This is a genomic window from Paraburkholderia sp. CNPSo 3274 (genome assembly GCF_024206475.1).
In the GTDB taxonomy this organism is placed as follows: Bacteria; Pseudomonadota; Gammaproteobacteria; order Burkholderiales; family Burkholderiaceae; genus Paraburkholderia.
On the sequence record NZ_JAMBPR010000047.1, the window covers coordinates 1 to 55,857 of the forward strand.

The window sequence follows — 55,857 nt, forward strand, 5'->3', positions numbered from 1 at the left end:
CGGGCGCAAACCCCGATCCCGCTCTTCCTTGCGCACCCAGCTACGCAGCGTCTCGCCCGAGCAGCCCAGCTTCGCTGCGATCGAGGCGATCACTTTCCATTGCGATTCGTGGTCGCCCTGATGTTCCAGTACCATTCGCACAGCCCGCTCACGAACTTCCGGCGAGTACCTTGGGGACTTCTTCTTGGTGTTTTCCATAGCTCCATTTTCTCAAGAAGTGGAGCCTCCGGAAATCCCGGGGCGGTTCAGACCGCGCCAGTTGCGCCTGCGTCCCCAACCTTCTGTCGCATTCGTGCCGGCCGCCCAGGAAGCCGCGGCCCGTGCCGCGCTAAAGGGCGACGCACGCACCGAGCTACGCCCGCTCAATCTGTGCGACTTCCAGCGCCGGCCGGTGCTTGGGCTCTATTCGCCGCTATATCGCGCGTTGGCCGGGCACGCAAAGCGCCTCGCCAAAGCGGGCGTCGACGTCTACGAAGCCGATATCCAGCCGCCGGACCGCTACATGATGGAGCGCTTCATCACGGCGCCTGTGCTGTTTCGCGGCGATGCAGGTAACCTGGACGAAAGCGGCGTACTGCTCGACGGCGAGATGAAACCCGCCAACGGCTATCGCCCGCGCCTGAGACTGGTGTCGCTCGACATCGAAACGAGCGCACAGGGCGAGCTTTATTCGATTGCGCTCGAAGGCTGCGGACAACGCCAGGTCTACATGCTTGGCCCCGCAAACGGTGACGCGAGCGAGATCGACTTCGACTTCGAATACTGCGAAAGCCGCGCGCAGATGCTCCATCGCCTCAACGCATGGATGGCGAAGCACGATCCCGACGCGATCATCGGCTGGAATCTCGTGCAGTTCGATTTGCGCGTGTTGCACGCGCACGCCCAGCAAACCGGCGTGCCCCTGCGTCTTGGGCGCGGCGGCGAGGTCATGGAATGGCGCGAGCACGGCATGCGGGAGAATCATTTCTTCGCGGGCGCCGCGGGCCGCCTCATCATCGACGGCATCGAGGCGCTACGCTCGGCCACCTGGAGCTTTCCGTCGTTCAGCCTCGAATACGTCGCGCAGGCGCTGCTCGGCGAGGGTAAGTCGATCGACAATCCGTATCAGCGCATGGACGAGATCCAGCGCCGCTTCGACGAAGACAAACCCGCGCTGGCCAGCTACAACCTCAAGGATTGCGAACTGGTTACGCGCGTCTTCGAGAAAACCGAACTGATGGCCTTTCTGCTCGAACGCGCATCCGTAACGGGGCTGCCCGTGGATCGCAGCGGCGGCTCGGTAGCCGCGTTCACCCATCTGTATCTGCCGAAAATGCATCGGCTCGGCTACGTCGCGCCGAATCTCGGCGACGTGGTGGGCGAAAACAGCCCCGGCGGCTTCGTCATGGACTCGCGCCCCGGCATCTACGATTCGGTGCTCGTGCTCGATTACAAGAGCCTCTACCCCTCGATCATCCGCACCTTCCTGATCGATCCGGTCGGGCTCATCGAAGGTCTGAGCGACCCCGGCGACGAAGCGTCCGTGCCCGGCTTTCTCGGCGCGCGCTTTTCCCGCGAGAAGCACTGCCTGCCGGAAATCGTGCGCCAGGTGTGGGAGGGCCGCGAAAATGCGAAGCGGCAGCACAACGCCCCGCTTTCGCAGGCGCTCAAGATCATCATGAACGCGTTTTACGGCGTGCTCGGATCAACAGGCTGCCGCTTCTTCGACCCGCGCCTCGCCTCTTCGATCACGATGCGCGGGCACGAGATCATGCGCAGAACACGTCAGCTCATCGAGGCGCAAGGCTACGACGTGATCTACGGCGACACCGACTCGACCTTCGTCTGGCTCAAGCACGCGCACAGCGAAGCCGACGCCACGCGCACCGGCAAGCAACTCGTCGAGCACGTCAATGCCTGGTGGAACACTGAACTGCAAGAACGCTTCGGTCTCCAAAGCGCTCTGGAATTGCAGTTCGAACGCCATTACTCGCGCTTTCTCATGCCCACGGTACGCGGCGCGGAAGAAGGCAGTAAAAAGCGCTACGCCGGCCTCACGCTTGCGAAGAACGGCGGCGAAGAAGTCGTGTTCAAGGGCCTCGAAACCGTGCGCACCGACTGGACGCCGCTCGCACAGGAATTCCAGCGCGAACTGTACCGGCGCATTTTCCAGCGCGAGCCCTACGTGGAGTACATCCGCGACTATGTGCGGCGCACGCTCAATGGCGAACTGGACGACCAGCTCGTCTACCGCAAGCGCTTGCGACGGCCGCTCGCCGAGTACCAGCGCAACGTGCCGCCGCACGTGCGGGCGGCGCGTGTCGCGGACGAGTTCAATCGCGCGAAAGGCCGTCCGCTCCAGTATCAGAATGGCGGCTGGATCAGCTACGTGATGACGACGGCCGGACCCGAGCCGCTCGAAACGCTGAGTTCGCCGCTCGATTACGCGTTCTATGTGAGCCGCCAGCTACAGCCGGTTGCGGACGCGATTCTGCCTTTCCTGCGCGACGATTTCGATACGTTGATGTCGGGGCAGCAGAGTCTGTTTTAACCATGCGCCCTCTCGCACGCCCTAGCGCGCGCGCTCGATAAACCGCCACAGCGCATCGTCGGTCGAATACGGCGCGTTGAAGCGAAACCACGCGCTCGGTTCGTCGTCCGGCCTGAAATAGGAGCCAGGCGCGAGCCAGATGCCATCGCGCAGCGCCGCCGTGGCGATCGCGCCGGCCCGCTCGGGTTCGATAGCAAGGCGCGCCCACACGAACAGCCCCGCGCGCGGCCGGTGGAATATCTCGAGCCCCAGCGCGTCGAGCCGCTCCTCCACGCAGGCATGCGCGGCCTTCAGCCGTTCGTTCACGAGTTCGACGTGGCGCGCGTGGCGCCCTTCGAGCAAGACCTTGTCCACCATGCGCTCGATGGTCGCCGACGAGGTGAGCCCCACCGCCATCTTCGCGCGCGCCAGTTCGCGCAGCACATCGCGCTCGGCGACCACATAGCCGCAACGCAGCGAAGGCGTGACCGTCTTCGAAAAGCCGCTGACGTACAGCACGCGCTGCAAGCCTTCCATCGCCGCGAGCAGCGGCGCGCCAGGCGGCGCAAGCTCGCGGCTCACATCGTCCTCGACGACCCACATGCGCTGGCGCTCGGCGATCTGCAGCAAGCGGAAGGCGTTGGACATCGCATACGTCGCGCCGGTGGGATTCTGCAGCGTCGTGTTCACGAAGATCGCCTTCGGCTGGTGCGCCGTCACCTGGCGCTCGAGCGCCTCGATGTCGAGCCCGGCCGGCGTGCGCGGCACGCCGTGCACCGTGAGCCCCGCGAGCTTGAGGATCTGCAGCAGATTGCAGTAGCCGGGGTCTTCCACGAGCACCGTGTCGCCGGGCCGCAACAGCGTACGCACGATGAGATCGAGCCCCTGCGTCGCGCCCTGCGTGAGCAGGACGTTCGACACCTCGACAGGCAGCCCCTGCCGGTCCAGTTGCGCCGCGATGCGCTCGCGCAGCGGCGCGTAACCGTACGGGTGCCCGTAGTCGCCAAGACGCACCGCCGGTACCCGGCTCATGGCGCGCAACGCGTGCTGCAGGCCGCTTTCGTTGATCCACTCGCCCGGCACCCAGCCACAGCCCGCCTTGATCGGCACCGAATGATCGGCGAACACGTCGGAGAGCAGCCAGGTCGCCGTTAGTGTGGGCGGCTGCCAGCCCGTCGCGCTCGCCCGCGCCGACTCGTTGCGGAGCGCCACGCGGTAGCCCGAGCCACGCCGCGCAACGACGAAGCCCATCGAAACGAGACGGTTGTACGCCTCGGTCACTGTATAGGTGGATAGCTCGTGGGTTTGCGCGAGCTGCCGCACCGAGGGCAGCAGCGCGCCGGCGCGCAGCGATTGCGCTTCGATCGCGCGCGTAAAGCCCTGCACGAGCTGCTCGACGAGCGTCGTCGTGACGCCGCGGCCGCGCTCCAGTTCGAGTTCGATCATCGGGAAAGCAAGCGTATAGTGCGAGGGAAAACCCGTACGATTCGGGGCACCGACCAATACAGTTGGCGAGAATTGTCCAGCACGGTTTGCAGAGCAGTATAGAGACTGTCTATGCCGTCGTTCAAGCCTCGGCGCTACAGTTGAGCCAACCCACCTGAGGAGAAGCACGCATGACTTCGCGCCCCGTCATCGACGATCTCTCGTCGTTCTGGATGCCCTTCACCGCCAACCGCCAGTTCAAGGCCGCACCGCGCCTGCTCGAATCGGCCAAGGGCATGTACTACCGCACGACCGATGGCCGCGAAGTGCTGGACGGCAGCGCGGGCCTCTGGTGCGTGAACGCAGGCCATGCGCGCGAGGAAATCGTCGCGGCCATCGCGCAGCAAGCCGCGACGCTCGACTTCGCCCCCACGTTCCAGATGGGCCACCCGCTCGCGTTCGAAGCGGCCCAGAAGATCGCGGAAATCATGCCGGCCGGGCTCGACCGTGTGTTCTTCACGAACTCCGGCTCGGAGTCGGTCGACACCGCGCTGAAGATCGCGCTCGCCTACCATCGCGCGCGCGGCGAAGGCCAGCGCACCAAGCTGATCGGTCGCGAGCGCGGCTATCACGGCGTGGGCTTCGGCGGCATCTCGGTGGGCGGCATCGCGCCGAATCGCAAGGCGTTTTCGGGCCAGCTGCTGCCCGCCGTCGATCATCTGCCGCACACGCATGATCTCGAGCACAACGCGTTCTCGAAGGGCCAGCCGGCCTGGGGCGCCCATCTCGCTGAAGACCTCGAGCGCATCGTCGCGCTGCACGACGCCTCGACCATCGCCGCCGTGATCGTCGAACCCGTGGCGGGCTCGACCGGCGTGCTGATTCCGCCGCAAGGCTATCTGCAGCGTCTGCGCGAGATTTGCACGAAGCACGGCATCCTGCTGATTTTCGACGAGGTCATCACGGGCTTCGGGCGCCTCGGCAAGGCCACGGCCAGCGAGTATTTCGGCGTGACGCCCGACATCATCACCATGGCCAAGGCAATCAACAACGCCGCCGTGCCGATGGGCGGCGTGGCCGCAAGCCGCACGGTTCACGACACGATCGTGAACAGCGGCGCGCAGGGCGCAATCGAACTGTTCCACGGCTACACCTATTCGGCGCACCCGCTCGCTGCCGCCGCCGCAATCGCGACGCAGGACCTGTATCGGCGCGATGGCCTGTTCGAGCGCGCCGACGCGCTCGCGCCGAAGTTCGAGGCCGCCGCGCATGCGCTGCGCGGCGAGAAGCATGTGAAGGACGTGCGCAATCTCGGCCTCGTCGCCGGCGTTGAACTCGACTCGCGCGACGGCGCGCCGGGCGCGCGCGCTTACGAGGTTTTCGTGAAGTGCTTCGAGGCGGGCGTGCTGATCCGCTTCACGGGCGACATCCTCGCGTTCTCGCCGCCGCTCATCGTGACCGAAGAGGAAATCGCACGCCTGTTCGGCACGGTACGCGACGTGCTCGCCACCGTGCAGTAAGGCGCGAGGCGCGAGCGAACCTTTACTCGCGCCTGCTTTCATTTGGTAATACGCCGCAAGGGCGGCCCGGGTTCGGGCCGCCCTTTTCTTTTTTCGGCCGTTGGACTCACTCAATACTCAAGCAGCAGGATTGCGCAGCCGTACGCGCGAGGACCAGGTTCAAGCACGGAGCGCGCCATCGGCGTATCGTTGCCCTATCCGCCATTGCAAACGCGATTGCGGCGAGCGCGCATCGACCGACGTGCGCTGGCCAGGAGGGAATCTCATGAAGATGCCAGTCCGCATCGGCACGCATATCGAGGGCATCCACTGGATCGCCGAGTATGTGGAATCGACTCATCAAATCCGTGTGTTCCGTGACGGCCGCGTGGTCGACACGATCCCCGCGCCCGCGGCCATGTTCGGCGAAGAGCGCGACGCGGGTTCGGCCAGCGACGCGGCGAGCCGCGCCGAGGAGGCCGCGCTGCTCGCCTGCCTGCGCCGCTACGTAGCCGACGTGCAGCCCGAAGAATAGGACTCTTGATCATTATCCCTGCCTCTTGCAAGGAGAGCTCGCCGATGAACGAGCGCAACGATCACTTCCCGCCCCAGCTTATCGAAACCGATGCGCTCATCATCGGTACGGGGCCGGTGGGTCTCTTCCAGGTGTTCGAACTCGGCCTGATGGAAATCCACGCACACGTGGTCGATTCGCTGCCGGTGGTGGGCGGCCAGTGTGCCGAGCTTTACCCCGACAAGCCGATCTACGACATTCCGGCGGTGCTGATGTGCACCGGGCAACAGCTAGTCGATGCGCTGATGCAGCAAATCGAGCCTTTTGGCGCGACGTTCCATCTCGGCCAGGAAGTGCAAATCGTCGAGCCGCGCGCCGACGGCCGCTTTTTCGTGCAGACGAGCAAGGGTACGCAGTTTCTGACGAAGACGGTGTTCATCGCGGCGGGCGTGGGCTCGTTTCAGCCGCGCACGCTCAAGCTGAGCGGCATCGAGCGTTACCGCGACACGCAGTTGTTCTATCGCGTGCGTGATCTCGAGCGCTTTCGCGACAAGGGCGTCGTGGTGTGCGGCGGCGGGGATTCGGCGCTCGATTGGGCGCTGCAGCTCGTGGACGTCGCGCAGAGTGTGATTCTGCTGCATCGGCGTGAGGGCTATCGCGCGGCGCCGGCAACGGTCGCGAAGATGCACGCGCTATGCGAGGAGTGGCGCATGCAGTCCATCGTCGGCCAACTGACCGGCTTCGACGACGAAGGCGGCAAGCTCACGCGCATCAAGGTAACCGGCGGCGACGGCGTCACGCGCTCGCTGGATCTCGATTACCTGCTGGTGTTCTACGGCTTGTCGCCACAACTCGGGCCGATCGCGCAATGGGGTCTTGAAATCGAACGCAAGCAGTTGCCGGTGGATACGGCGCGCTTCGAAACGAGCGTGCCGGGCATCTTTGCCGTCGGCGATATCAATACTTACCCGGGCAAGAAGAAGCTGATTCTCTCCGGCTTTCACGAAGCCGCGCTCGCTGCGTTCGCCGCGGCGCATCATGTGTTTCCTGAAAAGAAAATTCATCTGCAGTACACGACGACCAGCACGCGCCTGCACAAAGTGCTCGGCGTGGAGTCGCCGATGTTCGACTGAACGCGGGGCGAGTGCCCCGCGTGTTGTCACCGCACGATCAGGCCTGCTCGGCGTCCTGCTCGCGGAAGATGCGGTCGGCGAGATGGAACGCCGAGTTCGCCGCCGGCACGCCGCAGTAAATCGCGGTCTGCAGCAACACTTCCTTGATCTCGTCGCGCGTCACGCCGTTGTTGCGCGCGGCACGCAGATGCAGCGCAAGTTCTTCGCTGCGGTTGAGCGCGACCATCATCGCGATCGTCAGCAGGCTGCGCGTGTGGCGCGGCAAGCCATCACGCGTCCAGATCTCGCCCCACGCGTAGCGCGAAATGAAGTTCTGGAAATCTTCGGTCACTTCGGTGCGGTTGGCGAGCGAGCGTTCGACGTGCGCGTCGCCCAGTACCGCGCGGCGCACCTTCATGCCCGCTTCGTAGCGGTCTTCGTCGTTCATCACGCCCCCAGCAGGAAATCGACCACGATCTTGTTGTACTCGTCCGCCTGCTCGACGTTCGAGATGTGCGCGGCGTTCAACTCGACATAGCGTGCGCCCGGCACCGATTCGGCCAATTCGCGTCCTTGGGCGGGTGTCGCGGCCAGATCGTGCGTGCCCGAGATCACGAGCGTACGTGCCTTGATCGACGGCGCCTCACCGCGCAGGTCGGCAGCGTTGATCGCTTCGCAGTTCGAAGCATAGCCGTCCTTGTCGGTATGCACGAACACGTCGCGCACTTGCGACATCACAAGCGCATTGTTCGCGATGAATTCGGGCGTGTACCAGCGCGGCAGCACCGCGTCGGCGAGTGCGAGCATGCCTTCGCTGCGAGCCTTCACCGCACGCGGGACCCACACCTCCGGCGAGCCGATCTTCGCGGCCGTATTGCACAGCACGAGGCGATCGATGCGGTTGGCGTAACGCGCGCCGAGGCCGACGCCGGTCAGGCCGCCCATCGAAACACCCACGAAATGCGCGCGTTCGATGCCAAGCTGGTCCATCAGGCCGATTACGTCGCCAGTCAGTTGCTCGATGGTGTACGGGCCCAGCGGCGCCGCCGAGTGGCCGTGGCCGCGCGTGTCGTAGCGCAGAACGCGGAAATGCTTCGTGAACTCGACGATCTGCGGCGTCCACATCGACACGTCGCTACCGAGCGAATTCGACAGAACCACCCATGGCGCCGAGTGGTTCTCCGCACCGTCGATGCGGTAGAACAAATGCGTGTCGTTGACGGCTGCGTAAGGCATGCGTGTTACTCCTCGTGTGTCTTCTATGATCAATGGGACGTGCGTTGCTTCGCTTTCGCTTCATACGACGCGAGCACCGCGTCGACGAACGCGTGCGCCTGTCCCACGTAATTGGCCGGATCGAGCAGCGCCTTGAGGCGCGCTTCGTCCAGGTGCCGGGTAACGGCGGGATCCGCCGCGAGGACTTCATACAGAGTCCGGCCGCTTTGCACCGCCGCTTTCGATGCGTGCTCAACGAGATGATGCGCGTCCAGACGCCCGATCTGGTCGCCGAGCGCGAGCATCACGGCTTCGCCGAGAATGAGGCCGTGCGTGATGTCGAGATTCGCCGCGAGCCGTTCGGGCCGCACTTCGAGTCCCGCCGTGATTTGTTCGATCTGCGCGAGCGCGCCGCCCGCGAGGCGCGCGAGATCGGGCAGCGCGTCCCACTCGGCTTGCCAGCCGCCGAGTGCGCGCTCATGTTCCTGAACCATGCCCGCGAACACCGTCGCGACGAGGCCCGGCGCGCGCGTGGCAGCCGTCAGGACTGCCGCGCAACCCACGGGATTGCGCTTGTGCGGCATGGTCGAGGAACCGCCCTTGCCCGCCACCGCCGGTTCGCCCAGCTCGCCGATTTCGGTTTGCATCTGCAAGGAGATGTCGCGCGCGATCTTGCCCAGCGTGCCGATGAGCATGCCGAAGAACGATGCGGCTTCGGCAATGCGGTCGCGCTGCGTGTGCCACGGCAAGGCAGGCAACGTGAGACCGAGTTCTTGCGCGAGCGCTGCGCTCACCGTCGGGGCGGCGTCGCGCAAGCTCGCGAGCGTGCCGGCCGCGCCGCCGAACTGCAGCACGAGCGCTCGCTCGCGCAGCACAACAAGGCGTTCGCGATGGCGCAGCATCGCGTCGAGCCATTGCGCGAACTTCAATCCGAGCGTGATGGGCAGCGCCTGCTGCAGCCACGTGCGCCCGACCGCCGGCGTCGCGCGATGCGTGCGCGCGAGGTCCGCCAGCGTCGCGCAGAGCGCGTCGATGCCGCGCTCGATCAGCATGAGCGCGTCGCGCAACTGCAGCACGGTGGCCGTATCGATGATGTCCTGGCTCGTGGCGCCCCAGTGAACGTATTTGGCGGCTTCGGGGTCGGCGGACTTCACGCGCGCCGTGAGCTGCTTGATGAGCGGGATCGCCAGGTTGCCGCCCAGCGCGGCGTCGCGTGCGAGCGCCGGCGCGTCGAGCTGATCCGCCGCGCAGGCCTCGACGATCGAGGCCACGGCCGACTGCGGAATCACGCCATGAGCCGCCGAGGCGCGCGCGAGCGCCGCTTCGACGTCCAGCATGCGTTGCAGCGTGGCATCGGGAGACCAGACCGCATTCATCGGTTCGGTCCCGCAGATCAGGCTCGTGAGGCGTTCAATCATGGAGTGTGGCGCGTAGAAAAAAGCGGGCGATCAAATACAGACGGAACGAAGCGGGCGCGGCAACCGTCGACTGATGCCGACAGTTGCCGCGCCACTCACGTGCGAACGATGCGCACGTCGACGAACAGTTTACGCTGCGCGACGGTTTTGCGTCGCGTCGATCAGCGGCACGCCGGCTAGCTTCTGCAGCGCGTCGAAATCGATGTCCGAATAGATCTCGCGCACGGCGAGGCCTTCGGGCGTGACGTCGAACGCGGCGAGGTCGGTATAGATGCGGCCCACGCAGCCCACGCCCGTCACCGGGTACGAGCATTCGCTCACGAGCTTGCTTTCGCCCTGCTTCGTCAGCAGTTCCATCATGACGAACACCTGCTTGGCGCCGAGCGCGAGGTCCATTGCGCCACCCACGGCCGGAATCGCGTCGGGCGCGCCGGTGTGCCAGTTCGCGAGGTCGCCACTGACGGACACCTGGAACGCGCCGAGCACGCAGTAGTCGAGGTGGCCGCCGCGCATCATCGCGAACGAGTCGGCGTGGTGGAAGTAGGCGCCACCGGTGAGCAGCGTGACGTGCTGCTTGCCCGCGTTGATGAGCTCGTCGTCTTCCTCGCCGGGCGCGGGCGCCGGGCCCATGCCGAGCAGGCCGTTCTCGCTGTGCAGGAAGATTTCCTTGCTCGGATCGAGGTGGTTGGCCACCAGCGTCGGAACGCCGATGCCGAGATTCACATACGCGCCTTCGGGAATGTCCGCGGCCACGCGCTTGGCCATTTCGTCGCGATTCAGTCGTTTCATTGCCTCTCTCCGTTCCTTCAGGCTGCCTGGCCGCTTTGGTCGGCGTGCGCTTGGTGCGCCGCTTGCGGCACTTCCACTACGCGTTGCACGAAAATGCCGGGCGTCACGATGTTTTCCGGATCGAGCTGACCGAGTTCGACAACCTCCGAAACCTGCGCGATGGCGACCTTCGCCGCGCTCGCCATGATCGGGCCGAAGTTGCGCGCCGTCTTGCGGTAGACGAGGTTGCCCCAGCGATCGCCCTTGTACGCCTTGATGAGCGCGAAGTCGGCGTGCAGCGGCGCTTCGAGCACGTAGTGACGACCGTCGATCAGGCGCGTTTCCTTGCCTTCGGCGAGCTTCGTGGCGTAGCCCGTGGGCGTGAAGAAGCCGCCAATGCCGGCGCCAGCGGCGCGGATGCGCTCGGCCAGATTACCTTGCGGCACGAGTTCGAGCTCGATTTCGCCGGCGCGATAGAGCGCGTCGAACACATACGAGTCGGTCTGGCGCGGGAACGAGCAGATGATCTTGCGCACACGCTTCGCCTTGAGCAGCGCCGCAAGGCCGATGTCGCCGTTGCCTGCGTTGTTGTTGACGATGGTGAGGTCGCGCGCGCCCTGCTCGATGAGCGCGTCGATCAGTTCGGCGGGCATACCGGCCGTGCCGAAGCCGCCGATCATCACCGTGGCGCCGTCATGCACATCGGCCACGGCGGCTTGAAGCGAGTCGAAAATCTTGTTGATCATGCCTGTTCCTGAAAGCGATGCGCATCGCGGAAGGTCCACGTCACTCGATCGCGAAAAAGTTCTATATACGAACACTGATTCGTTTAGCGAACGTCCAGCGCATTATCGGAGTGTATTCAAGCGCTTGTCAAGGCGGGTCTACCCACACAGGCAATCTACTTCATGTCCGCGCTGGTGCGCGCCGGTTCGCACACGCGGCCGGTCCTTCAAGCCAGGCGCGCCCGTGGGCACATACCCCAATATCCGGAATTCCGATTCATCGACTAGTCTTTATCCGATTTCGACATAATGCGCCGCCGCCCTCGCCTTCATGCAAGACCTCGATCTGAATCTCATCCCCTTTCTCGTGGCCATGGAGGAAACGCGCAATGTGAGCCGCGCCGCCGAGCGACTCGGCGTGAGCCAGCCGCGCGTGAGCACGGCGCTCGGCAAGCTGCGAGAGTACTTCGGCGACCCGCTCTTCGTGCGCACCTCGCGCGGCATGGAACCTACGCCGCGCGCGCTCGGTCTCATTCCCGCCGCGCGCGATGCGCTGGTGCGCATCGAGAAAGGCATGCTGCAGGCGCAAGACTTCGATCCCGCCACGAGCACGCACACGTTCTCCATCGCACTCTCCGACGTCGGCGAGATCGTGTTTCTTCCGCGCCTCTTGCAGGTGTTCGCCGAGCGCGCGCCTAATGCGAACCTGCGTTCGGTGTCGCTGCCGCCAAGCCAGGTCGAGCGCGGTCTCGAATCGGGCGACATCGATCTCGCGGTCGGTTATTTCCCCGACCTCGGCGGCAACAACTTCTTCCAGCAGCGCCTCTTCACGCACCGCTTCATCTGCATGATGCGCAGCGGGCATCCGCTCGCGGGCAAAGCCATGACGATCGAGCAGTTTCTCGCCATGGGCCATGCCGTCGTGCGCGCCGAGGGACGCAGCCAGGAAGTGCTGGAACAGTATCTGGAGAAAAGGCGCATGCGCCGCCGCGCCGTGCTCGAAACGCCTCACTTCATGAGCCTGCCGTTCATACTCACGCGCTCCGACCTCATCGCGACCGTGCCGCATGCAATTGGCTTCGCCTATGTGTCCGAGCATGCATCGATCACGCTCGTCGAGCCGCCGCTGCAGTTGCCGCGTTTCGATCTCAAGCAGCACTGGCATCGCAAGTATCACAATGCGCCGCGTGGCGAATGGCTGCGAAGCATCGTGGCAGAACTGTTCAACGACGCCATGGACGAATGGCCCAAATGAGCCCTCGCGCCAAGCACGGCAAAACATGAAACAATGGACGCTCGTGGTGCACGCCAGAGCGGCGTCCTCCCACCTGTCAGGAGCCCATGCATGAGCGAAGAAAAAAAGGCCGGGAAATCGAAGCAAAGCGCGACCCAAGGTTCGAAGCAACGCAAGAGCGTGACGAGCACGACCGCCGCGCGCCCGTCGCGCGCCGAAGCCGAGGACGCCGTGCGCGTGCTGTTGCGCTGGGCCGGGGACGATCCCGCTCGCGAAGGGCTGCTCGATACGCCGGGTCGCGTCGTGCGCGCCTATGAGGAATTCTTCGCGGGCTATGAGATCGATCCGCGCGAAATCCTGTCACGCACCTTCTCGGAGGTGGACGGCTACGACGAAATGATCGTATTGAAGGACATCCGCTTCGAGAGCTACTGCGAGCATCACATGGTGCCGATCATCGGGCGCGCACACGTGGCGTATTTGCCCGAGCATCGCGTGGTGGGTATCTCGAAGCTCGCGCGTCTCGTCGACGCGTTCGCGAAGCGCCTGCAGATCCAGGAGAAGATGACCGCGCAGATCGCCGACACGCTCAATGAAATCCTGCAGCCCAAGGGCGTGGGCGTGATACTCGAAGCAGCGCATCAATGCATGTCCACGCGCGGGGTGCACAAGGCGGGTGTGGCGATGGTGACGTCGCGCATGCTCGGCACGTTCCGCACCGATCCTTCCACGCGCCGCGAGTTTCTCGCGATCGTCGGCAATCCGGGTGCAATGAGCGTCGCGAATACCTGAACGCAACCAGCCGATAAAGAACGGGACCGCGTGTCCCGTTCCCCTCCTTACTTGAGCGGACCTTCGTCGCCCCGCTCGATCTCGCGAATCTTGCCCTGGCGCACGCTGCTGCCCGGCGGCACGCTATGCGTGAGCCACACGTTCCCGCCAATCACGGAGCCGCGTCCGATCGTCACGCGGCCGAGAATCGTCGCGCCCGCGTAGATCACCACGTCGTCCTCGACGATCGGATGGCGCGCATTGCCCTTCACGAGCGTACCGTCGAGGTCGGCCGCGAAACTCTTCGCACCGAGCGTCACGGCCTGATACACGCGCACGCGCTCGCCGATGATCGCCGTCTCGCCGATCACGACGCCCGTGCCGTGATCGATGAAGAAGCTCGAACCGATCTGTGCGCCCGGGTGAATGTCGATGCCCGTTGCCGAATGCGCGATCTCGTTGATGAAGCGCGCGAGCAATGGCACGCCTAGACGGTGCAGCGCATGCGCGAGCCGATGATGCGTCATGGCCCACACGCCCGGGTAGCACAGCAGGATCTCCGTGATGTGCTGCGCGGCCGGGTCGCCCGTGAACGCTGCCTGAATGTCGCTCACGAGCAGCGCGCGAATATCGGGCAGTTGCCGGCCGAACTCGCGCGCCACTTCGAATGCGCTCGCGCGCAGTTCGTCGTCGCTCGCCTGCGAGCTTTCCGGCAGGAAGCGCAACGCGCGGCGAATCTGCTCGGCAAGCAGCCGCAAGGTGCTGTCGAGCGTATGGCCCACGTAGTAGTCGATGCTCTCGTCGGTCAGGTCGGGCGCGCCGTAATGCGTGGGAAAGAGCGCGGCGCGCAGGCCGGCCACGATGTTGACGACCGCATCGCGTGACGGCAGTTCGCGGATACCGAGCGGATGGCGCGTGCGGTGACGCTCTTCACGCGACGCACGCAGATCGGCGACGATCTGTTCGAGACCCCAGTCGGGGGAAGCAGCTTTGGACATGGTGATGCGGCAGCAGACGCAGGGTCTGTGCGGGAGTGAGTGTATCGACCCCAGAGATTACCGCGTTTTGCGGGAGTTCGCCGAAGCGCCCTCGGAGACGGTCCACGCCCGCGCAGCGCGCGCTCAAAGCGTGACCGTGCTCGCGTCGATCCAGCGCACGGCCCAGTCGCGCGCATGGGCGATGGCGGCCGCCTCATCGGAAAAGCGCAATTCGGCAGGGAAAAATCGGTTGGCAACGAGTTCGCCGTCGCTCGAGCGCGAAATCACTACATACGGTTGATACGTGCCATCACCGGCACGCGCCGGTGCGCAATTCAGCAAATAGCCACGATGCGTAAATGCAGCGTCGAAGTGCATGTGTGTCACCCGCCCTGACTGCCTCGTCCGTTTTTTTTGGCGCGTGCATTCAAGATCGTGCGGCAAAGCCACAGCATGAGCCCTCGCCCGGCCCATTAATCGAAAGCGCGCCAACTCGTTGAAAGAGGATCATACTCCTCGGAAAAAGCCCAAACCAACGAAAAAAATGCAACATCGCTGGAGGCGTTCTCCTGGCGAACCGGCTTGCTTTTCACCCCGATTCACGGGTGCGGCGCTGCAGCGGAACGGCGCTTGCGGAATTGCCTGCTGAACGCAGGCACCCAGATCTTCCAAGGAGGAAGCATCATGAATCGTCCCGACGACATGCAAAAATCGACTGCGGGAGATGTGAGCTCATCGCCGTCGCGGCCGCGCAGCGCCGAACTCCACAACGACCGCACGCACGATAGCTCGGTCGACACCGACGGCAAGAACCGCGAGGCCGCGCGCCTCGCGGGCGAAGGCTGCATCGGCCCCGACGAAGTGACGACGAGCAACGCGACGCTCGTCAACAGCGTGGCCGAAGCGGATGACGGCCTGGCGGGTTTCGACAGCCGCAAGGGCGTGCACCGGTTGCCGATCGCGCTGGAGTGCGGATACGAGGTCGTCGACCTCGGCATGAGCGAGCCCGAAGAGCCCAACGACGTCGACTGGGAGCGCAACGCCGCGCGTGAACCGGGCGTGCGCCGCAGTCCGGGGCGCCTGCACTTCGCGCTCAACCACATGCGGCCGACGCGCGTGATCGAGTTGCAGCGCAAGCCCTGAACGACGGTTCGCCGCTCGCGGTGCGGCGAACCGTTTGCGATTATCCAGAATATCGCAGCACTGGCGGATTCAGACAGTATTCAGTCGAGTGCAGTTAAAACTGGAAATGAAAAGCCTGAAAATAAATGAAAGCCGCTAAATCGACGGCATTATCCTGGCGACTTGCACGCTTTTGTCGCTTTCGAAATGCGGTCTGGCTTTATTTCAACTCCGGTGCCATGCACTTTCATGCAGTCCTGCGCACTTGCTGAGGAGACGCAGAAATCTCTCCGATGTCACCGAAATCTGACAGAAATGACCCCACAAAGCGGGAGGATTGCAGACGAGGGGGGATCAGATAGGAATTTAGTGATAAATTCTTACATCATAAGAAGCGAGGAGCGAGTGTCTGTGGGCTTGCCCCGCGATCTCGCCCAGCGCCGATGGAGAGTGTTGAACGTGCCTCTACATTTTATTGAGCAGATGTCGCCCGTGCTCGACGCGCCCGAAGAGGCAGCGTGGTTCGACGCGGTGGCGAAGCTCGCCAGCTCGTGGGGATTCAGCCAGCTCATGCTGGCTATCTTGCCGCGCCCGGGCATGAGGCTCGAGGACGCGTTCATCCGTACGAACTACTCGGCCGCCTGGCGGCAGACGTACAACGACCACGGTATGGCCTACTTCGACCCTACCGTGTCGCATTGCACGACGCGCTCGGCGCCGCTCATCTGGTCGCCGGAGCTTTTCGCGACCGAGCAGCAACAATCGATGTATGAAGAGGCACGCTCGTACGGGCTGCGCGCAGGCATCACCCTGCCGATCCATGGCCCGCGCCAGGAAATCGGCATGCTCTGCTTCGTCAACGACGCAAATCCCACGGACAATTTCTGGGACGACGTGAACCGCGCGTTGCCGAATCTCGTGCTGCTGCGCGATCTCGTGCTGGACACGAGCCAGCGGCACCTGAACGACCACGTTCAGTCGCTGATTCCCAAGCTCACGCCACGGGAAAAGGAATGCCTCAAGTGGACTGCCCTAGGCAAGTCCACTTGGGAAATTTCTCACATCCTGAATTGCTCTGAAGCCGTCGTGAACTTCCACATGAAGAACATTCGCGGGAAGTTCGGCGTGAACTCACGGCGAGCGGCAGCCGTGATTGCGACCCAGATGGGTCTCATTGACCCGGGCTAAGCACCATCGGTGCATCGCCGCGCAACACGCGCTCGGCACGGCCAAGGTCACCGTCCGAAATCGTCTTGTTGAAATACAACCCGAGCAGGATCGACACCGGCGGCGGAATCTCCGCGCCCGACTCGAACCGGCTGCCGCGCGACTGCGTCACGCCGAAACGCGCCCAGAAGCGGCGCTGGCTCTCTTTCTTCTTCTTCCGATACGCAATGATCAGGACGCGGTCGACGACCGAAGACAGATCCCCGGGGGACGAAATGGTATTCGCACCCGAGTGCCATTGATTGCCCATAAGTTCCATGATGACTCTCGCTGTCAGATATGCCTGATGAGTGACTGCCGCGGAAGTGATTCTCCTTAAGAGGCCCTATCTGCGCACCTACCTATCTAGATAGGTGTTTTTTTATATTCATAACGCATAGCTTTCGAACCGTACTGCCGCGCTTCCACACAAATCGGGAGAGTTGTCATGCAAGCTGCGATACGGATCGGACTGAGACAGGACTTCGACAATGGGGACATCAATGAGATGTACCGGCTGCGCGCGCGCGTGTTCCGCGATCGCCTGGGCTGGGACATTCCCACCATTGCGGGGATGGAAATCGACGGCTACGACGCGCTCGGGCCCCATTACATGCTGATTCAGGACCCTGCGGGCCACGTGCGCGGCTGCTGGCGCCTGATGCCCACCGAAGGCCCCAACATGTTGCGCGACACCTTCCCGCAACTGCTGCAGGGCAAGGCTGCGCCTACAGCTCGCAACATCTGGGAACTGAGCCGCTTCGCCATCGAATCGGGCAACGATCAGGCATTCGGCTTCGCCGATGTGACCATGAGCGCGATGCGCGCGGTCGTCTCGTTCGCCGACCGCGCGGGCATCAACAGCTATGTGACGGTCACCACGACGCCAATGGAGCGCCTGCTGCGCCGGACGGGCATCGAGCTGACGCGGCTTGGCGCGCCGATGCGCATTGGCGTGGAGAATGCCGTCGCGCTGGAAATCGCGATGAGCCAGCAAACGCACCACGCGCTGTTCGGGGAGTTGGCCCATGCCGCCTGAGGGTGACGCCGCGGAGGGACAGATGCGCACTGGCTGGGTGCTCCGGCCTTTCTCGCTCAGCCTGGCTGTTGTTTTTATCAGACAAATATAACGAATAAACCTGCGCCCAGCCTGCACCCGAACGCGGCCGACCCTAATCGGCCTTGACCTCGTCGGCTCGCGCTTCGTCGCTTTTCTGCGCCGCCGAGGCGCTGCGGCTGAATCGAATGTGGGAAATCCGCCCCACGCACAGGGCCGCCGCGAGCGCCGCGCAGCCCGTCAGCCCGATTCCCAGGTGGATCGCATCCACCAGTACGTGGCGCACCGCATCGATCAGCGCCGCGCCGTCGAGCCCCGCCGCCTTCATCTGCGCGACGAGGCCCTCGCGCAACGACGGGTCGATCAGCACGCGCGGATCGGCCAGCTGGGGTTGCCAGCGCTGCTGCAGCGGCGCGCCGATTACCGCCAGCGCGTCCCCCACGCCGGCCGCGTAGCGATGGTTGACGATGGTCGCCACGACGCTGGTGCCGAGCATCCCGCCCACCATGCGCGTGGATTGCAGCAAGGCGGTCGTGATGCCGAAACGCTCCCGCCCGGCAATCTCCTGGCCGAAAATATTCAGATTGTTCAGGATGAAGCCGAGCCCGATGCCCACTGCCGACATCGCCAGTTCGAGCCAGAGGTGCGCCGTGTGCCGGGACGCGAAGGCAAGACCGGCGGAAGCCGCGACCAGCAGGCTGAAGCCGACCGTGAGAATCGTCGTGGGCTTACGTAGCCGGATCACGACGCGCGTATTGATCAGGCTGCCTAGCGCGATACAGGCCGCGATCGGCGTGGCAAGCAGGCCCGCTTCCTGGGGCGACAGCCCGAAACCGCCCTGCAGCAGCAGCGGAGCGAAAAAGATCAGCGAGAACATCACGAAGCCCGAAAGCGTCGAGAGCGTAAACAGGGTGACGAGTTGCGGGTCGCGAAAGAGGTCGAGCGGGAGGATCGGGTGCGTCGCGCGGCGCTCGCAGGTCAGCAGCGCCGCCACGCCGGCGACTACCGCCAGCGCGAGCACGGCGTTGCCAGTCGTCAAGCCGCTCTTGGGCACCGCCTCGATCAGAGTCTGGAAACCGCCCAGCACCAGTGCAACGAGCGCGGCACCCGTCCAGTCGATGCGCACCTCGCCGGTACGCCCCGGCTGGTAGCGCGGCAGATGGGCCCAGATGAAATAAAGTGCAAGCGCGCCAACCGGCAGATTGACGAGAAAGGTCGAGCGCCAGCCAAAGTGCTCGCTGAGCCAGCCGCCCAGTGAAGGCCCCGCTGCCGTGCCGATGCCGTAGGCGGCCGCCATGACGACCTGCCAGCGCACCCGCGCACGCGGGTCGGGAAAGAGGTCGGGAATCGAGGCGAACGCCGTACCCACCATCATCCCGCCTCCAACGCCCTGCAGCGCGCGCGCCGCTGCAAGAAAACGCATGTCGGTCGCGAGCCCGCACAGCGCGGAGGCCACCGTAAATACGATCACCGCGGCGATCACGAAGCGCTTGCGGCCAAAGTAGTCGCCGAGCCGGCCGAATACGGGCACCGTCACGACCGAGGCCAGCAGGTAGGCGCTCGCGATCCACGCGTAGAACTCGAATCCGTGCAGTTCGGCGACAATCGAGGGTAAAGCGGTGCTGACGACGGTTTGATCGAGTGCGACGAGCATGTTGACGAGGCCGATGCCGAGCATGGCCAGCAGCGCGTCGCGAAACGGCAGGTGAGCGGAGGAAGGTTTCACGGGAGGGGAAGACTGCGCGGAGCGAAAAAGAGGCAACGATAACGGTATGCCGGTGCGCGTGCAACATAACGACATAGCAAACGAAAACCAGGCGGCGCTGCGGTATTCCGACGCAACCCACTTGATCTTCCTTCTTGCTCCTTCCACATTTCATACAGTCCGACTGCGTCTTTACTTGCGATCCATTAAGCTTCTCGCCAGTCACGACACCCGCGCCAGCCTCGTCACCGCATCGCCCGAGGCCGCGCGATTCTCGATCCCACTCAAAGAGGAGGTCCTATGTACCAACGCATCCTTGTCGCCGTCGACGGCAGCACCACGTCGCGCCGAGCCTTCGAAGCCGCGCTCGACCTGGCGAAGGCAATGGGCGCGACGCTGCAGCCGTATTACGTGATCGAGAACACACCCATGTATTTCGACGCGCCCGGCTACGACCCGTCGATCCTGCGCAACCAGATGATCGCGCAGGGCAACGAACTCGCGGAAGAAATGAACAAGGCGATGGGCGAGCGTGGCGTGCAAGGCGCCATGCTCACGGGCGAAGCCTCCTCGCTGGACGACGTGCCGACGCTCGTGCTCAACGCCGCGAAGACCGCGGGTGCCGACCTGATCGTGATGGGCACGCACGGCCGCCGGGGCTTCCAGCGCCTCATCCTCGGCAGCGTTGCCGAACGCTGCGTGCGGCAGTCCACGTTGCCTGTCCTCCTCATCCCGTCGGCCGCCGGAAACGCCGAATAGTAGTCGCTTGAGTGCACGCAGTTTTGCGTGCAACTGGAAAGTCGCTTGCGCGCCGTCAGACGCCGCGTGAGCGGCTTCTGACAAGGCTCAAAACGATTCATCTTAAATGCGCGGCGCTTTGCCACTAATCTGAGATTCGACCCCGGTAGACAATGCCTGGACAGAGATCAAAGGAGCATTGTCGATGCTGAACCATACCGTCGTTTCTCATACCACCGTGCGCCGCAGCAATCGCACACCCGTGGCGGCACCGCGCATGTCCACGCGCTGTTCGGTTTGCGCCATGCGGCACCTGTGCATGCCCCAGGGCCTCACGCTCGACGACCTGCCAAAACTCGAAGCACTGATTTGCTCCGCGCGCAGTGTGCGGCGCGGCGAAGCCGTGTATCGCGCCGGCGACGCATTCGACAATCTCTACGTCGCGCGTTCCGGCTCGCTCAAGACGGTCATGGCGCACCGCGACGGCCGCGAGCAGGTCACCGGCCTGCGTCTGGCCGGCGATCCGCTCGGCCTCGACGGCATCAGCACCGGCTTCCACACCTGCAGCGCCGTGGCGCTCGAAGACAGCTCGGTCTGCCTCATTCCCTACTCGGCCCTCAAGCATTTGTGCCGCGAAACCGGCGCCATGCAAGACCGGCTGCTCCGCCTCATGAGCGAGCAGCTCATCCGCGAATCGTCGCAAATGATGGTGCTCGGCTCGCTCTCCGCCGACGAACGCGTCGCCGCGTTCCTGCTGGACATCTCCGAACGCAACGGCCAGCGCGGATATTCGCATGCCGAGTTCAACCTGCGCATGACGCGTGAGGACATGGGCAGCTATCTCGGCATGACGCTCGAAACGGTGAGCCGCACCCTGTCGAGATTTCAAAAGCGCGGCCTGATCGACGCACAGGGCAAGCTGATCCGCATCATCGATCTCGAAGGTCTGCGGCATCTGTAATTCGCGGCACCCCCGGGCGGGCGGCCCACCCGGGCTGCCCGCGCCGCGTCTCGCTGGCGCGGCAACTCCGTTGGCACAACTCCTGCGCAGGGTTAAAGTTTCGTACTACGCCCACCCAAGGAGAATCGCCGAAATGCATCTCCCGCAATCCCCCACGCTCGCAGCCCGTCTTGAAGCGGCGCGCACCGCCAGCGACGCGCTCTTCAACGTCGTCAAGCCCGAGTTTCTGTACGAGCGGCCCATTCGCGAGCGGCACCGTATCGTGTTCTATATCGGTCATCTGGAAGCATTTGACCGCAACCTCTTCGACAAGCGCCTGTTCGACCTGCCCTCCGCCGATGCGCGCCTCGACCAGCTGTTCGCGTTCGGCATCGATCCTGTCGATGGCGGTCTCCCGACCGACGTGCCCGCCGACTGGCCCGACCTCGCCGAAGTCCTGGCCTACGGACGCGACGTACGCAGCCGCATCGACGCGCAGCTCTCCACGCTCGACCTGCCGCCCGACGCCTCAAATCACGACACACCAGGGCAGTTGCTGAACGTCGCGATCGAACATCGGCTCATGCATGTCGAAACGCTCGCCTACATGCTCCACCAGCTGCCGTTCGAACAAAAGCAGTCGCCCGCCGCAACGGGCGTGCGCACCGACCCGCTCTATACGGTCGCGGCCGAAACGGTGCAGGTGCCCGCCGGCCGCACGGAGCTCGGCATGACCGCCGAGCGTGGCCTGTTCGGCTGGGACAACGAGTTCGGCGAGCAGCAAGTCGACGTACCGGCCTTCGAGATCGACCGCTACATGGTGACGAACGGCGCGTTTCTCGAATTTATCGAGGACGGCGGCTACCGCAAGCGCGAACTCTGGAACGACGTGGACTGGACCTGGAAGGAAGGCGCGCACGTAGCACACCCCGTGTTCTGGTCGCGCGGCGCCGAAGGCTGGACACTGCGCACGATGTTCGAAGACATCGCATTGCCGCTTGCATGGCCCGTGTATGTGAGCCACGCCGAAGCCAGCGCCTTTGCGCGCTGGCGCGGCACGGCGCTGCCAAGCGAGGCGCAGTGGCAGCGCGCGGCGCACGGCGCGCTGCCCGCCCGCACCGACAACTTCGATTTCCGCGACTGGAACCCGGTGGCTGTCGACGCCACACCGGACAGCGCCAGCACGTGGGGCGTACAAGGCCTGTACGGCAACGGCTGGGAATGGACCTCCACGCTCTTCGGTCCGCTGCCGGGTTTCAAGGCGTTTCCGTTCTACGAGGGGTATTCGGCAAACTTCTTCGACGGTCAGCACTACGCGATGAAAGGCGGCTCGCCGCGCACCGCCCAATGCATGTTGCGGCCAACGTTCCGCAACTGGTTTCAGCCGCGTTATCAGTATGTTTATGCGGGATTTCGCTGCGTTCGCAATTTGGTAAACAAGGCATAAGTTGAGGCCTTTGGAGCACTTATGCCTTATTGCAAATGTTGACAACCTTAAGCTTTATTCACTCCAACCTCCGGAGGCTGAAGTGTGTCACGCGTCCAGAGCGACGGCTGGTAGCTTGGCGGGATGAGCAAACGTTGCCCCTGCCTTCGCCTCGAAACGGCCTACGCCGAACGCCGCCCATGTGGCCCCGCTCGGCAGCAGACTCGCGCATGGAGCAGGGTTTGCGGCGACGCGCAGGAGCCGTATTTAACCCCCGTCACGAAGGTCCAGAGCCCCGCACCATTCAGCACGCCTTCAGCGATCAGATCCCGCGCGAGGTGCCCCATGATGTCGAGCCCGGCTTTGGCGGCGCAGTACGCGATATTGCTGCCAACACCCGTGGTGACGGCAATGGACGACACGTTGACAACGAGACCATCGCCCGACGCGACAAGAAGTTCCCTGAACGCACGGAGCGCAGCGAATTGCCCGCGCCAGTTCACCTTGAACATTTCATCGACCAACTCGTCGGTCAGCGCATCCAAGTCTGCGTGGCTGACTGGCTTGGTAAAGCCTGCCGTGTTCATCAGGATATCGGCCTTTCCATACCGGCCGCGAACGCTTTGCGCTAGCGCGACCAATGTCGCGCTGTCGGCAATCGACGCCAGGGGCGCCATGTGCCCTTCGCCCGGGAGTCGCCTCGCGATCTCCTCGGCGGCCTTGAGATCGGTGTTTCTACAGCGACGCGCGCCAGACGAAGCCAGCCAGCTCGCCGTAGCTTTTCCGATTCCACCGCTGCTGCCGATCACCACGGCGACCTTACCTTCAAGCATGTTGTTGGGCATGTCGTCTAACTCGGTCATTTGATGGGCGGCGTCGGATCAGTGGAGACGCCCTACCCAAGAACGAAAGCGCATTCCAGCGTGCAATACGGCTCCTGCGTTTGCGGATGCGGTCCCGTGCCTGCCTCATGGCGTTCAAACTCGCGGACCAGATCGCGCGTCACGCCAAATACAACGTCTGAATCCAGATACTCTGCGTCGTCGGCGAAGATCTGCGAAATGAGCGTCGCGTAGCTTGTTCAACACCTTCACCAGCGTCGAAAGCCCAAGCACGTCGGCCAGCAGCACCACCTCGTTATGACTGGCCGTGCAGGTCAGCCCGACCCGCCGGATGAAGTCCAGTCCCCGCTCGAACCCATCGTCGGTCAGGGCGCGCCCGAAGTCAGTCACGATCCTGCTGCACTGCACCGGTCTGGCCACGTCTCATCTCCTATACAATCGATTGCAAAATAGCAACGGAAGCGCCACTATCAAAGCCGCTCGCAGAGATCCACTTGAAACGCTGTCACTCGCATCTCGCACTTTTTGCCTCAACGATGATGACAAACGCTGCGTGCGCTCGAATCTTGACAAAAAAACGAACCCTATTTTAATATGCAATCGATTGCAAAACTCAAGGGGATGCGATTGCACACCAGTCTGGCTACACTAAAGATTCTCGGCTTTGAAGGTGCGTTCAACCTGCCGTTTTGGGTTGCCGAAGACCAGCGCCTGTTCGAGAAATATGGCCTGACCACGAGCTTCGAGTACGTGAAAGGCTCGATCGACATGATCAACAGGATGAACGCGGGCGACGCGCATATTGCGTTCGCCAGTGTGGACAACGTTTTTGCGTACACGGATGGTCATGGGGAAACCGCGGATGGCAGCGCTCCCGATCTGGTCGCGTTCATGGGCGGAGATCACGGCTTCCTGTCGCTCGTCGCACGCCCAGGCCTGACGTCGGTGCGCGAGTTGAGTGGCAAGACGCTGGCCGTCGACGCCCTGACGACCGGCTTCGCTTTTGTCTTGCGCGAGATTCTATCGCTCAACGATATTGCCGCCGATGGCGTCAAGTTCGATGCTGCTGGCGGCACTGGCAATCGATATCGTGCACTGGTGGCCGGCAAGTACGCCGCAACCCTGGTGCGAACGCCGTTCGAAAGGCTCGCCGAGCGGCAAGGATTCAGAACGCTGGCCACGAGCGCGGCGCTCTTTCCGGACTATCTCGGCACGGTCGGTGTGGTGCGCGAGTCATGGGCCAGCGCGAACCGGGCGCGGTTGATCGGCTTTATTCTTGCGTACAGGGAAGCATTGAACTGGATTTTCGACCCTGCCAATGCGGCGGCTTGCCGTGCATTGCTGCGCGCCCAGTTTCCGGAGCTTTCCGACGCCGATGCGCGCGCCGTGCTCGACGACCTCGTTCACCCCACGCACGGCTTGATCCGGGATATGGAAATTGAAGACGCCGGGCTCGCCCTGGTCATGCGCATTCGGGATGCACACGCGACAGCGCCAGTCACTCGACCGCGCAGGCCCTGCGTCGACAGGCAGTACCTCAACGAAGCGCGCGCATCCATGGCATGGGCGCCCCCGCTGGATGTTCAATGAAGCTGGCCGGTGGCACTACAGGGGCTGGCAGCGGCGCCGGTCCCTGATGCGATTCCTCACAACCCGGGGTTCACGCTGTTTTCAGCGCCAGCCGTCCAGCGCCTGGATCTAATTCGAAATGGACAGCTATTTTTTTCTCGACGCAGAAGCCTTCGCCGGCTTCCGTGCGGCGCCCTTGCGGGGCGCAACTGTCGAGCCGCGCACGATGAGCTTCGGAGGCAATACCACGTTGCGGGGTGGATGATCGATCGCTTCGATGGCTTGCTCGAGCAGGTCCGCAGCCTGGCGCCCCATCTCCCTGTGACTGATGCGGATCGTCGTCAGCGGCGGCTCGACCAGGTCGACAAGCGGCATGTCGTTATGCCCGACGACTGAAATATCTCGAGGACAATTCAATCCGGATTCGCGGATGGCATCGTACGCACCGAGGGCCAGCAAGTCATTCGCGGCGACGATTGCGGTGATATCCGGACGCGCCCTCAATAGCCGCCGTGCCACTGCTGCGCCCTGTTCGCGCGTATAGGTATCGGCGAACTCGCAGGGGGCCGCGGCGGCATCGAGACCATTGGCGGATATGGCGTGGATAAAGCCGCGATGCCGCAAATAACCAGTGGAATGTTCGCGCGGTCCGCCAAGATGGGCGATGTGGCTGTGCCCCAGTTCGACCAGGTGGTCAACTGCGAGCTGTGCGCCGAGCAGCTCGTCCGACACCACCCCGGATAGCCTCGTGTCCTTCTCTGCACGATTGACCAGCACGCTCGGGACACCCCGCTCGATACAGAACGACACCAGCGGATCGTCGCGGCTCGCCGTCGCCAGAATGAGCCCGTCCACGCGCCGGGCGATCAATCCCTGGGCCAGATCGAGCTGCTTGTTGCTGTCGCTTCCGACATAGGCAACGATAACGGAATAGCCATGCTCGGAAAGACGCTCGGTCGCCCCGGTCAGAATCGGCGTGAAAACATTGGTTGCGATATCCGGAACCAGAATGCCGACAAGCTTGGAGCGACCGGTTCGAAGGCTGGCCGCAACCGGGTCGAGCCGGTATCCCAGTTCCTCGGCTGCCTTCATAACGCGTGCGACCGACTCGGGCACCACCATCGAGCGCGTCTCTGGATTGAAGGCGCGCGAGACTGTCGAAACGTGCACACCAGCCAGCTCCGCGACCTGCTTCATCGTCACAGTTCGCCGGTTATTGCCTGCTTGAGACGTCTTTGTTTTCACGACAGCTCTACCTTTTCGCTTTTCACATAGAAGGTCTCGATCAATCACGACCTCACCGTGGCCAATGACTTCAGGACGGCACGCGCCTCCCCGAACGGATCGCTCGTGTCACGGCCAAGGCTACATTATAAATAGGTCGATACAAATTTTCCGCAATCGATTGTGATAATTGGCGTGCGAAAACGCATCGGCATACCGCCCCGTTCGATCAGTACGCCGTTTGCAGTCACGATCGCGTCAGGGCCTCATATAGCGAGCACCCAGGCTACATGCCTTGATCGTCGCACTCCAGGCGAATTCGCACCATGATGCCCATGCCCTTTTGCCTGGCCCTCGGCAAAAAGAGCTTGACGCGCAAATATCGTCACCTTATTTTGCAATCGATTGCATTAACTCTCCCTAACGGTCTATTGCTCACGAGGCGTTGCGACCTGGACAAGTAGCGCAATCACGTAGTCGACCGTCTGAGCCGTCGCTTTACGTGAATCAGGCTTGCGGTCGGCATAAAAAATATCGATTGGCCCGACTTCGCCCATCAAGACGCGTTGCGTGCCGGCTAACGGAGATAGGTCATGAAGAAGATGCTTGTTGCGGTTGCGGGAACGTGTGCACTCACGGGCGTCGCGCGCGCTCAAAGCAGCGTCACGCTATATGGCTTGATTGACGCAGGCGTGAATTACACCACCAGTGTGCAAACTTCGCGGGCCACTAACGGCTCCCCCCGCGGCGGCTCGCAATTCGCCATGCTCGACGGCGGCCTGGGTGGACTGAGCGGCAGCCGGTGGGGATTGAAGGGTGTAGAGGACCTGGGGGGCGGTTGGAAAGCGCTGTTTCAGGTCGAATCGGGCCTGAACTTCAACAATGGTACGCTCGGCCAGGGCGGCGCGATGTTCGGCCGCCAGGCCTTTGTAGGGCTTTCCGGTAGTCCCGGCACCTTGACGTTCGGCCGCCAGTACGACTCCGTGCGTGACTTCGTACAGAGTTACACTGCCACCGCCCAGTTGGGCGGCGTCATAGGAGCCCGCCCCGACGATCTGGACAATCTGGCCAACTCGCGGCGTGTGAACAACGCCATCAAATACACGAGCCCGAAGTTCAATGGCCTCACGTTTGGCGGCTTGTACAGCATTGGAGGCATCGCGGGTGCGCCCGGGCGCAATCAGCTATGGTCACTGGGGCTGAACTACGAGAATGGCGCATTTGCTTTCGGCGGCGCCTACCTGAACGCGCGTAATCCGAACTTCTCGTATTTCGGCACTAACCCGAATGCATCGGCGAGCGTCACGAGCAACAATATGGGATCGGCCGGAAGTCCCGCGTCGCCACAATACAATCCAGTCTATGCCGGCTTCGCATCGGCCCACACCATGGAGATCTTCGGCGCGGCCACGACGTATAACATCGGCAATTTCACGCTGGGCGTGAACTATACCTATACCCGCTTCGACAATCTCGGCGATACGGAAACCTCCGGTCCGAACCCCTACCACTACAGCGGCGAGGCAATATTCAGCAGTCCGGAAGTTAATATTCAATATCAGGTCAACCCGGCACTGCGGCTAGGCGCCTCCTATAACTACACTCACCTGAGCCGGGCCAACTACGACAACGGCGCTACGTACAACCAGTATTCGGCGGGCGCCAGCTATGCGTTGTCCAAGGCCACCGTCATCTACGGCGTTGCGGTCTACCAGAGCGCCAGCGGTACGGACTCCCTGAACCAGCCCGCGGTGGCCTCGCTGGACGGGCTTACCCCCTCCGCAACTAGCCACCAGGCATCATTCCGGTTGGGCTTGAGGCACTACTTCTAAGTTTGCGAACCGGGGCGGTCCTGTGCCACCCCGTCTTGCTGCAATCAGTCAAGCACCGCAATGCCCTGGACTTCCACCAGCATTTCCGGTTTCGCAAGGCCTGCTACGGTAATCAACGCACTGGCGGGAAAATTGTCAGCGAAGATTTCCTTGCGCAGTTGCGTGAACGTATCGCCAAAGCGTGCGTCGGTGATGGAGACTGTCATGGTGACCAGATTCGTCAATGTGCCGCCCGCCTGCTCCAGCGTGGCTCCGATCAGCGCAAATATCTCGCGCACCTGCCCTTCGAAATTTCCCGCCAGCGAACGCCCTTCACAATCGGCCACCACGGTCTGACCGGCCAGCCACACAATGCGGCCGCCTTGCGTAATGACCGCTGGCGAGTAGGCGCGCGCCTGCGCGTTGTCGCGTTTGATATAGCTTCGTTGATGCGTCATGCTTCTACCTCCGTGAATTGATCTGCTTGAGTCAGGCGTTCGATCCAGTCGCCGAATCGAGCCATGAAACCGGTCAGCACCTCGCGCGTTTGCGCATCGGTCAACTGGCCTTGTGCGTCAAAACGCGTCCAGGTTTGCGTGACCAGGACCTCCGGCTTATTGAGCGTCAACATGTCGAGCGCCTGACAAACCTGCCTCAGATGAGCCTGCGCGCGCGCCGTCCCCAAACCCGCACCAGCGCCGACGATTGCCGCCGGCTTGCCCGCGAGCGCGGATGCGCCGGGAGGACGTGAAAGCCAATCCAGGGCATTTTTCAGTACGCCGGAAAACGAAAAATTATACTCAGGCGTGGCTAGCAGCACGGCGTCGGCGCGGCGGATTTTTTCGCTCAGCGTAACGACCGCGACTGGCATGCCGGCCTTCTCGACGTCTTCGTTGTAGAACGGCAGATCGCCCAGGCCAACGATCTCCAGCGTCATGCCTTCTGGAGCGACCTCCTGGGCGGCACGCAGGAGCGCGGTGTTCGTCGAGGCTTTGCGCAAGCTGCCCGACAAGGCAATGACATAGATTGTTTTTCGGTTCATGAATCCCGCCTCGCTTTGAAAAAATTTGGGGTTGTCTGGGTATTGGTCTGCCGCAGCCTCGCGGCTGCTTACTTCATCGAGCACTCGTCGACCAGGCGATTGCGATAATTGACCTTGATTTTCGAATGGGTTGCAAAATCGACACCCGCTGCATCCTTGACGACATCGACTCGATAAAAATCGACGCGGCCAAACTGATTGGTATCGAATTTGAAATTGCCTCGCACCGACTCGAATTCCGACGACTTGATCGCGGCACGTAACGCGTTCTTGTCCGTAACGTTGCCGCCCACCTTGCGCAGCGCGACGTCGAGCAATTGCGCGGCGTCGTACGATGCCGCCGCATACATCGATGGTGCGCGACGGTACTTCTGTTTGAACGCTGCAACAAATTGCTTGTTCTGCGCATTGTCCAGATCGGGCGAGTACGCGGACGCGGTAATTGCCCCCACTGCCGCCTCCTGAAGCGCCGGCAGCGTCGTGCCGTCCACCGTGGCCACGGAAACCAGCGGCAGCTTGCCCATGAGGCCCGCCTGGCGATACTGCTTCACAAAATTGACCCCCTGGCTGCCCGGATAGAAAACATAGACCGCATCGGGGTTGGCAGCTTGCAGTTGCGCGATTTCAGCCGAAAAATCGAGCTGGTTCAGCGGCGTATAGACTTCGTCGACCAGTGGTTGCTTGTACGTGTGCTTGAAACCCTGAATTGCGTCGCGTCCGGCCTGATAGTTCGGCGCCATGACATAGACACGCTTGTAGCCCAGTACTTGCATCAGGTTGCCGCCTGACTCGTTGATCTGGTCCATCGTGCCCGAGGAGACGGAGAACATGAGCGGTGCGCAATCCTTGCCGGCTAGCGGCGCAGGACTTGCGTTCGAGCTGATGAGCACGACGCCGGCAGCTGTGATCGGCTTGGCCACGGCCATCATGACGTTGCCGAAAGTCATGCCGGTAATGATGGAGACCTTGTCTTCCTCGATCAGCTTGCGTGCCGCCTGCACGCCGATGTCCGGTCTCAGTTCGTCATCGGCCTTGATGACCTGAACCGGCACGCCGCCGAGCTTGTTGCCCTTTTGCGCCATGGCGAGCATGAACGCGTCGTATTGATCCTGTCCGAGCGCGCCGCCGGGGCCCGATAGCGTGCCGAGAAAGCCAATCTTCACTTGTGCGCCCGCATTCACAGCGCAAAACACGGCGCCGAGCAACGCCAGCTTGGTACACGTCGTTCGCAATTTCATGACCACAGTTGTCTCCAGGTAAGTGCTCGTTGATCGATCGTTGTCGACATCCCGGCATTCTCACGCGCCGGGTTCCGTCTGGCGCCCGCAAGACATGAAGGCAGGCGCGATCGTGTACCGCACCGCATACCGCCGTCACGCCGGAAAATGCAATCGATTGCATGCTATCCATCAGCGAAAATCGCGTCAAGCATTTGTTAGCCATGTGCATCGCGCGTACCATGGCCGCCCACCCGGCCAAGCCCGGGAAAACCCGAATCACAGGCTTGACGGATATAAATTCGGGGCACCCAACGCTCACTCGGATTGGGGAAACGCCAGTTTGGGGCGGTTCGTTCAGTCGAATTGAAGTTCATGAAACTATTTGACAGACGCAGTTTGAATATCGATAATGCAATCGATTGCAGAACCAAACACTTCCGTACTTTGATGCCCCGGCGCGTCGTGCATCGCGGAGATCGACAAGCTCTATGGAGGAGGCAGCAACATGTCTGAACCGGCTCATGTTCGAGGCACCAACGAACCGTCGCACGCGTCACTGTCCAGCTATGGCATTGACGCGGCGACCGGAGAATTCATTCACCCGCAAGCCGCTCCTTTCTATCCGCATGCACGCCCCGTCGCGGATAGCCTCGACTATCTCGAGAATCGCCAGTACTGCCGCAACATGACCGTCGAAGCCCATTGGCCCATCGTGGTCAGCCCGTCGGTCTGCTGGCAACAGATCATCGACTGGGCCGGCCGGCGCTATATGTACAACTACTTCAAGACTCGCCTGAACATCTATGACATCACCGACCCGCGTGAACTGAAGGTGCTGGTGGACAAGACGTTTTCCGGCGGCGAATCGTTCGGAGCGTCCACCATCGCGTTCAACGCGAAGCTCGGCAAGTGGATCATGCTGCAGTCGGTCGAGGTGCCGCGCGGGCTCGGCGCGATGGGCGACGGTGGCAAATATGCAGAACCGGAGCGCGTCGCCGGTCTGATGGCCAAGCCGATGTTTCGGGGTTTTCGCGTCTTCGAACTGACGAGCCCGACCGAGTGGCATCTGCTCGCGGAAGTCAGCACCGACGCGTTGCATCCGCACGGCCGCGTGCAGCAAGGCTCCGGCGCGCTGGATGTGCCGACTTATCACGGGGGCCGGTACGCGTTTATCGCCGCGGCGCCGGACAACACCTTCGTTAATCAGGAATACCCGAATTACGTCTATTCTCCGGCACAACTGATTTATGACCTGGAGGATCCGTGCAATCCGCGGCTCGTCTCCACGTGGTGGGTGCCGGGCCAGCGCCTCGGCGAGGATCGCGCCTACCGGGCCCTGCGCCAGTACGGCAACCAGACGTCGTGGCTCGGCGCACGCATGCCGATTGCCGTCAACCCGCCGCTCGAACAGGGTGGCCGCTATGGCTACACGGTCATGGGCGGCCTGGGCTTTCACGTCGTCGACCTTGCGGACCCCGCCAATCCGGTAACCGCAGGCAGCCTCGATCTGCCGTTGAACGTGGGCGGCGTGGAGGGAGACAACGTCGACGCTTCGCGCGCCCACGATCTGGGGATCGTGCTGGTCAACGGCTATCCGATGAATGAAGACGGGTACGAGCCGTACAAGGACATCTTCGTAATCGACGTCAAAGACCCGGCCCATCCAACCCTCGTCGGCGTGCTGCCGCGGCCCGTGCCACCCGCTGACGCGCCTTACACGGACTTCGTGCTACGCCGCGGCAAGTTCGGCCCCAAGCGTCCCGGCTATTACTTTCAGCCCGGAGCCGCCCACTCGGGCATCGCCATTTACCCATTCATGAACGCCGGCATTCAGGTGTTCGATATTCGCGATCCGTCGCACGCCACCATCGCCGCGTACTTCGTGCCGCGCATGACGGGAGATTTTGCCAATACCCACTCATACGCCACGCCGATGGAAAACGTGTTCATCGAATGGGACCGCAAGCTCATCTGGGCCTTCGGCAACACGGGCATTTATCTGCTCACCACGCCGGCGCTGGGTGAACCGCATTTTGGAGCACCGCGAAACTAAACGCCGTACCGCAGATGTCTGGCACGACCCCCAATTTCTGAATTGCGTCCACGCACGCATCGCATCGAGGGATAAAAATGAACAGCAGTGTTGTTAAGGCAATCGAACAGATCACCCACCGCCCGCTGCATCTGGCAGGCAGCCAGGCGTTTCGCGAGGCAACGCGCCTGTACGGCTTTTCCGCGGCGCCCGCACACCCGGTGCCGCTTGGCGTGATCCGCTGTGAAAACACCCGGGACGTCGTGGCTGCCATCAAGGCGTCGCGCTCGGTTGGCGTGCCGTTGTCGGTGCGTGGCGGTGGCCACAATGCCTTCGGCTTCGCGTTGTGTCAGGACGGTATCGTGCTCGACATGCGCCAGATGCAGGAGGTGCAGGTCGACCCGGCGCGTCAAGTGACGCGCTGCGGCCCGGGCACGACCTGGGGTGTCTACGATGCGGCTACCCAGTTGCATGGCCTGGCAAGCCCCGGAGGCGTCGTCTCTTCAACCGGCGTGGCCGGCCTCACGCTGGGCGGCGGCATTGGCGCGCTGCGCGGCCTGTTCGGCCTGGCTTGCGACAATCTGCGTTCCGCCGAGGTGGTGCTGGCCGACGGCAGCGTCGTCACAGCGGACTCGACCCGCGAGCCGGATCTGTTCTGGGCGCTGCATGGCGGGGCGAGCAATTTCGGCATCGTCACATCGTTCGAATTCAACGTCCATCCGGTTGGCACCAAGACCGTTACCGGGCCTATCTACTTCGCGTTCGACGAGGCCGTGCGGGTGCTGGCCAATTTCCGCCGCATTGCTCCGGAGCTGCCCGACGCCTGCGCCATCGAGTTCAATTTCGGCCGCAACAAGGAAGGCCGCACGCAACTGGGCATCATGGTGCGCTTCATGGGCGACATGGCGGCCGCGGAACCAACGCTCAAGCAGATTCGCGCCTGTGGTCACCCGATTGCCGACATGGCGGTCGAACTACCCTACTGCCAGGCGCAGCGCCTGTTGGACCCGAAGGCGCCCTGGGACGATCGTCACTACTGGAAGACCCAGACGCTCAACGGCATGCACGACGAAGTCGTGGAGGCCGTGGTCCACTTCGTTGAAACCAGCCCCTCGCCGCTGAGCAAGATCGTGATCGAACGGCTGGCCGGCCAGATTAGCCGCATCGACGCGGACAGCGCGGCCATCAATTTCCGTCATGCCCCCTATAACGCGATGATCGTGGGGGAATGGAAGGATATCGCCGACGACGAGGTCAACCACGATTGGGTCAAACGCTTCGCAGCGGCACTGGCGCCATTCAACGCTGGCGGCGCCTATACCAACTACATGGCGTCCGACACCACCAACGCCGACATTCGCGCGGCGTTCGGCGAAAAGAAATATCAGCGGCTGCAGCGCATCAAGGCGACCTACGATCCGGAGAACTACTTCGATCGTAACCAGAACATCAAGCCCGCACGGTAATGCCGGAGGCCGGCGGCCCTGTCCCGCCGGCGCTGCCACCTTCAGGAAGGATTTCTTGATGCGAACGCCAGCTGTGGACCGAGGATCAACCTGCCGATGCCCGACTGTAGCAAGCGTCCCGACGATTGCCACGATACGGCCATTCTCAACCAGCTCGATGGCTTCAGCCTGCGTCCCATGCTGAGCTTGCCATTTGACGGCGCAATCGACCCGGCCAGTGTCACGTCGGCAACGCTGTACTTTGCGGCACTGACATCGGGTGGCGAACTTGCCGATGCACCGCCAATCGGCATCGATCAGGTCGTTTGGTCGCCCAACGCGCACACGCTGTCCGTACGCCCCGCGTCCACGCTCGACGCCTATGCCGGCGTCGCAGGCTTACTGACTCTTGCGCCATGAACAACCATGAACAATCGCGACAAGCACCGCTATTGCGTCCCGCTGGTCCTGCAAACGACGACGCGACTCACCCTTAACCCACTATCTTGCCTGGGGGCAGCATGACACCTGCACTCTTCATCATGCAGTGCCTGAACGGACTGCAACTGGGCGTGCTGTTGTTCCTGATGGCGGCCGGCCTCACGCTCGTGTTCGGCATCATGAACTTCGTGAACCTCGCGCACGGCTCGCTTTACATGATGGGCGCCTTTATCGCGGCTTCGATCTATAACCACACCGGGTCGTTCGCGCTCGCCGCCGTGCTGATCGTCCCGGCGATGCTGCTGCTCGGACTGATCGTCGAGTTCGTCGCGCTGCGCAGGCTCTATGAGCGCGATCATCTCGACCAGGTGCTCGCCACCTTTGGGTTGATCCTGTTCTTCAACGAACTGGCCCGCATGATCTGGGGCGCCTCGCCCTATTACATGGACGTGCCGCAGTGGCTTTCGGGCACCGTCGACCTGTTCGGCATCCGGTATCCGGCCTACCGCTTCGCCATTGTCGTGGTTGGCCTCGCCGTCGCCGGCGGGTGCTATCTGCTGATTCACAAGACGCGCTTTGGCATGCTGATCCGCGCGGGCTCCACGCACCGTGCGACGGTCGGTGCGCTCGGCGTGAACATCACGCTGCTGAATTCGCTGCTGTTCGGGCTCGGCGCGCTCCTCGCAGGCGTCGCCGGACTCATGGCCGGACCGCTCCTTTCGATACAGCCGGGCATGGGTGAGCCGATCCTGATCCTGACGATGGTCGTGATCGTCATCGGCGGCATTGGCTCGGTGCGCGGCGCATTTCTTGCCGCACTGATCGTCGGCGTGGCCGATACCATCGGCCGCACCTTGCTGCCCGCGCTGCTGCGCGGCATGCTCAATCGGAGCACGGCGGACACGGCCGGCCCGGCGCTCGCGTCGATGTCGATCTATCTGCTCATGGCGGCCGTGCTGGCCATTCGCCCGCAAGGCCTGTTTCCTGTCAAACACGGGTAATGATGCACATGAAGATATCCCTGCGTACCCTCGTGCCTGTCCTGCTGCTCACGGTACTGGCACTCGTCCCGGTCTACGCCCATCTGGCGCAGCAACCGTTCTATCTCGCCCTGTTCGGCCGCATTGTCATCGTCGCCATCGCGGCCGTCTCTCTCGATCTGCTGATCGGCTACGGCGGCATGGTGAGCTTTGGCCATGCCCTGTTCTTTGGCCTTGGCGCGTATGTCGTCGGCATCCTCGGCTATTACGGCGTCGACAATGGCTTCGTGCATCTGGCCGTAACTTTGGTGCTATGCGCGGTGGCGGGCGCCATCACCGGCCTGATTTCACTGCGCACGTCGGGCATCGCCTTCATCATGATCACCCTCGCCTTTGCGCAGATGTTCTACTTCCTCGCCGTGGGCCTGAAGCAATACGGAGGCGATGACGGCCTGTCGATCGGCTCGGGGAGCCATTTTGGCAGCCTCACGCTCGACGACCCGAACGTGCTGTACTACGTCGCCTTCGCGGTGCTGTGCGCGTGCCTGTGGGCGGGCAGCAGGATCGTGAACGCACGCTTCGGCATGGTCCTGCGCGGTAGCCGCCAGAACGACAGACGCATGCGGGCGCTGGGCTTCGCGACACTGCAGTACAAGCTTCTTGCGTATGTCATCAGCGCGATGGCGTGCGGGGTGAGCGGCATGTTGAACGCCAACCTGACGCACTTCGTCTCGCCGGCCTATATGACGTGGACAACATCGGGCGACCTGATCGCCATGGTCGTGCTGGGCGGCCTGGGCTCGCTCATCGGCCCGGTGATCGGCAGCGCCGCGATGCTGACGGTCGAGGAGTTGCTCAAGGGCTACACGGACCACTGGATGATCATCTTTGGACCACTAATCGTGGTCGCCGTGCTGCTCTCACGCCGTGGACTCTATGGACTGCTGACAGACCTGGAAGTCCGGATCGCGCGCCATGCGCGTGCAGTGGAGAGCAAGGTATGAGCCTGTTGCGTGTGGACCGCCTGGTCAAACGATACGGTGGCCTGACCGCCACGGATCACTTCTGCCTCGAGGTGGCGCCCGGTGAACTGCATGCCATCATCGGCCCGAACGGCGCTGGCAAGAGCACCCTGATCGGCTTGCTCGCCGGCGAGTCGAAGGCCGACGAAGGCACGATCCATTTCGGCGGCCGAGACATTACCTCGATGTCGATCGAACAGCGCGCTCACGCGGGTCTGGCGCGCTCTTACCAGATCACGTCCGTGTTCCCCGAATTCACGGCGCTCGAGAACGTCGCTCTCGCGTTCCAGGCGTTGCAGGGCCACAGTTTTCGCTTCTGGCGCGCGGCGGCCAACGACACCGCGCTGATCGAACCGGCCAGAGCCGTGCTCGCGCGCGTGGGCCTCGCCGGCCGCATGCAGGTTCCGGCGGCCGCGCTCGCACACGGCGAACACCGGCAACTGGAGCTTGCGATGGCGCTCGCCGGCGAGCCGCAGCTACTGCTGCTCGACGAGCCCATGGCGGGCATGAGCCAGGCCGAGTCGGAGCAGATGACCGAACTGCTCGCCGACTTGAAAGGCGGGCACGCGATCGTGCTCGTCGAACACGACATGGACGCCGTGTTCGCGCTGGCGGACCGCATCACCGTGCTCGTCTACGGCCGCGCGATCGCGTGCGGGACGGCCGCGGCGATCCGCTGCAACGCCGAAGTGCGCGATGCCTATCTCGGCGACGAGACTCGCAATGAAATGACCGGAGCCACCAAATGAATTCCCTGTTGTCCGTGTGCGGCGTGGACGCATTTTACGGCGCAAGCCAGGCGCTGTTCGGCATGACGCTCGACATCGAGCGCGGTGCATTCGTTACCCTGCTCGGGCGCAACGGCATGGGCAAGTCCACCACGGTCAAATCGATCACGGGGCTGATGCGCGCGGCCAGGGGAGAGATCGTGTTCGACGGCAAAGCGGTGCACACGCTGCCATCGCATCGCATTGCCAGGGCGGGACTCGGTCTCGTGCCCGAGGGCCGCCAGGTGTTCCCCCGCTTGTCGGTGCGCGAAAATCTGCTTGCCACGGCCGCTCGCGGCCATGGCAAGCAGGAGCCGTGGACGCTGCAGCGCGTCTACGCACTGTTTCCCCGCTTGCAGGAGCGCGAGAAGCACCTCGCGTGCAACCTGTCGGGCGGCGAGCAGCAAATGGTCGCGATCGGCCGCGCCTTGATGACCAATCCGCAATTGCTGATCCTCGACGAGGCGACAGAAGGCCTGGCGCCGATGATTCGCGGCGAAATCTGGAGTTGCCTGAAGCAGCTCAAGGCGAGCGGCTTGTCGATCCTGTGCATCGACAAAAACCTCGCAGCCATGCTGGCGCTCGGCGACCGTCACTATGTCGTCGATAAAGGGCGTGTCGCCTGGAAGGGCGATTCGCAGGCGCTGCGCCGCGAGATGATCCAACTGCAGGACTATCTGGGCGTTTAGGCCGAAGCGGCGAATCGACGGTCGGAATCCAGATCGTGGAAGTCGCTTCGTGGAATTACTCCGGTCCGCCCTTCGGCGGCCAGATGCCGTCGGCAAACGATTTGGCGCGAATCGCGATACGCTCATCGAGGCTGTTCCAAGGCCAGATGTGCGTGAGCGCGGAGCGCCATCGAGCGCATACATATTGAGTGTCAGCGGCGACCGCCCTGTTGAATCGAAGTCACCGACCTTCCCTTTGATCGTAGGTATTCCGAGCGTGCTCAATCTCGTCCAGATGCCTGATCGACCAGGCATATACGGCGCCAATCGGCACTTGCAGCGTGCGCCCCAATTCGATAATCGAATATACGACCGCCACCGGTGAAGCATTGATCACTTCGCGCATTCGCTTTAGCCGATCGCCATTTGCCTCCGCCAGGGGCGCCCTGTGATGGCATGACGGACCGCAGCCGCGATGAGGTCATCGTCAACTGCGGCGCCTGTCCGGGGCTCGCAAACGCAAAGTTGGGTGCAGTTCGGGCGCAAAGGCGCGCCTCGAACGCGCCGCCCGCGCCCCCAGCCTTTCCCCGCGGGAAAGCACGCTTCACCCTTCCTCAATTTTCGCGCTCGCGAAAATCTCCCACACTTGCCATCACGCCTGTTCCGTACCGTTCGTACGGAGTTGCGCCCCGACCGCGGCTCATGGCGCGGCATCGAAAATACTGGAGACAGCATGAACAGCCATCCCCTGGACCTCGGCGGCAGCGCGCCAGGCGAAGCGCCACGCCGCCCGCTCACCGCGCAAGCCCCGTTTCAAAGCGCCCAAGGCGTCACGCTCGGCAGCTTCATGGACGACATGCCCGTGGGCGCGCTGCACCGCTTCGTGGTGTGGGTGATCGGCATTGGCCTCTTCTTCGACATGTACGAGATCTTCCTCGTCAGTTCGATCGGCTCCGCGCTGCAGAACGAATACGGACTCGATGCGCACAGTCTCGCCTTCAAACTCCTCCTCGCCTCGGCCTTCGTCGGCATGTTCTTCGGCTCGCTGTTCCTCGGCAGTCTCGCCGACCGCATCGGCCGGCGGCGCGCCTTCCTGTTCACGCTCGTGTGGTACAGCGCTTTCTCGCTGCTCGCCGCGTTCTCCGTGAACGCCACCATGCTGGTGGTCTGCCGCTTTCTGACCGGTGTGGGCGTCGGCGCGATCTATCCGGTGGCCGATAGTTTCCTTTCGGAAATCCTGCCGAAGGAAAAACGCGGCAGGATGGCCGCGTGGGCCTATACCACCTCGTATGTCGCGGTGCCGCTGGTCGGCTTCCTCGCGGTGTGGCTCAACCCACTGCATCTCGGCGGTATCGTGGGATGGCGCATCATTCTCGCCATCGGCAGCCTTGGCGCCCTGTTCGTGCTGGCCGTGCAGCATCGCCTGCCGGAAAGCCCGCGCTGGCTGCTGGCGCAAGGCCGCGCCGACGAAGCCTATGCGATGCTGGGCCGCTTCGCGCAAAGCGCCGGCGCGCAGATGCCACAGCGCTTTGGCGAGCCGCAAACGCGCCAGCATCCGATGCGCCTCTCCGAGCGCATTGCCGTGCTGCGGCGCGCACCCTATGACAAGCGCTATATCATGCTCGTCGTGTTTCACCTGTTCCAGGCCTTCGGCTACTACGGCTTCGGCACGCTTGCGGGCGTCGTCGTGAAGAGCCGCGGCATCGACGTAACGGGCAGCACGCTGTTCGTCGCGCTCTCGTTTCTCGGCTACCCGATCGGCTCGCTGCTCTCCGTGCCGCTGCTGAACTGGATCGAGCGCCGCACGCTCGTGATCGCCTCGCTCATCTCCATTGCGATTTTTGGCCTTGGCTTCGCGTATTCGGGGCAGGCTGCGCTGATCGTTTGCTTCGGCGTGCTGACGACCTGTGCGTCGAATGTGTTCAGCAACGCTTACCACGTGTACCAAGCCGAGATTTTCCCCGCCAGTGTGCGCTCGACCGCGATTGGCAGCACCTATTCGCTCTCGCGCATCATGAGCAGCGCCCTGCCCTTCATCCTGTTGCCGGTGCTCACGCAGCACGGTCCAATCGCGATGTTTGGCGTGATCTCCGCCGCGCTGGCCATCGTCGCCGTGACCCTGCGTGTTCTCGGGCCCCTCACCACGCGGCGCAGCCAGGACGAGATCAATCCGGTCTGACCGCCCGATTCCTCGAGCGTCCCTGGATCATCGGGGCGGCTGCCGCGTCATGCGGGGCCGCCCCGGTTTTCATTGCGCCGCGCGCGCCGACATGTAATCGAACAGGCTCACGATGTCCGAGCTTGGCGCGCTGTCTGCCTTCATCCCGACCCAAAGCGTGCGCGTAGCCCACGTGTCCGCCAGTTTCACCTTGACGACGCCGGCCTTGCCGCGCTCGTCGCTAACCGCGTCGCGCGGCAGCACGCCGATACCCAGCCCCGCTTCGATCATGCGAAACACGCCGTCGAAGTTCGAGGCCTGGATGCGCAGCTTCAGCGATCGCTCGATGGCGAACGCCGCGTCCGTCATCCGCGCGAGCAGCGAGCTGGCATCGCTCAAGCCCACGTAGTCTTCATCGAGCGTATCCGCGAAGCGGATCACGTCGAGTTGCGCAAACCGGTGACTACGCGGCACGAGCAGCACGAGTTCGTCGCGGCGATAGAGCCGCCGCTCGATGCCGGGCGCGGGCACGTTGTCGGCGAACACGCCGAGGTCGGCCTTGCCAGCGCCGAGCGCCTCGACGATTTCATGGCTCAGCCGCTCTTCGAGACTGACCTTGATGCCCGGATGCTCGTTCAGGAAGCAAGCGAGATCGACGGGCAGAAACTGCACGATCGCCGACGTATTCGCCCACATGCGCACGTGCCCGCGCACACCGGCGGCGTAGTCGCTCATTTCGGTGGCCATGCGGTTCACCTGATCAACCACGCGCGTGGCGTGCGCTAGCAGCGCATGCCCCGCGGGCGTGAGATCCACGCCGCGCGCGCGACGGATGAACAAGGCGCAGTCGGCCACGCTTTCGAGTTCGGCAATGCGCTTGCTGACGGCCGAAAGCGTGAGCTGCCCGTGCTCGGCGGCCTTGGTGAGGCTGCCATGTTCCGCGACGAGCAGAAAGACCCGCAGCGACTGCAGATCGAAGTGAAGTGGATTGACCATGATGGATGGGGTAAAGCCGGCGCGAGAGACGATTGTCCTGCATCGCGGGCCTGGAAGGAAGTGCAGATCAGGGGATGAAGAGGCGGACGTGCTGCGATGCGCGTCCGCGTGCCGGCCATGCGGGCCGGCGCGCTCGCCGCCTAACCGGCGCCCCCCGGCTCAACGGCGAAAACTGGCGAGAGGGATGACCCGGCCTAGATCAGCTCGGAAATTTCGATGAGATTCAGATCCGGGTCGCGCACATAAACGGAGCGAATCTTCTGCGTCGCGCCCGTGCGCTCGACCGGACCTTCGACGATCGCCCAGTTCTTCTCCGCGAGATGCGCGATCACCGCGTCGAGCGGCACCGCGGCGATGAAGCACAGATCGAGCGCGCCCGGCACCGGCACATGTGCCTTGGGCTCGAATTCCGCGCCACGCACATGCAGATTGATCTTCTGATTACCGAAGCGAAACGCGAGCCGCCCCGCGCCGAAGGTCTCCAGCTGCATCTGCAGCACTTCTGTATAGAAGTGCTTCGTGGCCTCAGGGTCCACGCAGGTCAGCACCAGATGGTCGAGGTGGTCGATCAACGCCATGCTTCGCTCCTTGTCATGAGAACGCCCGCTGTACGGGCATGCCTTGCGGCTGCTCCGGAACCGGATGCAGGTCGAGGCGCCGGCCGGCCTTGAGAATCTGGCTGGGCACGTCGTGGCCGATCAGGCCGGGCAACAGCGCGGCGGCGTCGAGCACGGCGGCGAGATTGACGCCGGCGTCGTAGCCGTCGAGTTCGAGCATGTGCACGAGTTCTTCGGTGCACACGTTGCCGCTCGCGCCCGGCGCGTACGGACAGCCGCCAAGACCGCCCAGCGAGGCGTCGAAGCGCACGATGCCCGCATCGAGCGCAGCAAGCGTGTTGGCAAGCGCCATGCCGCGCGTATTGTGGAAGTGCAGCGTGAGTTCGAGCGCGCCGAACGCCTGCGAAGCGCTTTCGCACAACGCGTGCACCTGCGCGGGATGCGCCATGCCGGTCGTATCGCACAGCGTGACGCCCTGCACGCCCAGTTCGGCGAAACGCTGCATCCAGCCGAGCACGTCCGTCACGGGCACGTCGCCTTCCATCGGGCAGCCCATTGCTGTGGAGAGCGAAACATTGATCGCCACGCCCGTGCCGCGCACCGCGTCGATCACGTCGCGCAACTGCGCGAACGACTGCTCGCGCGTCATGCGCAGGTTGGTGCGGTTGTGGGTCTCGCTCACCGACATCACGAGGTTCACTTCATTCACGTTGCAGGACAGCGCGCGCTCCGCGCCGCGCACGTTCGGCACGAGCACCGTATAGACGACGCCCGGCACGCGCTTGATGCCATGCATCACCGCCTCGGCGTCGCGCAGTGCGGGAATCGCCTTGGGCGACGTGAACGAGGTCACTTCGATCTTCGCGTAGCCGCATGCGCTCAGGCGGTCGATCAGCGCGATCTTGTCGTCGGTGTCGATGAAGGCGGCTTCGTTCTGAAAGCCGTCGCGCGTCGCGACTTCGTTGAGATACAGCACCTTGCCCTTAAAGTTCTCTTTATTTCCGATCGTCATCTTGCCGCTCTCCGTTCAGATCACGCCACGCGCGCGCCATGCTTCGCGCGTTGCGGCGTCCACACCTATCGATTCCAGCACCGTGTCGGTATGCTCGCCGAGCTTCGGCGCGCTACGCTCGATCGTGCCGGGCGTCCCGCACAGCTTGGGCACCACGCCTGGCACCTGTACCGCTGTGCCGTCGGGCAAGGTGTCGTCCACGATCATCTCGCGGGCGTGGTAATGCGGATCGGCGGCGATGTCCGCGACATCGTAAATGCGGCCCGCAGGAATGCGCGCTTCGTTGAGTGCAGCGAGCACCTGGTCGAGCGTATGTCGCGCGGTCCATTCGCCGATGGCGGCGTCGATGCGCTCGACTTGCGCGACGCGTCCGTCGTTCTGCGCGAGCGCGGGGTCGCTGCCCAGGTCCGGGTGGCCAATCAGCTCCATCAGGCGGCGATAGATGCTGTCACCGTTGCCTGCGATCAGCGCGTACTTGCCGTCGCTGCAGCGGTAGGCGTTGCTCGGCGCGATGCCGGGCAGGCTACTGCCCGCCGGCTCGCGCACGGCGCCGAACACCGAATACTCGGGCAGCAGGCTTTCCATCATGTTGAAGACCGACTCGTAGAGCGCGACGTCCACGACCTGGCCCTTGCCGCCCTGCTGCTCGCGGTGCCGCAGCGCGAGCAAGATGCCGATCACGCCGTGCAGCGCGGAGAGCGAATCGCCGATCGAGATGCCCACGCGCACCGGCGTGCGGTCCGGCTCGCCGCTCAGGTGACGCAGGCCGCCCATCGCTTCCGCGACCACGCCGAAACCGGGCCGGTCGCGATACGGGCCAGTCTGCCCGTAGCCCGAGACGCGCAACATGATGAGGCCGGGATTGATCGCGCTGAGTTCGTCCCAGCCGAGGCCCCAGCCTTCGAGCGTGCCGGGGCGGAAATTCTCGATCAGCACGTCGGTTTCCGATACGAGCCGGCGAATCACGTCCTGCCCTTCGGGCGTGCGCAGATCGAGCGTGACGGATTCCTTGTTGCGCGACTGGGCGGCCCACCAGACCGACGTGCCGTCGTGCAGCAGGCGCCACTTGCGCAACGGATCGCCCACGCCGGGCGGTTCCACCTTGATGACGCCCGCGCCGAATTCGGCGAGCATGCGGCCAGCAAACGGACCCGCGATGAGCTGTCCGAGCTCCAGAACGCGGATTCCTTCGAGTGGTCGTGGCATGGCTGTGTCTCCTCACTGTCTGCGCCTGACTATGGGAGACATCATGAACCTGACCGCACCCTTTGATAATCGATGCTTGCTCAATCTGACTTGAGCAAATGGAAAGGCTGCGCGAACGCCTCTCGCGCTCGCGACTTTCGCGTCGTTTCATCTCGTGCGCGGCGTTGCTGCGAATTTCCTCATCGGAAAGTCAGTTGGCGGATCGAGCAAGCCAACCCGGCACACAGTGCGCGACAATAGATGTACTGCCCCTCTTTCGCTCAGGCCAGACACCATGCACGTCGTTTTTCTCGATCGCGCGACGCTCGCGCCCCAGACGCGGCTTCGTCCGCTGCCTTTCGACCACACACTGGAAATCTTCGAGCGCACCGCGCCCGAGGAGGTCGCCGCGCGCATTGGCAACGCCGATATCGTCATCACGAACAAGGCGCGCATCACCGACGAAGCACTGGCTGGCGCGCCCCGTCTTCGCATGGTCGCTGTCGCCGCTACGGGTACGGACAACGTGGATCTGCACGCCTGCGCAACGCGCGGCATCGTCGTGAGCAACGTGCGCGACTACGCCGGCAATAGCGTGCCGGAGCATACGTTCGCATTGATATTCGCGCTGCGCCGTAGCCTGGCCGCGTATCGCGACGCCGTGCGCGCAGGCCGCTGGCTCGAATCGGGACAGTTCTGCTTCTTTGATTTTCCGATCCGCAATCTCGCGGGTTCGACGCTCGGCGTCATCGGGGACGGCGCACTCGGACAAGCCGTCGCGCAAATGGGACGCGCGCTAGGCCTGCGCGTGCTGTTCGCCGCGCGCAAAACGCGCAACGACGCGCAAGCGGGCTACGTGCCGCTCGAAACGCTGCTCGAAGAAAGCGACATCATCACGCTGCACTGTCCGCTCACCGCGGAAACGCGGGATCTGATCGACGCCACGGCGTTTGCGCGCATGAAGCGGCGGCCCTTGCTGATCAACACGGCGCGCGGGGGACTCGTGAACGAAGCGGCGTTGGTGGATGCACTGCAAACCGGCGCGATTTCAGGCGCGGGCTTCGATGTCGTGACGCAGGAACCGTTGCCTGCCGATCACCCGTTTCAGGCCATCGTCTCGCATCCGGCATTCATCCTCACACCCCACGTTGCGTGGGCGAGCGATGAAGCCATGCAGGCGCTTGCGGATCAACTCGTCGAAAACATTGCGGCGTTTTGCGAAGGCAAGCCGCGGAATCTAGTCAGCTCGCGTTGAGCGCGAGGCGCGGCAACCGCATCGGGGTTGCCAGCGCCTGAATCATCAGGCCATTTCCGGCTGCTTGGCTTGCCACCATTCGTCGACGGCCTGCTTCGCCGTTTGCTCGACCACGCTGAGCGCCATCAGCACATCGATCTTCAGCTTGGGAATGGCAAGCTCCACGCTGGGCAACTTCGCCGTTTCCACTTGTGCGTCAACACCTTCCAAAACCGCGCGGCACAGCCATTGCGTGTCCGTCGCGTCTGCTTTCGCATCGACAGTGACTCGAAAGCCACGATATTCGACTGCCATATACTCTCCCGAAACCTGACAAAACGTAATGCTCGCCCCGCCGGACGGCGGTGAGGGGGCGACTATATCACCACTTCCGTGACGCTTCAGCGAGGTCCGCACGAAGTCACGAAGAAGTCGTGAAAAGACACCGCGCCCGCATTCACGCCCTGTTTTAAAGGGCGATTCTGCGGGCGCAACAACAATCGGGTCAGTTCGGACTTCAGACTTTCAACTCGCGAGCGTGGTCCGCATCGAAGCTTGCCGCATCGTCCGCCAGCCGACGATCGCGAGCGAAACACCCGAGATCACGGCGGCGAGCGAGACGTAATACGCGGGCGCGAGCGTATCGCCCGTTACGTGAATCAGCACTTCGGCAATCGTCGGCGCAAAGCCGCCAAAGAGCGTCACGCCAAGGCTATACGCGATGGAAAGCCCCGCCGAGCGCACGCGCACGGGAAAGATCTCCGACATCAACGCTGGCATCGGGCCCGAATAGGCCGCCTTGAAGATGCCCGCCGCGCCCTGGAGCACGAGCAGCCAGCCTAGCGTGGGGTGACGCTGCAACAGCGCGAACATGGGATACGTGAGCGCCGCAAGCAGAATCGACGTGGTCAGCATGATGCGGATGCGCCCGATGCGGTCCGAAAGCGCGCCCATCACCGGCGAAAGCGCAAACTGCAGGCCGCCATTGAGCACGACCACGCCGAACGAGGTTGCTGCCGCCATGTGGAGTTGTTTCACCGCGTACATCGGCATATAGAGCTGGAGGATATACACGCCGACGGTGGACTGCGCAACGATACCCACCGCGAGCAGCAGGCTTACCCATTGCCGGCCGAGTCCCGGCTCATTCGTTGCGCGCGCATCTTGTTCGCTGTGCGCTTGCTGGTTCGCGACGAATTCGGGCGTCTCATCCAGATGCGAGCGGATGTACCAGCCCACGGGCCCGAGCACGAGCCCGAAGAAGAACGGCGCGCGCCAGCCCCACGCCTGCAGTTGCTCGAGCGGCAGCCACCACGCGAGCACGCCGCCGAACGACGCCGCGAGAATCGCAGCCGCGCCCTGGCTCGCGAACTGCCAGCTCGCGTAGTAGCCGCGCTTCGCGGGGCTGTGCTCTACCATGAACGCCGTCGCACTGCCAAATTCGCCGCCCACCGCAAAGCCCTGCACGAGGCGCGCGAGCAGGATCAGGAGCGGCGCGGCGATGCCGATCGACGCATACGGCGGCATGACCGCCATGGCGAGCGTGCCCGCCATCATGAGCGCAATAGCCAGCGTGAGGGCGTCCTTGCGCCCCTTGCGGTCGCCGTAGGTACCCAGCACGATCGCGCCGAGCGGACGCATGAGAAAAGAGAGGCCGAAGGTGCCGACCGCGAGCAGTGTGGAGAGCCATTCATCGTGCACGGGAAAGAACTGCTTCGCGATGATGGGCGCGAAGTAGCCGTACACGAGAAAGTCGAACCACTCCAGCGCATTGCCGATCGACGAGGAGAACACGATGCGGCGCACCATGCCGCGGCTGAGCGGCGCTCCCGAAGCCGATGAACCGGTCTCCATGTCAGTCTCCTCCATTTTTATTTGGTCTACTCATTGTTCGCCGTGAACCGCGAGCGAGGCATTCCCGCTCGCGGCAAACGCTGCTCGCCGCCTAGAATCCCGCCGCGAGCCCGTCGCGGCGCGTGTCGCTCGCGGCCACATAACCGCGCTCGGGATCGTTGCGATCGAGCTTCCAGATGAACTGGCCCGAGCCGAAGTCCATGTACGGATCGTCGATGCCCTTGATCTCGTGCCCGAGCCCTTGCAGCGCGCGGGCCGTCTGCGGGTTGAAGGTCGATTCGATATCGAGCGTGAAGTCGCGGTTGACCTTCCAGCGCGGCGCATCGCACGCGGCCTGCGGCTGCTGGCCGTAGTCGAGCATGCGCACGACCGACTGCAAATGCCCTTGCGGCTGCATATCGCCGCCCATCACGCCGAAGCTCATCACCGCTTCCTGGCGGCCGTCCACCTGCTGCGTGAGGAACGCCGGAATGATGGTGTGGAACGGGCGCTTGCCGCCTTCCACGACGTTCGGCGAAACCGGGTCCATCGAAAAGCCGCAGCCGCGGTTCTGCAGCGCGATCCCCGTGCCCGGCACGACCACGCCCGAACCGAAGCCCATGTAGTTCGACTGGATGAAGCTCACCATCATGCCGCGCTCATCCACGGCCGAGAGATAGATCGTGCCGCCCGAGCGCGGCATGCCGAAGTCGAACTGCGTTGCGCGCTTCGGGTCGATCAGCTTCGCGCGCTCTTTCAGGTAGGCGTCGTCGAGCATCTGCTCGGGCGTGACTTCCATCGAACGCGGATCGGCAACGTAGCGATAGACGTCGGCGAACGCGAGCTTCATGGCCTCGATTTGCAGATGCTGCGATTCGAGACTGTCGAGCGCGAGCGAGCCCATGTCGAACTGTTCGAGAATGCCGAGCGCGATCAACGCGGCAATGCCCTGCCCGTTCGGCGGAATCTCGTGGACCGTGTAGCCGCGATAGTTCTTGCCGATCGGCTCGACCCATTCCGGGCGATAGTTGCGCAGGTCGTCCAGCGTGAGCGCGGCGCCGCCTTCGCGTGCAAACGCGCCGATGCGCTCGGCGAGTTCGCCTTCGTAGTAGTCGCGCGGGCCGCGTTCCGCGAGGCGCCGCAGCGTGGCGGCATGGCCGGGGAAGCACACGCGCTCGCTCACTTCAGGCGCACGGCCGCGCGGCATGAAGGTCTCGGCAAAGCCAGGCTGATTGTGCAATTCGGGAATCGCCGCCTGCCACTTGCGCGCGACGATGGTGGCCACCGCATGGCCGCGCTCCGCGATCTCGATGGCCGGCTCCATCAGGTCCCCGAACGGCAGCTTGCCGAACTTCGCATGCAGCGCTTCCCAGCCCGCGATCGCGCCCGGCACGGTCACCGTGTCCCAGCCGCGCTTGGGCTGCTTCGCGAGACCGTTTTCCTCGCCGTATTTGCTGCGGAAATAATCGACGCTCCACGCCGCCGGCGCATTGCCCGACGCGTTCAGGCCGTGCAGCTTCGCGCCATCCCACACGAGCGCGAAGCAGTCGCTGCCCAGACCGTTCGAGACCGGCTCGACCACGGTGATGGCGGCTGCGGCGGCGATTGCGGCGTCGATGGCATTCCCGCCTTTCCATAGCATGCGCAGCCCGGCCTGCGCGGCAAGCGGATGCGACGTCGAAACGATATTGCGGGCGAACACCGGCAGGCGCGGCGTCGGATAGGGGTTTTGCCAGTTGAAGCGCGTCATGGAAGTTCGAATTCCGGTAATGAACGAAAGCAGCGGCGCGCGCACCGCCGCACTCAGTTGCGGCGCGCACGGCTCATGCCGATTTATCGATTATCTTGAAGGATTGGGCAAAAAAATATTAATATTTTATTCTCGACACTTAAGTTTTATTTACATGCTCACCCTACGCATGCTCCGCACCTTGCAGGCCGTCGCGCGCAGCGGGTCGTTCGCCACTGCGGCGGAGAAGACGGCGCTCACACAGGCGGCCGTGAGCCTGCAGATGCGCGGGCTCGAAGAGGCGCTCGGCCGGCAGATCTTCGACCGCCGCGCGCGCCAGGTCGCGCTCACGCGCGAAGGCCGCGAGATCTGCGCGAAGGTCGAGCACATTCTCGCGCTGATCGACGAGCTGCCCGCCAGTGCGGGTGACACGATGCGCGGCTCGATCATCATCGGCGCGGTGGTGTCGGTGATCGGCGCGCTTTCGCTTGCGGTCGCGCACCTGAAAACCGGCCACCCGGAACTCGAAGTGCGCCTCACCTCGGCGCGCTCGACCGAGCTGGCGCGCATGGTGGAAGACGGCGACGTGGACCTCGCCGTCGTGGTTGGCAGTGCAGATGGTTCGCTTCACGAGTCACTCGCGTGGACGCCGCTCTACGAAGAGCCCCTCATGCTCGTGACGAGCCGCGCGACGCCCGGCGACGATGCGCGCCGCATCCTGCGCGAGCGAGGCTTTCTGCGCTTCGACCGGCGCGTGCCGACGGGCGTCGTGATCGACCACGCACTGGGCGAGCTAGGCATCGAACCGCTCGAATATCTGGAGCTGAACTCGATCGAAACGATCGTCTCGCTGGTGCGCAACGACGTGGGCGTGAGTGTGTTGCCCGTTCTGCAAGGCGGCAAATGGCAGAGCGATCCGAATTTGCGGCTCGTGTCACTTCCCGGGCGGCCATTCATCCGCACGGTGGGGATGATTCACCGGAAGGCGCACAAGCAGACGCTGCTCACACAGACGATTGCAGACATGCTGCGTCGATGACAGAAGGCGTGAGGGCGACCCTCCCTTGAGTTTGCCCGCCTCGCCGCGAAAGTAAAATGAAAGCTCTGAAAACAACAGCCGCCGAGACTAGCCGCTTCTCATTGCTCGACAGGTCCCGTTCTCGCTCTTGCCGAAGCACGAGAATTAGTTGGCAATGCAAAGTGATTTCCCGGAGAAAAACGCGTGAAAATCAGAACTCGCAAGCCGCGCTCGACGCGCACCAACCCCCGCCTTCGCCCCCAAGCCTGTACGCCTGGCGTGGTGCCTGCCACGCCAATCGCGTAAGCTAACGTCGTTGCACGCTCACCCGCGAAGCCCCGCGCTTCGCGCCTCGAAGCGGGATCGACAAGGAAAAGCGAACGCTCCATGCAAAGATCGCTCATCGCGCTGGCCGCAGACGGGTCGCGAAAACTGTGCGCCATGGCGTTGCCGCTGTGCGCGATCGCACTTGCCACAGGTCTTGCCGCGTGTCAGCAGTTACCCCCGCTCGGCGAGCGCACGCAAACCACGGCGCTTTCGTCAGCCGAAGCGCGATCGACTCAACTCGGCACCGCCGTAGCGGCCGAACTCGCCACCCATCCCGACTTCACCGGCATCGACCCGCTTGCGGACCCGCTCGACGCCTTCGCCTCGCGCGTGGCGCTCGTGCGCAACGCCCAGCGTACGCTGGATGTCCAGTACTACATCTGGCGCAACGATCTCACGGGCACGTTGTTGCTCGAAGAACTGCGCGAGGCCGCCGACCGCGGCGTGCGCGTGCGCCTGCTGCTCGACGACAACGGCATTCCGTCCTCACTGGATCCCACGCTCGCGGCACTCAATGGGCATCCCAACATCGAGGTTCGGCTCTTCAATCCGTTCGTCACGCGCAAGCCCAAAGCCATCGGCTTTCTCACTGACTTCTCGCGGCTGAACCGGCGCATGCACAACAAGTCGCTCACGGCTGACGGCGTAGCGACCATTCTTGGCGGCCGCAACATCGGCGACGAATATTTCGGCGCGACCGACGGCGTTGTGTTCGCCGACCTCGACGTGCTCGCGATCGGCCCCGCCGCCACCGATGTCGCCAACGACTTCGACCGCTATTGGGCCAGCGCTTCGTCATTCCCCGCGTCGCAAATCCTGCCGTACGTGGCGCCCGATGCACTCGCCACGCTCGATCGCGCAGCGCTTGCCGCGCGCACCGATCCGGCCGCGGCGGAATACATCGAATCGCTGCGCAAGACCACCGACGTCCGCCGCCTGCTGGACGGCACGCTGCCGCTCGAATGGGCCAGGACACAACTGGTCAGCGACGACCCGGCGAAAGCGCTGGGCAAGGCGCCCAAGGACACACTCATCCTCAGTCAGCTCCACGAGATAGTCGGCGATCCGCACCGTGAACTCGATCTGGTTTCGCCGTACTTCGTGCCGGGCGAGGTGGGCACGCAATACTTCACCCAGCTCGCCGCCCAGGGCGTGACCGTGCGCGTGCTGACGAACTCGCTCGAAGCCACCGATGTTTCCGCCGTCCATTCCGGCTACGCGCGGCGCCGCGTGGCGCTGCTCAAAGGCGGTGTGGAGCTGTTCGAGCTGCGGAGCGCGGCGGGCACCAGCAAGGGTACGTACAAAGCCGCGGGAAAAGGCGCAGGCAGTGGCCCGTTCGGCAGTTCGGGGTCGAGCCTGCACGCCAAAACCTTCGCCGTGGATGCGGAGCGCGTATTCGTCGGCTCAGTGAATTTCGACCCGCGCTCGGCCAACCTCAACACCGAACTCGGGCTCGTGATCGACAGCCCCGTGCTCGCCAGACAGATCGAAAAAGCGTTCTGGACGCGCGTACCGCAGCTCGCATATCAGGCGCACCTCGACGAGAACGGCAAACTCTACTGGACGCGCCTCTCCGACGATACGGTCATTCGCTACGACACTGAGCCGAACACCAAATGGAACCAGCGCCTGAGTGTCTGGTTCTTCTCCATCCTGCCTATCGAGTGGCTGCTGTAAGCCACGCATCGGCATCGCACGACGTCGCCCCCACCGCTTGCGCCGACAGGGTTATCCCCTATTTCACCCATGTTGTCTATACAACATCATGCGGACATTCCCGTCGTCCGCGATCCGCGGGCGCCATGCACTCACCCCAACGTTCGGAGCCGTCCGTGGCCATGCCTGAATCCGTCGCCAACCTCGAAACCGATGGCCGCAAGATCCTGGAAACGCGCTCGATCGATTACATTCCCGACGCGGAACGCCACGGCAGCCTCTTCAGCCAGTTCACGCTCTGGCTTTCCGCCAACCTGCAGGTCACGGCGATCATTACCGGCGCGTTGGCCGTCGTGCTTGGCGGCGACGTCTTCTGGTCGTTGATCGCGCTATTGGCGGGACAACTCATCGGCGGCACGGTCATGGCGCTGCACGGCGCGCAAGGCCCGCAACTCGGCCTGCCGCAGATGATTTCCAGTCGCGTGCAGTTCGGCGTCTACGGTGCGGCCATACCGATCGTGCTCGTTTGCATCATGTATGTCGGCTTTTCCGCGAGCGGCACGGTGCTCGCCGGCCAGGCCACGGCGCAATTGCTCAACGTTTCCGATACTTCGGGCATCTGTCTTTTCGCGGCGCTCATCGTCGTGCTGACGCTGCTCGGCTATCGCTCGATTCACTTCGTCGGCCGCATTGCCAGCGTGATCGGTGTACTCGCGTTCGTGTTCATGTTCGCGCAGCTCTTCACACACCACGACGTCGGCGCGCTGCTGGCAAACCGCCACTTCTCGATCGCCAGCTTCCTGCTTTCCATGTCGCTTTCGGCTTCGTGGCAGATCGCATTCGGCCCCTACGTTGCCGACTATTCGCGCTATCTGCCGCGCTCGACTTCGCCCGTGCGCACGTTCCTCGCCGTCGGGCTCGGCTCGGTGATCGGGGCGCAGGCAGCGATGGTGTTCGGCGTGTTTGCGGCCGCGCTCGCGGGCCACGCGTTCGCGCACCATGAGGTGGCGTATATCGTGAGCCTTGGCGCGAGCGGCGCGGTCGCCGCGATGCTTTATTTCAGCATCGCCTTCGGCAAGCTCACCGTCACCACGCTGAACGCCTACGGCAGCTTCATGTCGATGGCGACAATCGTGAGCGCGTTTCGCGCGAAGCGCGCGATCTCCACACGCCACCGTTTCGTCTACATCATCGGCATGGTGGGCATCTCGACGCTCGTCGCGCTCGCGGGCCGTCACTCGTTTCTCAAGGAATTCACGGCGTTCATCCTGTTTCTGCTCGCGTTCTTCACACCGTGGAGCGCGATCAACCTGGTGGACTTCTACTGCTTCACGCGCTCGCGTTACGACGTGCCCGCGCTCTCGAACCCCGATGGCCGTTACGGCCGCTGGAACGCCAAAGCTATCGGCATCTACTTGCTCGGCGTGCTCGTACAAATGCCGTTCATCTCGACGAGCTTCTATACGGGCCCCTTCGTCGACGCACTCGGCGGCACCGACATCTCGTGGATTCTCGGCCTGATCGTGCCGGGCGCGCTCTACTACGTGACCATGCGCCTCACGCCGGCGGTCATTCCGGAACGCCTGATCCTGCCGGTCGAGCAGGAGTAACGATGGCTCGATCAGAATTTCGTCTGGATGCCTACCCGCCCCACAAACTGATGATTGCTGCTTGACGGACCAAACGTGCCGCAGATGGCCGCGTTCGCCCCCTCGTTCGCGATCTGGAATGAGGTTTCCGCATAGACCATCGCGCGCTTGGAGAGGCTGTACTGCGCCACGGCATTCACCTGGTGTGCGTGGTTATTGTCGACGCCCGCGTTGCCCCACATATACATGTAGTTGGCGCCGAGCCCGAAGGCCGGCGTCACGCGGTACGTACTGCCCGCCTCCACCATCTCGACGCCCGCTCCGTTGTGGGTGTTGTGCGTGTTGGTATAGAGCAGCGTGAGCAGCGCGTCGCCCAGCGCATAGCGTGCGCCAGCGCCCCAGTTGCGGATGCTGTCGCCTTCGAGCACGGCGTATTTCACGTTCGTATAGGCGGCGCCCACGGCGAGCGGCCCCCGCGCATAGCTCACGCCATAGCTCGACGCGCTGTTCTGGCTGAAGTCGCCCGCGGCGCCGCCAAATGCATATAGGCCGCCAAACTTCAGGCCGCTATAGTCGGCCGACGTGTACTTCACCGAGTTCGAGATCGCCTCGGCGCCGTTCATATGGTCGAAGTCGTAGGCCTCGTTCGGCGGCGAATCCGGCAAGGCGAGACCGGCAAACGGGCCGTCGCGGAAATTGTAGAGGCCGCCCACGTAGAGCGCGGAATCCGCGCCCACCTCGGAGAGCAGCGTGTCGACCATGAAGTCCTGCTGACGGCCCATCGTCAGGCTGCCATAGCGGTCGCTCGACAGCCCCACCCATGCCTCGCGGGCGAACAAACCGCCGCTCGTGATCGAGCTATTGCTGGGCGAGGCGATGATCGAGCCGTTGCCCAGCGAAAACTGGTTGACGAGCCGAAACTTTGCCTTCAATCCGCCGCCCAGATCTTCCGTGCCCTGAAAGCCGAAAAGATTGGGCACGGCAATGCCGTCCGCCATTTGCCAATTCGACTTGCCACCCTGATTGCTGATGTACGACACGCCCGCATCGAGCAGGCCGAAGATGCTGACGCTGCTCTGCGCATGCGCAAGCGGGGCTGCAAGGCCGATGGCTGCAGCAAGCGCGTATGTTTTCTTCATTGACGATCTCCACCCTCAAATTTGATTCGTAATACGTAATAATCAATGCACGATCTCGCTTCGGCGATTTGGCAAGATGCGCTCCGCTACGTTGCGGAGCGCACACCGCCGCTTATTCCTGCACGAGTGCGAGTACGCGCAGCGGGCTGCCCGATCCCCCCTGGATCTTCAGCGGCGCGGCCACGATGACCGCCCCCGTGGCCGGCAGTTGATCGAGATTTTTCAGGCACTGCAGGCCATAGCGGTTCGAGCCGTGCATCAGCGTGTGGCACGGATACGGCACGGGCCACGCGTAAGACTGCCCCGCATCGGTATTGATCGTCTCGACACCAAAGCCGTGAACCTTCCGCTCGTGTATGAGCCATTCCACCGCCTCCTGCGTCGGGCCGGGCGTGTGTGCGCCGTCCTCACGCAGGTTCAGGAAGGCGGCGGAATCTGTGCGCTTCGACCAGTCCGAACGCAGGAGAACCCACGCGCCAGCCGGAATGCGGCCGTGCTTCGTCTCCCACGCTTCGAGAAATGCGACGCTCAACAGCCAGTCCGGATTCGCGGAGACCTCCGCGCTTGCATCGAGTACAACAGCCGGCGCAACGAAGTTTTTCACGTCGATGGTGTCCACGGAATTCCGCGCGTGATCTTTACCCGTCACCCAGTGCACAGGCGCGTCGAAGTGCGTGCCGGTATGTTCGCCGCACGAGAAGTTGTTCCAGTACCAACCCGGACCTTGTTCGTCGTACTGACTAATCCTTTCCATCTTGAACGCCCAGACCTGGCCGAACTGCGGCGGCAGTTGCAGGGCCGGGAATTCCGGCGACAGCGTTTGCGTCAGGTCCACGACGCGCACGCGGCCGCTCGCCAGATCGATGGTCAGTTGCTCCAGACTGCTCGTCATGTTGTGCTCCGTTCCTGGTTCAATCGTCAATGAATGCGCTGCGGTTCGCCGTGGCGCGTGTCACGCCCTGCCGGGTTGCCGTTTGCATCTGATTATCTTTAGGTCCAAATCAATCCATAATCATGATTAACCCTTTTCCCTTTCCGCCTGTGCCTTTGAAGGGGGCGGATGCGCCAGCATGGTATGTTTGCGTTTCAACGGCACAGCCCGATTGCAGCCCTATCGATTGCAGGCGTTTTCCACGTATGAGTCATTCTCCCGTCAGCGGTTTTGTCGATAACTACACGCCTGCGCTGCTCGCGCAAGTCAGTCAGCTGATCTCCGGCGAGTTCCATGTGATCGTCCAGGCGGCCGGCTTCGAAGTGTCCGACTGGCGCGTGCTGTCCACGCTCTCAGAGGGCAAGGCGATCAGCATTGGCCAGCTCGCCCAGGTCTCCGTCACGAAGCAGCCCACCGTCACGCGCCTGCTCGATCGCATGGAAGCACAGGGCTACGTGAAGCGCATCCCGCATGAAACCGACCGCCGCATTACACTCGTACGCATCACGCCGCAAGGTCAAAAGCTCGTTTCCGCACTCATCAAGCAGGCCAGAGCGCACGAAGAGCGCGTGCTGGCGCCGCTCGGCAACGCGAAGGCCGAAGAACTCAAGGCCACCTTGCGTCTGCTCCTCGATCTGCATCGGCCGCCGGCCTGATCCGCGCACAGCGGGTTCAGCTTCATGCGGCTTTCGGCCTGCGCATCCTGAACTTCGCCGCCTCGCCAATCTCGAAGTAGTCGGCCGGACCGCCGCCGCGCATGATCGGGCGTGCGACCGTCGTCGCATAGCCCTCCTCGCCTGACAACGCGCGGGCAATGTGCACGCCGACAAACTCGCCGGTCACTATCCAGGCGTCGAGCGCGCTGCCGTCCGCGCGGCGCAGCGGCTTCACATCGCAGACCTTTGTGCACCGTGTCTTGAAGCCGACGCTCGTTGTTCAGTCCTTGTGCGACGCTGCGGCCTGCTCGATTGCGGCGCGCAGTGCTTCGGGAATCGCGATCGACTCGTGTGTGTCGAGCGAAGTCGTCACGATGGTCTGACGCGCCGCCATGCGCACCACGCCATCCTCG

Annotated in this window: 56 protein-coding genes (1 of these 56 only partly in view); 27 read left to right on the top strand and 29 right to left on the bottom strand. The window is 63.4% G+C overall.

Translation table 11 applies throughout. The features are described 5' to 3' along the window. Positions 1–198: transposase (locus M3I54_RS27900; protein ID WP_254341894.1), on the bottom strand; the 198-nt coding region annotated here is incomplete at its 3' end. 61 nt (positions 199–259) lie between these two features. On the opposite strand from M3I54_RS27900, the gene M3I54_RS27905 reads away from it, so the two are divergent. Then, positions 260–2,530 carry a DNA polymerase II gene (locus M3I54_RS27905; RefSeq protein ID WP_254341895.1) on the top strand — a complete coding sequence of 757 codons (2,271 nt, stop codon included), beginning with the start codon at positions 260–262 and terminating at the stop codon, positions 2,528–2,530. Between the two features lie 21 nt (positions 2,531–2,551). On the opposite strand, the gene M3I54_RS27910 is transcribed toward M3I54_RS27905, so the two are convergent. Then, positions 2,552–3,955 (bottom strand): PLP-dependent aminotransferase family protein, encoded by a 1,404-nt coding sequence (locus M3I54_RS27910; protein WP_254341896.1) that lies wholly within the window; start codon positions 3,953–3,955, stop codon positions 2,552–2,554. A gap of 170 nt (positions 3,956–4,125) precedes the next feature. Here M3I54_RS27910 and M3I54_RS27915 point away from each other — a divergent pair, with 170 nt between their 5' ends. The 3 genes from M3I54_RS27915 to M3I54_RS27925 all read left to right on the top strand — a co-directional run bounded on the left by M3I54_RS27915 (position 4,126) and on the right by M3I54_RS27925 (position 7,080). Beyond that, positions 4,126–5,454, top strand: coding sequence for an aspartate aminotransferase family protein (locus M3I54_RS27915; RefSeq protein WP_254341897.1), 1,329 nt, complete (start codon positions 4,126–4,128; stop codon positions 5,452–5,454). Between the two features lie 265 nt (positions 5,455–5,719). After that, positions 5,720–5,968, top strand: a complete 249-nt coding sequence (locus M3I54_RS27920) for a hypothetical protein (RefSeq protein WP_254341898.1) — start codon at positions 5,720–5,722, stop codon at positions 5,966–5,968. Positions 5,969–6,012: 44 nt separating this feature from the next. After that, positions 6,013–7,080: an NAD(P)/FAD-dependent oxidoreductase gene (locus tag M3I54_RS27925; RefSeq protein WP_254341899.1), complete on the top strand. Its 1,068-nt coding sequence runs from the start codon at positions 6,013–6,015 to the stop codon at positions 7,078–7,080. 37 nt (positions 7,081–7,117) lie between these two features. On the opposite strand, the gene pcaC is transcribed toward M3I54_RS27925, so the two are convergent. The 5 genes from pcaC to M3I54_RS27950 form a co-directional block, all read right to left on the bottom strand. Next, a complete protein-coding gene (pcaC, locus tag M3I54_RS27930) occupies positions 7,118–7,507 on the bottom strand; it encodes a 4-carboxymuconolactone decarboxylase (RefSeq protein WP_254341900.1) in 390 nt (129 codons plus the stop codon). After that, positions 7,507–8,295, bottom strand: coding sequence for a 3-oxoadipate enol-lactonase (gene pcaD, locus M3I54_RS27935; RefSeq protein ID WP_254341901.1), 789 nt, complete (start codon positions 8,293–8,295; stop codon positions 7,507–7,509). Before pcaD ends, pcaC begins: the two co-directional genes overlap by 1 nt. A 29-nt stretch (positions 8,296–8,324) precedes the next feature. Beyond that, positions 8,325–9,692 (bottom strand): 3-carboxy-cis,cis-muconate cycloisomerase, encoded by a 1,368-nt coding sequence (locus tag M3I54_RS27940; protein WP_254341902.1) that lies wholly within the window; start codon positions 9,690–9,692, stop codon positions 8,325–8,327. A 129-nt stretch (positions 9,693–9,821) separates the two neighbouring features. Next, positions 9,822–10,481, bottom strand: coding sequence for a 3-oxoacid CoA-transferase subunit B (locus M3I54_RS27945; RefSeq protein WP_028206364.1), 660 nt, complete (start codon positions 10,479–10,481; stop codon positions 9,822–9,824). Positions 10,482–10,498: 17 nt separating this feature from the next. After that, positions 10,499–11,206, bottom strand: a complete 708-nt coding sequence (locus tag M3I54_RS27950) for a 3-oxoacid CoA-transferase subunit A (protein ID WP_254341903.1) — start codon at positions 11,204–11,206, stop codon at positions 10,499–10,501. Between the two features lie 310 nt (positions 11,207–11,516). Between M3I54_RS27950 and M3I54_RS27955 the strand changes: the two genes are divergently transcribed. Both M3I54_RS27955 and folE read left to right on the top strand, forming a co-directional pair. Further along, complete coding sequence (locus M3I54_RS27955) at positions 11,517–12,440, top strand: LysR family transcriptional regulator (protein ID WP_254341904.1); 924 nt, start codon at positions 11,517–11,519, stop codon at positions 12,438–12,440. A 90-nt stretch (positions 12,441–12,530) separates the two neighbouring features. Next, positions 12,531–13,211 (top strand): GTP cyclohydrolase I FolE, encoded by a 681-nt coding sequence (folE, locus tag M3I54_RS27960; protein WP_254341905.1) that lies wholly within the window; start codon positions 12,531–12,533, stop codon positions 13,209–13,211. 47 nt (positions 13,212–13,258) lie between these two features. On the opposite strand, the gene epsC is transcribed toward folE, so the two are convergent. Next, on the bottom strand, positions 13,259–14,188 hold the full coding sequence (epsC, locus tag M3I54_RS27965; protein ID WP_254341906.1) for a serine O-acetyltransferase EpsC: 930 nt from the start codon (positions 14,186–14,188) through the stop codon (positions 13,259–13,261). A gap of 123 nt (positions 14,189–14,311) precedes the next feature. After that, positions 14,312–14,545, bottom strand: a complete 234-nt coding sequence (locus tag M3I54_RS27970; protein ID WP_028206369.1) for a hypothetical protein — start codon at positions 14,543–14,545, stop codon at positions 14,312–14,314. Between the two features lie 306 nt (positions 14,546–14,851). Here M3I54_RS27970 and M3I54_RS27975 point away from each other — a divergent pair, with 306 nt between their 5' ends. Both M3I54_RS27975 and M3I54_RS27980 read left to right on the top strand, forming a co-directional pair. Continuing rightward, a complete protein-coding gene (locus tag M3I54_RS27975) occupies positions 14,852–15,310 on the top strand; it encodes a DUF3005 domain-containing protein (protein ID WP_375542217.1) in 459 nt (152 codons plus the stop codon). A 462-nt stretch (positions 15,311–15,772) separates the two neighbouring features. Further along, entirely contained in the window at positions 15,773–16,477 is a 705-nt protein-coding gene (locus M3I54_RS27980) for a LuxR family transcriptional regulator (protein ID WP_254341954.1), read from the top strand. Here the strand turns inward: M3I54_RS27980 and M3I54_RS27985 are convergent. Continuing rightward, positions 16,461–16,775 carry an XRE family transcriptional regulator gene (locus tag M3I54_RS27985; RefSeq protein ID WP_375542218.1) on the bottom strand — a complete coding sequence of 105 codons (315 nt, stop codon included), beginning with the start codon at positions 16,773–16,775 and terminating at the stop codon, positions 16,461–16,463. The two genes, M3I54_RS27980 and M3I54_RS27985, sit on opposite strands and share 17 nt — an antisense overlap. Positions 16,776–16,943: 168 nt before the next feature. Between M3I54_RS27985 and M3I54_RS27990 the strand changes: the two genes are divergently transcribed. Continuing rightward, positions 16,944–17,534, top strand: coding sequence for an acyl-homoserine-lactone synthase (locus M3I54_RS27990; RefSeq protein WP_254341907.1), 591 nt, complete (start codon positions 16,944–16,946; stop codon positions 17,532–17,534). 133 nt (positions 17,535–17,667) lie between these two features. Here the strand turns inward: M3I54_RS27990 and M3I54_RS27995 are convergent, their stop codons facing one another. Next, positions 17,668–19,230 carry an MFS transporter gene (locus M3I54_RS27995; protein ID WP_254341956.1) on the bottom strand — a complete coding sequence of 521 codons (1,563 nt, stop codon included), beginning with the start codon at positions 19,228–19,230 and terminating at the stop codon, positions 17,668–17,670. A gap of 327 nt (positions 19,231–19,557) precedes the next feature. Between M3I54_RS27995 and M3I54_RS28000 the strand changes: the two genes are divergently transcribed. The 3 genes from M3I54_RS28000 to M3I54_RS28010 all read left to right on the top strand — a co-directional run bounded on the left by M3I54_RS28000 (position 19,558) and on the right by M3I54_RS28010 (position 22,382). After that, positions 19,558–20,016, top strand: a complete 459-nt coding sequence (locus M3I54_RS28000; RefSeq protein WP_254341908.1) for a universal stress protein — start codon at positions 19,558–19,560, stop codon at positions 20,014–20,016. A gap of 184 nt (positions 20,017–20,200) precedes the next feature. After that, a complete protein-coding gene (locus tag M3I54_RS28005; RefSeq protein ID WP_254341909.1) occupies positions 20,201–20,956 on the top strand; it encodes a helix-turn-helix domain-containing protein in 756 nt (251 codons plus the stop codon). Positions 20,957–21,089: 133 nt separating this feature from the next. Then, complete coding sequence (locus tag M3I54_RS28010) at positions 21,090–22,382, top strand: SUMF1/EgtB/PvdO family nonheme iron enzyme (RefSeq protein ID WP_254341910.1); 1,293 nt, start codon at positions 21,090–21,092, stop codon at positions 22,380–22,382. A 161-nt stretch (positions 22,383–22,543) separates the two neighbouring features. On the opposite strand, the gene M3I54_RS28015 is transcribed toward M3I54_RS28010, so the two are convergent. Next, the gene (locus tag M3I54_RS28015; RefSeq protein ID WP_254341911.1) at positions 22,544–23,206 is read right to left on the bottom strand and encodes an SDR family NAD(P)-dependent oxidoreductase; all 663 of its coding nucleotides are present in this window, start codon (positions 23,204–23,206) and stop codon (positions 22,544–22,546) included. A gap of 132 nt (positions 23,207–23,338) precedes the next feature. Further along, entirely contained in the window at positions 23,339–23,623 is a 285-nt protein-coding gene (locus M3I54_RS45190) for a dioxygenase (protein WP_254341912.1), read from the bottom strand. Between the two features lie 174 nt (positions 23,624–23,797). Here M3I54_RS45190 and M3I54_RS28025 point away from each other — a divergent pair, with 174 nt between their 5' ends. Then, positions 23,798–24,793, top strand: a complete 996-nt coding sequence (locus M3I54_RS28025) for an ABC transporter substrate-binding protein (protein ID WP_254341913.1) — start codon at positions 23,798–23,800, stop codon at positions 24,791–24,793. A 126-nt stretch (positions 24,794–24,919) separates the two neighbouring features. On the opposite strand, the gene M3I54_RS28030 is transcribed toward M3I54_RS28025, so the two are convergent. Continuing rightward, a complete protein-coding gene (locus M3I54_RS28030; RefSeq protein WP_254341914.1) occupies positions 24,920–25,969 on the bottom strand; it encodes a LacI family DNA-binding transcriptional regulator in 1,050 nt (349 codons plus the stop codon). Positions 25,970–26,589: 620 nt separating this feature from the next. Between M3I54_RS28030 and M3I54_RS28035 the strand changes: the two genes are divergently transcribed. Next, the gene (locus M3I54_RS28035; RefSeq protein WP_254341915.1) at positions 26,590–27,828 is read left to right on the top strand and encodes a porin; all 1,239 of its coding nucleotides are present in this window, start codon (positions 26,590–26,592) and stop codon (positions 27,826–27,828) included. A gap of 44 nt (positions 27,829–27,872) precedes the next feature. Here M3I54_RS28035 and M3I54_RS28040 read toward each other — a convergent pair whose 3' ends face one another. The 3 genes from M3I54_RS28040 to M3I54_RS28050 all read right to left on the bottom strand — a co-directional run bounded on the left by M3I54_RS28040 (position 27,873) and on the right by M3I54_RS28050 (position 30,087). Next, positions 27,873–28,265, bottom strand: a complete 393-nt coding sequence (locus tag M3I54_RS28040; protein WP_254341916.1) for a RidA family protein — start codon at positions 28,263–28,265, stop codon at positions 27,873–27,875. Beyond that, the gene (locus M3I54_RS28045) at positions 28,262–28,849 is read right to left on the bottom strand and encodes an NADPH-dependent FMN reductase (RefSeq protein WP_254341917.1); all 588 of its coding nucleotides are present in this window, start codon (positions 28,847–28,849) and stop codon (positions 28,262–28,264) included. Before M3I54_RS28045 ends, M3I54_RS28040 begins: the two co-directional genes overlap by 4 nt. Before the next feature lie 68 nt (positions 28,850–28,917). Next, positions 28,918–30,087, bottom strand: a complete 1,170-nt coding sequence (locus M3I54_RS28050) for an ABC transporter substrate-binding protein (RefSeq protein ID WP_254341918.1) — start codon at positions 30,085–30,087, stop codon at positions 28,918–28,920. 487 nt (positions 30,088–30,574) lie between these two features. Between M3I54_RS28050 and M3I54_RS28055 the strand changes: the two genes are divergently transcribed. The 7 genes from M3I54_RS28055 to M3I54_RS28085 all read left to right on the top strand — a co-directional run bounded on the left by M3I54_RS28055 (position 30,575) and on the right by M3I54_RS28085 (position 37,445). Then, positions 30,575–32,122: an LVIVD repeat-containing protein gene (locus tag M3I54_RS28055; RefSeq protein ID WP_254341919.1), complete on the top strand. Its 1,548-nt coding sequence runs from the start codon at positions 30,575–30,577 to the stop codon at positions 32,120–32,122. 77 nt (positions 32,123–32,199) lie between these two features. Continuing rightward, complete coding sequence (locus tag M3I54_RS28060) at positions 32,200–33,567, top strand: FAD-binding oxidoreductase (RefSeq protein WP_254341920.1); 1,368 nt, start codon at positions 32,200–32,202, stop codon at positions 33,565–33,567. A gap of 96 nt (positions 33,568–33,663) precedes the next feature. After that, positions 33,664–33,966 (top strand): hypothetical protein, encoded by a 303-nt coding sequence (locus M3I54_RS28065; protein ID WP_254341921.1) that lies wholly within the window; start codon positions 33,664–33,666, stop codon positions 33,964–33,966. A gap of 101 nt (positions 33,967–34,067) precedes the next feature. Then, positions 34,068–34,988, top strand: coding sequence for a branched-chain amino acid ABC transporter permease (locus M3I54_RS28070; protein ID WP_254341922.1), 921 nt, complete (start codon positions 34,068–34,070; stop codon positions 34,986–34,988). 8 nt (positions 34,989–34,996) lie between these two features. After that, positions 34,997–35,971: a branched-chain amino acid ABC transporter permease gene (locus M3I54_RS28075; RefSeq protein ID WP_254341923.1), complete on the top strand. Its 975-nt coding sequence runs from the start codon at positions 34,997–34,999 to the stop codon at positions 35,969–35,971. After that, a complete protein-coding gene (locus M3I54_RS28080; RefSeq protein WP_254341924.1) occupies positions 35,968–36,738 on the top strand; it encodes an ABC transporter ATP-binding protein in 771 nt (256 codons plus the stop codon). The genes M3I54_RS28075 and M3I54_RS28080 overlap by 4 nt, the downstream gene beginning before the upstream one ends. Beyond that, complete coding sequence (locus M3I54_RS28085) at positions 36,735–37,445, top strand: ABC transporter ATP-binding protein (RefSeq protein WP_254341925.1); 711 nt, start codon at positions 36,735–36,737, stop codon at positions 37,443–37,445. The genes M3I54_RS28080 and M3I54_RS28085 overlap by 4 nt, the downstream gene beginning before the upstream one ends. Positions 37,446–37,665: 220 nt before the next feature. On the opposite strand, the gene M3I54_RS28090 is transcribed toward M3I54_RS28085, so the two are convergent. Beyond that, positions 37,666–37,830 carry a hypothetical protein gene (locus M3I54_RS28090; protein WP_254341926.1) on the bottom strand — a complete coding sequence of 55 codons (165 nt, stop codon included), beginning with the start codon at positions 37,828–37,830 and terminating at the stop codon, positions 37,666–37,668. Positions 37,831–38,157: 327 nt separating this feature from the next. Between M3I54_RS28090 and M3I54_RS28095 the strand changes: the two genes are divergently transcribed. Further along, on the top strand, positions 38,158–39,603 hold the full coding sequence (locus tag M3I54_RS28095) for an MFS transporter (RefSeq protein WP_254341927.1): 1,446 nt from the start codon (positions 38,158–38,160) through the stop codon (positions 39,601–39,603). Between the two features lie 69 nt (positions 39,604–39,672). Here M3I54_RS28095 and M3I54_RS28100 read toward each other — a convergent pair whose 3' ends face one another. The 4 genes from M3I54_RS28100 to M3I54_RS28115 all read right to left on the bottom strand — a co-directional run bounded on the left by M3I54_RS28100 (position 39,673) and on the right by M3I54_RS28115 (position 43,353). Next, positions 39,673–40,578, bottom strand: a complete 906-nt coding sequence (locus M3I54_RS28100; protein ID WP_254341928.1) for a LysR family transcriptional regulator — start codon at positions 40,576–40,578, stop codon at positions 39,673–39,675. A gap of 194 nt (positions 40,579–40,772) precedes the next feature. Beyond that, positions 40,773–41,156 carry a VOC family protein gene (locus M3I54_RS28105; RefSeq protein WP_254341929.1) on the bottom strand — a complete coding sequence of 128 codons (384 nt, stop codon included), beginning with the start codon at positions 41,154–41,156 and terminating at the stop codon, positions 40,773–40,775. A gap of 13 nt (positions 41,157–41,169) precedes the next feature. Beyond that, positions 41,170–42,147 carry a hydroxymethylglutaryl-CoA lyase gene (locus M3I54_RS28110; RefSeq protein ID WP_254341930.1) on the bottom strand — a complete coding sequence of 326 codons (978 nt, stop codon included), beginning with the start codon at positions 42,145–42,147 and terminating at the stop codon, positions 41,170–41,172. A 15-nt stretch (positions 42,148–42,162) separates the two neighbouring features. Next, entirely contained in the window at positions 42,163–43,353 is a 1,191-nt protein-coding gene (locus tag M3I54_RS28115; RefSeq protein WP_254341931.1) for a CaiB/BaiF CoA-transferase family protein, read from the bottom strand. Positions 43,354–43,627: 274 nt separating this feature from the next. Here M3I54_RS28115 and M3I54_RS28120 point away from each other — a divergent pair, with 274 nt between their 5' ends. After that, positions 43,628–44,587: a D-2-hydroxyacid dehydrogenase gene (locus M3I54_RS28120; protein WP_254341932.1), complete on the top strand. Its 960-nt coding sequence runs from the start codon at positions 43,628–43,630 to the stop codon at positions 44,585–44,587. A gap of 45 nt (positions 44,588–44,632) precedes the next feature. Here M3I54_RS28120 and M3I54_RS28125 read toward each other — a convergent pair whose 3' ends face one another. The 3 genes from M3I54_RS28125 to M3I54_RS28135 form a co-directional block, all read right to left on the bottom strand. After that, complete coding sequence (locus M3I54_RS28125) at positions 44,633–44,881, bottom strand: hypothetical protein (RefSeq protein WP_254341933.1); 249 nt, start codon at positions 44,879–44,881, stop codon at positions 44,633–44,635. 210 nt (positions 44,882–45,091) lie between these two features. Then, the gene (locus M3I54_RS28130; RefSeq protein WP_254341934.1) at positions 45,092–46,420 is read right to left on the bottom strand and encodes an MFS transporter; all 1,329 of its coding nucleotides are present in this window, start codon (positions 46,418–46,420) and stop codon (positions 45,092–45,094) included. Between the two features lie 91 nt (positions 46,421–46,511). Then, positions 46,512–48,149, bottom strand: a complete 1,638-nt coding sequence (locus tag M3I54_RS28135; RefSeq protein ID WP_254341935.1) for a gamma-glutamyltransferase family protein — start codon at positions 48,147–48,149, stop codon at positions 46,512–46,514. Positions 48,150–48,303: 154 nt separating this feature from the next. On the opposite strand from M3I54_RS28135, the gene M3I54_RS28140 reads away from it, so the two are divergent. The 3 genes from M3I54_RS28140 to M3I54_RS28150 all read left to right on the top strand — a co-directional run bounded on the left by M3I54_RS28140 (position 48,304) and on the right by M3I54_RS28150 (position 52,739). Beyond that, entirely contained in the window at positions 48,304–49,167 is an 864-nt protein-coding gene (locus tag M3I54_RS28140) for a LysR family transcriptional regulator (protein ID WP_254341936.1), read from the top strand. 366 nt (positions 49,168–49,533) lie between these two features. Then, on the top strand, positions 49,534–51,150 hold the full coding sequence (locus tag M3I54_RS28145) for a phospholipase D family protein (RefSeq protein ID WP_375542219.1): 1,617 nt from the start codon (positions 49,534–49,536) through the stop codon (positions 51,148–51,150). A gap of 161 nt (positions 51,151–51,311) precedes the next feature. Further along, positions 51,312–52,739: a cytosine permease gene (locus M3I54_RS28150; RefSeq protein ID WP_254341937.1), complete on the top strand. Its 1,428-nt coding sequence runs from the start codon at positions 51,312–51,314 to the stop codon at positions 52,737–52,739. Positions 52,740–52,750: 11 nt separating this feature from the next. On the opposite strand, the gene M3I54_RS28155 is transcribed toward M3I54_RS28150, so the two are convergent. Together M3I54_RS28155 and M3I54_RS28160 are read right to left on the bottom strand one after the other, a co-directional pair. After that, positions 52,751–53,857 (bottom strand): porin, encoded by a 1,107-nt coding sequence (locus M3I54_RS28155; protein WP_254341938.1) that lies wholly within the window; start codon positions 53,855–53,857, stop codon positions 52,751–52,753. 112 nt (positions 53,858–53,969) lie between these two features. Beyond that, positions 53,970–54,749, bottom strand: a complete 780-nt coding sequence (locus M3I54_RS28160; RefSeq protein WP_254341939.1) for a cyclase family protein — start codon at positions 54,747–54,749, stop codon at positions 53,970–53,972. A 245-nt stretch (positions 54,750–54,994) separates the two neighbouring features. On the opposite strand from M3I54_RS28160, the gene M3I54_RS28165 reads away from it, so the two are divergent. Further along, positions 54,995–55,444, top strand: a complete 450-nt coding sequence (locus tag M3I54_RS28165) for a MarR family winged helix-turn-helix transcriptional regulator (RefSeq protein ID WP_254341940.1) — start codon at positions 54,995–54,997, stop codon at positions 55,442–55,444. 22 nt (positions 55,445–55,466) lie between these two features. Here the strand turns inward: M3I54_RS28165 and M3I54_RS28170 are convergent, their stop codons facing one another. Together M3I54_RS28170 and M3I54_RS28175 are read right to left on the bottom strand one after the other, a co-directional pair. Then, the gene (locus M3I54_RS28170) at positions 55,467–55,679 is read right to left on the bottom strand and encodes a hypothetical protein (protein WP_254341941.1); all 213 of its coding nucleotides are present in this window, start codon (positions 55,677–55,679) and stop codon (positions 55,467–55,469) included. Positions 55,680–55,724: 45 nt separating this feature from the next. Next, positions 55,725–55,857, bottom strand: partial view of a thioesterase family protein gene (locus M3I54_RS28175; RefSeq protein WP_254341942.1) — the end only. 299 nt of this gene lie beyond the right edge of the window; the window shows 133 of its 432 coding nt (coding positions 300–432); the start codon falls outside the window, past its right edge; its stop codon occupies positions 55,725–55,727.

Coding starts and splice junctions, on each gene's coding strand:
- M3I54_RS28155 (WP_254341938.1), bottom strand. CDS start 53,857: ATGAAGAAAACATACGCGCTTGCTGCAGCCATCGGCCTTGCAGCCCCG.
- M3I54_RS28065 (WP_254341921.1), top strand. CDS start 33,664: ATGCCCGACTGTAGCAAGCGTCCCGACGATTGCCACGATACGGCCATT.
- M3I54_RS27910 (WP_254341896.1), bottom strand. CDS start 3,955: ATGATCGAACTCGAACTGGAGCGCGGCCGCGGCGTCACGACGACGCTC.
- M3I54_RS28075 (WP_254341923.1), top strand. CDS start 34,997: ATGAAGATATCCCTGCGTACCCTCGTGCCTGTCCTGCTGCTCACGGTA.
- M3I54_RS27950 (WP_254341903.1), bottom strand. CDS start 11,206: ATGATCAACAAGATTTTCGACTCGCTTCAAGCCGCCGTGGCCGATGTG.
- M3I54_RS27915 (WP_254341897.1), top strand. CDS start 4,126: ATGACTTCGCGCCCCGTCATCGACGATCTCTCGTCGTTCTGGATGCCC.
- M3I54_RS28005 (WP_254341909.1), top strand. CDS start 20,201: ATGCTGAACCATACCGTCGTTTCTCATACCACCGTGCGCCGCAGCAAT.
- M3I54_RS28000 (WP_254341908.1), top strand. CDS start 19,558: ATGTACCAACGCATCCTTGTCGCCGTCGACGGCAGCACCACGTCGCGC.
- M3I54_RS27985 (WP_375542218.1), bottom strand. CDS start 16,775: ATGGAACTTATGGGCAATCAATGGCACTCGGGTGCGAATACCATTTCG.
- pcaC (WP_254341900.1), bottom strand. CDS start 7,507: ATGAACGACGAAGACCGCTACGAAGCGGGCATGAAGGTGCGCCGCGCG.
- M3I54_RS28050 (WP_254341918.1), bottom strand. CDS start 30,087: ATGAAATTGCGAACGACGTGTACCAAGCTGGCGTTGCTCGGCGCCGTG.
- M3I54_RS28165 (WP_254341940.1), top strand. CDS start 54,995: ATGAGTCATTCTCCCGTCAGCGGTTTTGTCGATAACTACACGCCTGCG.
- M3I54_RS27975 (WP_375542217.1), top strand. CDS start 14,852: ATGAATCGTCCCGACGACATGCAAAAATCGACTGCGGGAGATGTGAGC.
- M3I54_RS28095 (WP_254341927.1), top strand. CDS start 38,158: ATGAACAGCCATCCCCTGGACCTCGGCGGCAGCGCGCCAGGCGAAGCG.
- M3I54_RS28135 (WP_254341935.1), bottom strand. CDS start 48,149: ATGACGCGCTTCAACTGGCAAAACCCCTATCCGACGCCGCGCCTGCCG.
- M3I54_RS28100 (WP_254341928.1), bottom strand. CDS start 40,578: ATGGTCAATCCACTTCACTTCGATCTGCAGTCGCTGCGGGTCTTTCTG.
- M3I54_RS27970 (WP_028206369.1), bottom strand. CDS start 14,545: ATGCACTTCGACGCTGCATTTACGCATCGTGGCTATTTGCTGAATTGC.
- M3I54_RS27995 (WP_254341956.1), bottom strand. CDS start 19,230: ATGCTCGGCATCGGCCTCGTCAACATGCTCGTCGCACTCGATCAAACC.
- M3I54_RS28160 (WP_254341939.1), bottom strand. CDS start 54,749: ATGACGAGCAGTCTGGAGCAACTGACCATCGATCTGGCGAGCGGCCGC.
- M3I54_RS28130 (WP_254341934.1), bottom strand. CDS start 46,420: ATGGAGACCGGTTCATCGGCTTCGGGAGCGCCGCTCAGCCGCGGCATG.
- M3I54_RS28010 (WP_254341910.1), top strand. CDS start 21,090: ATGCATCTCCCGCAATCCCCCACGCTCGCAGCCCGTCTTGAAGCGGCG.
- M3I54_RS28045 (WP_254341917.1), bottom strand. CDS start 28,849: ATGAACCGAAAAACAATCTATGTCATTGCCTTGTCGGGCAGCTTGCGC.
- M3I54_RS27940 (WP_254341902.1), bottom strand. CDS start 9,692: ATGATTGAACGCCTCACGAGCCTGATCTGCGGGACCGAACCGATGAAT.
- M3I54_RS28025 (WP_254341913.1), top strand. CDS start 23,798: ATGCAATCGATTGCAAAACTCAAGGGGATGCGATTGCACACCAGTCTG.
- M3I54_RS28085 (WP_254341925.1), top strand. CDS start 36,735: ATGAATTCCCTGTTGTCCGTGTGCGGCGTGGACGCATTTTACGGCGCA.
- M3I54_RS28015 (WP_254341911.1), bottom strand. CDS start 23,206: ATGCCCAACAACATGCTTGAAGGTAAGGTCGCCGTGGTGATCGGCAGC.
- M3I54_RS27955 (WP_254341904.1), top strand. CDS start 11,517: ATGCAAGACCTCGATCTGAATCTCATCCCCTTTCTCGTGGCCATGGAG.
- M3I54_RS28040 (WP_254341916.1), bottom strand. CDS start 28,265: ATGACGCATCAACGAAGCTATATCAAACGCGACAACGCGCAGGCGCGC.
- epsC (WP_254341906.1), bottom strand. CDS start 14,188: ATGTCCAAAGCTGCTTCCCCCGACTGGGGTCTCGAACAGATCGTCGCC.
- M3I54_RS28125 (WP_254341933.1), bottom strand. CDS start 44,881: ATGGCAGTCGAATATCGTGGCTTTCGAGTCACTGTCGATGCGAAAGCA.
- M3I54_RS28055 (WP_254341919.1), top strand. CDS start 30,575: ATGTCTGAACCGGCTCATGTTCGAGGCACCAACGAACCGTCGCACGCG.
- M3I54_RS28110 (WP_254341930.1), bottom strand. CDS start 42,147: ATGACGATCGGAAATAAAGAGAACTTTAAGGGCAAGGTGCTGTATCTC.
- M3I54_RS27980 (WP_254341954.1), top strand. CDS start 15,773: ATGTCGCCCGTGCTCGACGCGCCCGAAGAGGCAGCGTGGTTCGACGCG.
- pcaD (WP_254341901.1), bottom strand. CDS start 8,295: ATGCCTTACGCAGCCGTCAACGACACGCATTTGTTCTACCGCATCGAC.
- M3I54_RS28090 (WP_254341926.1), bottom strand. CDS start 37,830: ATGCGCGAAGTGATCAATGCTTCACCGGTGGCGGTCGTATATTCGATT.
- M3I54_RS28140 (WP_254341936.1), top strand. CDS start 48,304: ATGCTCACCCTACGCATGCTCCGCACCTTGCAGGCCGTCGCGCGCAGC.
- M3I54_RS28035 (WP_254341915.1), top strand. CDS start 26,590: ATGAAGAAGATGCTTGTTGCGGTTGCGGGAACGTGTGCACTCACGGGC.
- M3I54_RS28150 (WP_254341937.1), top strand. CDS start 51,312: ATGCCTGAATCCGTCGCCAACCTCGAAACCGATGGCCGCAAGATCCTG.
- folE (WP_254341905.1), top strand. CDS start 12,531: ATGAGCGAAGAAAAAAAGGCCGGGAAATCGAAGCAAAGCGCGACCCAA.
- M3I54_RS27945 (WP_028206364.1), bottom strand. CDS start 10,481: ATGAAACGACTGAATCGCGACGAAATGGCCAAGCGCGTGGCCGCGGAC.
- M3I54_RS28080 (WP_254341924.1), top strand. CDS start 35,968: ATGAGCCTGTTGCGTGTGGACCGCCTGGTCAAACGATACGGTGGCCTG.
- M3I54_RS28115 (WP_254341931.1), bottom strand. CDS start 43,353: ATGCCACGACCACTCGAAGGAATCCGCGTTCTGGAGCTCGGACAGCTC.
- M3I54_RS27920 (WP_254341898.1), top strand. CDS start 5,720: ATGAAGATGCCAGTCCGCATCGGCACGCATATCGAGGGCATCCACTGG.
- M3I54_RS28030 (WP_254341914.1), bottom strand. CDS start 25,969: ATGAAGCAGGTCGCGGAGCTGGCTGGTGTGCACGTTTCGACAGTCTCG.
- M3I54_RS27990 (WP_254341907.1), top strand. CDS start 16,944: ATGCAAGCTGCGATACGGATCGGACTGAGACAGGACTTCGACAATGGG.
- M3I54_RS28060 (WP_254341920.1), top strand. CDS start 32,200: ATGAACAGCAGTGTTGTTAAGGCAATCGAACAGATCACCCACCGCCCG.
- M3I54_RS28120 (WP_254341932.1), top strand. CDS start 43,628: ATGCACGTCGTTTTTCTCGATCGCGCGACGCTCGCGCCCCAGACGCGG.
- M3I54_RS28105 (WP_254341929.1), bottom strand. CDS start 41,156: ATGGCGTTGATCGACCACCTCGACCATCTGGTGCTGACCTGCGTGGAC.
- M3I54_RS27925 (WP_254341899.1), top strand. CDS start 6,013: ATGAACGAGCGCAACGATCACTTCCCGCCCCAGCTTATCGAAACCGAT.
- M3I54_RS28070 (WP_254341922.1), top strand. CDS start 34,068: ATGACACCTGCACTCTTCATCATGCAGTGCCTGAACGGACTGCAACTG.
- M3I54_RS28145 (WP_375542219.1), top strand. CDS start 49,534: ATGCAAAGATCGCTCATCGCGCTGGCCGCAGACGGGTCGCGAAAACTG.